Consider the following 57265-nt stretch of genomic DNA (forward strand, 5'->3'; position numbering starts at 1 on the left):
AAGGCGAACTGGGCTTTCGCGACCGCGAGCAGGCGATGATTGCCGAACTGTGCGGCTGCGATGGCGTGGTATTGGCCACCGGCGGTGGCGCAGTGATGCGCGATGAGAACCGCCGGGCGCTGCACGCCGGCGGTCGCGTGGTTTATCTGCACGCGTCTGTCGAGCAGCAGGTGGGCCGCACCGCTCGCGACCGCAATCGCCCATTGCTGCGCACCGCCGACCCGGCAAAAACCCTGCGGGACCTGCTGACGCTGCGCGACCCGCTTTATCGGGAAATCGCCGATCTGGTGGTGGAAACCGATGAGCGGCCGCCACGAATGGTGGTTCTCGACATTCTCGAGCGCCTGGCACAGTTGCCACCCCGTTAAAGCCAGGGCCGAAATGCGCTATCCTCGGCGGCGCGTCATGACCGTCCGAGTTGTGGCGTAGAGCCATCAGGCAGCGTCAGATCCCGACGTTGCCGACAACGTTAATGTAGGGCAGGACGCCTGCTTTCATCTTCAACGCGGGGACACATGCAGACACTTAAGGTCGATCTTGGCGAGCGCAGCTACCCGATCCATATTGGCGAAGGTTTGTTGGACCAGCCCGAGTTGCTCGCACCGCATATTGCCGGGCGGCAAGTGGCGATCATCTCCAATGAAACGGTCGCGCCGCTGTATCTTGAGCGTCTGAGCCGCAGCCTGGCGGCGTACTCGGTGATCTCGGTGGTGCTGCCGGACGGCGAGGCCTTCAAGACCTGGGAAACCCTGCAACTGATCTTTGATGGCCTGCTGACGGCCCGTCATGACCGGCGCACCACTGTGGTGGCTCTGGGTGGCGGTGTGATCGGCGACATGGCCGGCTTTGCAGCCGCCTGCTATCAGCGCGGCGTGGACTTTATCCAGGTACCGACCACCTTGCTGTCCCAGGTCGATTCGTCGGTGGGCGGCAAGACGGGCATCAACCACCCGCTGGGCAAGAACATGGTCGGCGCGTTCTATCAGCCGAATGTGGTGCTGATCGACACTGCCACCCTCAATACCCTGCCACCCCGCGAGCTGTCGGCGGGCCTGGCGGAAGTCATCAAGTACGGGCTGATCTGCGACGAGCCGTTCCTGACCTGGCTGGAAGAACACGTCGACGCCCTGCGCGCCCTCGACCAGGTGGCACTCACCGAAGCGATTTCCCGCTCCTGCGCCGCCAAGGCGCTGGTGGTGAATGCCGACGAACGTGAGTCCGGCGTGCGCGCCACCTTGAACCTCGGCCACACCTTCGGCCATGCGATCGAGACCCACATGGGCTATGGTGTGTGGTTGCATGGAGAGGCCGTAGCGGCTGGCACAGTGATGGCATTGGAGATGTCGCAACGCCTGGGCTGGATCAGCGCCCAGGAGCGTGATCGCGGGATCCGCCTGTTCCAGCGCGCCGGGTTGCCGGTCATTCCTCCCGAGGAGATGACCGAGGCAGATTTTCTCGAACATATGGCAATAGACAAGAAAGTGATCGACGGTCGACTGCGACTGGTGCTGTTGCGCCGAATGGGCGAAGCGGTAGTGACCGACGATTATCCGAAAGAGATTTTACAGGCCACGCTGGGAGCGGATTACCGCGCCCTGGCCCAGCTTAAAGGTTAATAAGATCCCGATGACTAGTTTGCATGCCGACGAGGCGTTCCTCGGCCATTACCAGTTAAGCCACGACCCTTTTGCTCCTCGGGTGCCTGGTTTCAAGTTTTTCCCTGCGCAACGCAAGCCGGTGCTGGGACAACTGCACCACCTGGCGCGCTACAGCCAGTTGCTGCTGGTGGTCACCGGCCCATTGGGCAGCGGCAAGACCTTGCTGCGCCAGGCACTGGTGGCCAGCACCAACAAGCAATCGGTACAGAGCGTGGTGGTTTCCGCCCGTGGTGCCGGTGATGCGGCAGGCGTGTTGCGTCAAGTGGCCCAGGCCCTCGACGTGTCCACTGCCGAGCCGAATGCGATCCTCAAGCAAGTGGTGCAACTGGGCCTGACCGGCCAGGAAGTCTACCTGCTGGTGGATGACGCCGAGCAGCTCGACGAATCTGCCCTGGAAGCGTTGCTGGCCCTGGCGGCCGGTACGCCTGAAGGGCGCCCGCATGTGTTCCTGTTTGGCGAGTCTTCGCTGATCGCCGAGCTTGAACAGATCAGCGGCGAGCAGGAGCTGTTCCACGTCATCGAACTGCAGCCTTACGAAGAAGAAGAAACCCGCGAATACCTGGCCCAGCGGCTGGAAGGCGCAGGGCAGGGCATCGAACTTTTCTCCGCTTCGCAGATCTCTGATATTCACGAAAGCTCCGACGGCTGGCCTGGCACCATCAACCAGGTTGCCCGGGATGCCATGATCGAAGCCATGATTGCCAGCCGCTCAGCGGTAAAGCGTCCAAAGATGGGGTTTACTATGCCGAAGAAGCACGTATTGGCAATTTCTGCCGTTGTCGTGGTTGCCGTCGCCGCCGCCTGGTTGATTCCAGGTCGCAACAAGGCACCGACCACCGCTGGCGCGCCAACCGAACAGGCGCAGTTGCCACTGGGCAAGCCAACACCGAACGTTGAGTTTGCCAACTCCGGCCAACCCACCAACTTGCCAATGGTCGGCCAACCGGTGATGCGCGGCCCGCTCGCCGAAGAAGCTGGCGGCATCTCCGAAGGCGACGATGGGGTGCCGGTGGAAGGCTCCAGCGCCACGCCGCCGACCGTGACCACCACCGCGCCACCTGCGGGCGTGCCAGCCGGTCAGCCAGCGGCCAAGCCGACGCCAGCGCCAGCCCAGGTCGCCACCGCCAAGCCTGCGCCTGTTGCCAAGCCGGTCGCCCCGGCGCCTGCGGCCAAACCGGCTCCAGCCGCCAAGCCTGCCGAAAAACCGGCCGTCGTGGCCAAGGCCGCGACTGGCGCTGCCGGCAGCAGCTGGTATGCCAGCCAGCCTACCGGTAACTTCGTGGTGCAGATCCTCGGCACCAGCTCCGAAGCCAACGCCCAGGCGTTCGTGAAAGAGCAGGGCGGCGAGTACCGTTATTTCAAGAAAGTGCTCAACGGCAAGCCTCTCTACGTGATCACTTACGGCAACTTCTCCAGCCGTACAGCAGCGGAATCCGCTATCAAGGCCTTGCCAGCGAAGGTTCAGGCTGGTAAACCTTGGCCTCGCACTGTCGCCAGCGTTCAACAAGAACTGGCAACAACTCGCTGAAGATCCGGCGGCCTTACCCAGGCCGCCCTCTCGGCACCTCAAAAAAAACAACACAGCGTGCAGCCCTGAAGGCCGCGCGCTTTGTGGTGTCTGCGTCACAGTGGCTTTTGAGTCGTAGCGGTCAAAATTAAAAAAGTTTTGACTAGCACAGCATATCGCTTTAAACCTTTCATAAATGCGACATAGATTTGCGACATTTCGTCGCTAAATTTGTGAGCGTCTGTGTCGGTGTGTACAATGACCTCCCTTTTGCCCCCGCTAAGCCGGCGTACGTTCGGCGTGGAAGGTAACCGGTTGAATTGAAAAGAAATTTGCCTCGGAATAAGAGGCAGCCTGGTGAGAAAGTGTCTATGAAAGCAGGTCTGTACCAACCCGATGAATTCAAGGATAACTGCGGTTTCGGCCTGATAGCCCACATGCAGGGCGAGCCCAGTCATACCCTTTTGCAAACGGCCATCGAGGCCCTGACCTGCATGACCCACCGCGGTGGGATCAACGCCGACGGCAAGACCGGTGACGGTTGCGGCTTGCTGATTCAAAAGCCCGACCAGTTCCTGCGCGCAGTCGCCAAGGAACATTTCGGCGCCGATTTGCCCAAGCAGTACGCTGTGGGCATGGTGTTCTTCAACCAGGACCCGGTAAAAGCCGAAGCTGCTCGCGAGAACATGAACCGCGAGATCCTGGCCGCTGGCCTGCAGCTCGTCGGCTGGCGCAAAGTGCCGATCGACACCAGCGTACTCGGCCGCCTGGCCCTGGAGCGCCTGCCGCAGATCGAACAAGTGTTCATCGCAGGCGACGGCCTGAGCGACCAGGACATGGCGATCAAGCTGTTCACCTCTCGTCGTCGCTCGTCCGTGGCCAATGCCGCCGACACCGACCACTACATCTGCAGCTTTTCCCACAAGACCATCATTTATAAAGGCCTGATGATGCCGGCGGACTTGACCGCCTTCTATCCAGACCTGAGCGATGAGCGCCTGCAAACCGCAATCTGCGTGTTCCACCAGCGCTTCTCCACCAACACCCTGCCGAAATGGCCGCTGGCCCAGCCATTTCGCTTCCTCGCCCACAACGGCGAGATCAACACCATCACCGGCAACCGCAACTGGGCCGTGGCCCGTCGCACCAAGTTCGCCAACGACCTGATGGACCTGGAAGAGCTCGGCCCGCTGGTCAACCGCGTGGGTTCCGACTCCTCCAGCATGGACAACATGCTCGAACTGATGGTCACCGGCGGCATCGACCTGTTCCGTGGCGTGCGCATGATCATTCCGCCAGCGTGGCAGAACGTCGAGACCATGGACCCCGACCTGCGGGCGTTCTATGAGTACAACTCGATGCACATGGAACCGTGGGACGGCCCGGCCGGCGTGGTAATGACCGACGGTCGCTACGCCGTGTGCCTGCTCGACCGTAACGGCCTGCGCCCGGCGCGCTGGGTGACCACCACCAACGGCTTCATCACCCTGGCGTCGGAAATCGGCGTGTGGAACTACAAGCCGGAAGACGTGATAGCCAAGGGCCGTGTTGGCCCGGGCCAGATCCTCGCCGTGGACACCGAGACCGGTCAGGTCCTCGACACCGATGCCATCGACAATCGCTTGAAGTCCCGTCATCCGTACAAGCAATGGCTGCGCAAGAATGCCCTGCGCATCCAGGCAACCATGGAAGACAACGACCACGGTTCTGCCTTCTACGACGTCGACCAGCTCAAGCAGTACATGAAGATGTACCAGGTCACTTTCGAAGAACGTGACCAGGTGCTGCGCCCACTGGGCGAGCAGGGCTATGAGGCCGTTGGCTCCATGGGCGATGACACGCCAATGGCCGTGCTGTCCCAGCGCGTGCGCACGCCGTACGACTATTTCCGCCAGCAGTTCGCCCAGGTGACCAACCCGCCGATCGACCCGCTGCGCGAAGCCATCGTGATGTCCCTGGAAGTGTGCCTCGGTGCCGAGCGCAACATCTTCCAGGAATCGCCTGAGCACGCTTCCCGCGTGATCCTCAGCTCGCCGGTCATTTCCCCGGCCAAGTGGCGCTCGTTGATGACCCTGGATCGCCCAGGCTTCGACCGGCAGATCATCGACCTGAACTACGACGAGAGCCTCGGCCTGGAAGCCGCGGTGCGCAATGTCGCCGATCAGGCTGAAGAAGCCGTGCGTGCCGGCCGTACCCAGATCGTGCTGACCGACCGCCATATCGCCCTGGGCAAGCTGCCGATCCACGCTTCCCTGGCCACCGGCGCGGTACACCACCGCCTGACCGAAAAGGGCCTGCGTTGCGATTCCAACATCCTGGTTGAAACCGCCACCGCCCGCGACCCGCATCACTTTGCGGTGTTGATCGGCTTCGGCGCCTCTGCGGTGTATCCGTTCCTGGCTTACGAAGTACTCGGCGACCTGATCCGTACCGGCGAAGTCCTGGGCGACCTCTACGAGGTGTTCAAGAACTACCGTAAAGGCATCACGAAGGGCCTGCTGAAGATCCTGTCGAAGATGGGCATCTCCACCGTCACGTCCTACCGCGGCGCGCAATTGTTCGAAGCCATCGGCCTGTCGGAAGAAGTTTGCGAGATGAGCTTCCGTGGCGTGCCGAGCCGCATCAAGGGTGCGCGTTTCGTCGACATCGAAGCCGAGCAGAAAGCCCTGGCCGCCGAAGCCTGGAGCGCGCGCAAGCCGATCCAGCAAGGCGGTCTGCTGAAGTTCGTGCACGGTGGCGAATACCACGCCTACAACCCGGACGTGGTCAACACCCTGCAAGCCGCCGTGCAGCAAGGCGACTACGCCAAGTTCAAGGAATACACCGCGCTGGTGGATAACCGCCCGGTGTCGATGATCCGCGATTTGTTCAAGGTGAAAACCCTGGACACGCCGCTGGCCATCAGCGAGATCGAGCCACTGGAATCGATCCTCAAGCGTTTCGACTCCGCCGGTATTTCCCTGGGCGCCTTGTCGCCTGAGGCTCACGAAGCCCTGGCCGAAGCCATGAACCGCCTGGGTGCGCGTTCCAACTCCGGCGAAGGCGGTGAAGACCCGGCGCGCTACGGCACCATCAAGAGCTCGAAAATCAAGCAGGTCGCCACTGGCCGCTTTGGTGTGACCCCGGAATACCTGGTCAACGCCGAAGTGCTGCAGATCAAGGTTGCCCAGGGCGCCAAGCCGGGCGAAGGCGGGCAACTTCCAGGCGGCAAGGTCAATGGCCTGATCGCCAAGCTGCGTTATGCAGTGCCGGGCGTGACATTGATTTCGCCGCCGCCGCACCACGACATCTACTCGATCGAGGATTTGTCGCAGCTGATTTTCGACCTCAAACAAGTCAACCCGCAGGCCCTGGTCTCGGTGAAACTGGTCGCAGAAGCCGGCGTGGGCACCATCGCCGCGGGTGTGGCCAAGGCCTATGCCGACCTGATCACCATCTCCGGCTACGACGGCGGCACCGGCGCTTCGCCGCTGACCTCCATCAAGTACGCCGGCGCACCGTGGGAACTGGGCCTGGCTGAAACCCACCAGACCCTGCGCGGCAACGACCTGCGCGGCAAAGTCCGGGTGCAGACCGACGGTGGCCTGAAAACCGGCCTCGACGTGATCAAGGCCGCAATCCTCGGCGCCGAAAGCTTCGGCTTCGGCACCGCGCCAATGATCGCCCTGGGCTGCAAATACCTGCGCATCTGCCACCTGAACAACTGCGCCACCGGCGTGGCCACTCAGAACGAGAAGCTGCGCAAGGACCACTACATCGGTACCGTCGACATGGTGGTGAATTTCTTCACCTACGTCGCCGAGGAAACCCGTGAGTGGCTGGCCAAGCTGGGCGTGCGTTCCCTGGAAGAGCTGATCGGCCGTACCGACCTGCTGGACATCCTTGAAGGCCAGACCGCCAAGCAACAGCACCTTGACCTGACGCCGTTGTTGGGCAGCGATCACATCCCGGCCGACAAGCCACAGTTCTGCCAGGTTGACCGTAACCCGCCGTTCGACAAGGGCCTGCTGGCCGAGAAGATGGTCGAGATGGCCACTTCGTCGATCAACGACGCAAGCGGCGGCGAATTCGCCCTGGATATCTGCAACTGCGACCGTTCCATCGGCGCACGCATCTCCGGCGAAATCGCGCGCAAGCACGGCAACCAGGGCATGGCCAAGGCGCCGATCACCTTCCGCTTCAAGGGCACCGCTGGCCAGAGCTTCGGCGTATGGAACGCCGGTGGCTTGAACATGTACCTCGAAGGCGACGCCAACGACTACGTGGGCAAGGGCATGACCGGCGGCAAGCTGGTGATCGTCCCGCCAGTGGGCAGCGTCTACAAGACTCAAGACAGTGCCATCATCGGCAACACCTGCCTGTACGGCGCAACCGGCGGCAAGCTGTTTGCTGCGGGCACGGCCGGTGAGCGTTTCGCAGTGCGTAACTCCGGTGCCCACACCGTGGTTGAAGGCACGGGCGATCACTGCTGCGAGTACATGACCGGTGGTTTTGTCGCGGTGCTGGGCAAGACCGGCTACAACTTCGGTTCGGGCATGACCGGCGGTTTCGCCTACGTGCTCGACCAGGACAACACCTTCGTCGACAAGGTGAACCACGAGTTGGTGGAGATCCAGCGGATCAGCGGCGAAGCGATGGAATCCTATCGCAACCACTTGCAGCATGTGCTGGACGAATATGTCGAGGAAACCAACAGCGAATGGGGTCGCAACCTCGCTGAAAACCTCGATGACTACCTGCGTCGTTTCTGGCTGGTCAAGCCCAAGGCTGCCAACCTGAAATCGTTGCTTTCCAGCATCCGTGCCAACCCGCAGTGATATGCGCCTGAAGAGTTTGATGAGGTTTTAACATGGCTGAACGTCTGAATAACGACTTCCAGTTCATCGATGTCGGGCGCAAAGATCCGAAGAAGAAACTGTTGCGTCAACGCAAGAAAGAGTTCGTGGAAATCTACGAGCCCTTCAAACCCCAGCACTCGGCCGACCAGGCCCACCGCTGCCTGGGTTGCGGTAACCCGTATTGCGAATGGAAGTGCCCGGTGCACAACTTCATTCCGAACTGGCTGAAGCTGGTGGCCGAGGGCAACATCCTCGCCGCCGCCGAGCTGTCTCACCAGACCAACACCCTGCCGGAAGTGTGCGGCCGGGTGTGCCCGCAGGACCGTCTGTGCGAGGGGGCGTGCACCCTCAACGACGGCTTCGGCGCGGTGACCATCGGTTCGGTGGAGAAGTACATCACCGACACCGCGTTCGCCATGGGCTGGCGCCCGGACATGTCCAAGGTCAAGCCGACCGGCAAGCGCGTCGCGATCATCGGCGCGGGCCCGGCGGGCCTGGGCTGTGCCGACGTGCTGGTGCGTGGCGGCGTGACCCCGGTGGTGTTCGACAAGAACCCGGAAATCGGTGGCCTGCTGACCTTCGGCATCCCCGAGTTCAAGCTGGAAAAAACCGTACTGAGCCATCGTCGCGAAGTCTTCACCGGCATGGGTATCGAGTTCCGCCTCAATACCGAAATCGGCAAGGACGTGACCATGGAGCAACTGCTCGAAGAATACGATGCCGTGTTCATGGGCATGGGCACCTACACCTACATGAAGGGTGGCTTCGCCGGTGAAGACCTGCCGGGCGTGTACGACGCTCTGGACTTCCTGATCGCCAACGTCAACCGCAACCTGGGCTTTGAAAAGTCGCCGGAAGATTTCGTCGACATGAAAGGCAAGAAGGTCGTGGTGCTGGGCGGTGGTGATACCGCGATGGACTGCAATCGCACTTCGATTCGCCAGGGCGCCAAGTCGGTGACCTGTGCCTACCGTCGCGACGAAGCCAACATGCCGGGTTCGCGCAAAGAGGTGAAGAACGCCAAGGAAGAAGGCGTGAAATTCCTCTACAACCGCCAGCCGATCGCTATCGTCGGTGAAGACCGTGTCGAAGGCGTGAAAGTGGTCGAGACCCGTCTCGGCGAACCGGATGCCCGTGGCCGTCGCAGCCCCGAGCCGATCCCGGGTTCCGAAGAGATCATCCCGGCAGACGCCGTGGTCATCGCCTTCGGTTTCCGCCCAAGCCCGGCGCCTTGGTTCGAGCAGTTCGAAATCCAGACCGACAGCCAGGGCCGCGTTGTAGCCCCGGAACAAGGCCAGTACAAACACCAGACCAGCAACCCGAAAATCTTCGCCGGTGGCGACATGGTGCGCGGGTCTGACCTGGTAGTGACGGCCATCTTCGAAGGCCGCAACGCCGCCGAAGGGATCCTGGATTACCTGCAGGTCTGACCCCGATCCCGGATTGAAATGGGATCAAAATGTGGGAGCGGGCTTGCTCGCGAATGCGGTATATCAGTCACCAGATGTGTTGGCTGACCCACCGCTTTCGCGAGCAAGCCCGCTCCCACATTTGTTTTGTAGCGCTTTCATATCCGCGACAAATTGACCCGATAGACAAAAGGCACGGCTCTTGCCGTGCCTTTTGCGTCGCGCTCTGAGAAAATGCCCGCACTTTTTTTGCGGATGCCGACATGACTGCCCTCAAGAACGACCGTTTCCTTCGTGCCCTGCTCAAGCAACCCGTGGACGTCACCCCTGTGTGGATGATGCGCCAGGCCGGTCGCTACCTGCCGGAATACCGCGCCAGTCGCGCCCACGCCGGCGACTTCATGAGCCTGTGCATGAACCCGGAGTTCGCCTGCGAAGTCACCATGCAACCGCTGGACCGCTATCCACAGCTGGATGCGGCCATCCTGTTCTCCGATATCCTGACCATCCCTGACGCCATGGGCCAGGGCCTGTACTTCGAAACCGGCGAAGGCCCGCGTTTCAAGAAAGTCGTCAGCACCCTGGCCGATATCGAAGCCCTGCCGATCCCCGATCCCCACAAGGACCTGGGCTACGTCATGGATGCGGTCAGCACCATCCGCCGCGAGCTGAACGGCCGCGTGCCGCTGATCGGCTTCTCCGGCAGCCCGTGGACCCTGGCCACCTACATGGTCGAAGGCGGCTCGTCGAAAGACTTCCGCAAGACCAAGGCCATGCTCTACGACAACCCGCAAGCCATGCACCTGCTGCTGGACAAGCTGGCGCAGTCGGTCACCTCCTACCTCAACGGCCAGATCATGGCCGGCGCCCAGGCGGTGCAGATCTTCGACACCTGGGGTGGCAACCTGTCGGCGGCGGCGTACCAGGAGTTCTCCCTGGCCTACATGCGCAAGATCGTCAGCGGCCTGATCCGCGAACACGAAGGCCGCAAAGTGCCGGTGATCATGTTCACCAAGGGCGGCGGCCTGTGGCTGGAAAGCATCGCCGACGCCGGCGCCGACGCGCTGGGCCTGGACTGGACCTGCGACCTCGGCGAAGCCCGTCGCCGCGTGGGCAACAAGGTTGCGCTGCAAGGCAACATGGACCCGACCGTGCTGTACGCCAAGCCGGAAGCCATCCGTACTGAAGTGGGCCGCATCCTCGCCAGCTACGGCAAAGGCAGCGGTCACGTATTCAACCTCGGCCATGGCATCACCCCGGAAGTTGATCCGGAGCACGCAGGCGCGTTCCTGCGGGCGGTGCACGAGTTGTCGGCGCAGTATCACGAGTGATCGCGCGGCAATGAAAAAGCCCGGCAGATGCCGGGCTTTTTTGTAAGCGCTGGTTAAGCCTTGGCTTCCTGCAACGGCGGCAACTTCGCCAGCTTCAACGCCACCAGCAACGCGACGATCAACAGCGCGACGATAAACCCGCCAATCCCGTTCCACCCGGCGTAGTGCCAGAAGAAACCACCCGCCGTCCCCGCAATACTCGACCCCACGTAGTAACTGAACAGGTACAGCGACGACGCCTGCCCCTTGGCTTTCAGTGCGCGGCGGCCGATCCAACTGCTGGCCACCGAGTGGGCGCCGAAGAAGCCGAAGGTGAAGATCAGCATGCCGGGCACTACCAGCCACAGCGGGGTAAACAGCGTCAGGGCGATGCCGCCGAGCATCAGCACGATGGTGCCCCAGAGCACTCGGCGACGGCCCAGGCGGTCGGCCAGGGAGCCGATTTTCGCCGAGCTGTAGATACCCGAGAGGTAGACCAGCGACAGCAGGCCTACCACGGCCTGGCTCAAATCGTACGGGTCCGCCAGCAAGCGGTAGCCGATGTAGTTGAACATCGTCACAAAGGCGCCCATCAGCACGAAGGCTTCGAGGAACAGCCACGGCAGGCCGGCGTCCTTGAAGTGCATGGTGAAGCCGTCCACCAGGCTGCGCGGGTGCAGGGTGCTGGCGCGGAAGTTGCGCGATTCGGGGAGGATCTTCCAGAACACCGTGGCCGCGATCAGCGCCAGGGCGCCGATGATCAGCATCGCGGTGTGCCAGCTGACGAAGTCGATCAGTACGCCGATGATCAAGCGCCCGCTCATCCCGCCAATGGCGTTACCACCGATGTACAAACCCATGGCCAGGCCGATGTGTTGCGGGTGGATCTCTTCACTCAGGTAGGTCATGGCCACCGCTGCCAGGCCGCTGAGGGACAGGCCCACCAGTGCGCGCATCAGCAGGATGCCTTCCCAGCTTGGCATCAGGCCGCTGGCGATGGTGCACAACGCGGCGCAGAACAGTGCGGCAACCATCACCGGCTTGCGCCCCAGGGTGTCGGAAATCGGCCCGGTGATCAGCAGGCCAATGGCGAGCATGCCGGTGGCCACCGAGAGAATCAGGCTGCTTTGCGCGGCATTGATGGAAAATTCGTGGGACAGCGCCGGCATCATCGGCTGTACGCAGTAGAGCAGGGCGAAAGTGGCGAAACCGCCGGAGAACAGCGCCAGCACCGTGCGCATGAACATCGGGGTGCCTTTTTCGATGTACTGCTCGTTGAGCTGTGCCACCACTTCATCGAGGGCGGTGGGCGGTACTTCTTGAGCAAGCGGAGCGACAGCAGATTTCACGCGGGACCTCGGGGAGGAAAGGCTGCCAGGGCTGGCAATGCAAAAAAGAATATAGCTCCCTATTGATTCTTTCCAATATATTGTTCGACCTGTTTAAGAGCTTTTACGACCTAATGAGGTTTTCATGGAACTGCGCCACCTGCGTTACTTCATCGCCGTGGCTGAAGAGCTGCATTTTGGCCGCGCCGCGCAGGTGCTGGGGATCTCCCAGCCGCCCCTGAGCCAGCAGATCCAGGCGCTGGAGCAGGAGATAGGTGCGCGGTTGTTTGAGCGTACCAATCGTCGGGTCGAGCTGAGCGAGGCCGGCAGGTTGTTCCTGCAAGAGGCGCGGTTGGTGCTGGCGCAGGTGGATAAAGCGGCGGACGTGGCGCGTCGGGCGCAGCTGGGGGAACTGGGGGAGTTGAAGATTGGCTTCACCTCTTCTGCGCCGTTCAACTCCAGCATCCCACAGGCGATCTTCGCGTTTCGCCAGGCATTCCCGGCGGTGCATTTGAATCTGCAGGAGATGAGCAGCACGGAGGTGGCCGAGTCGCTGGTGGATGAGTCGATTCAGGTGGGGTTGATGCGACCGTTGCCGTTGCCCGATTCCCTGAGCGTCGTGGAACTGATGCGCGAGCCCTTGGTGGCCGTGCTGAACGCCGGGCATCCGTTGGTGGAGGGCAGTGAGCGGGGTTTGCACCTGGCGCAATTGGCCGAAGAACCGTTTGTGTTTTTCCCGCGGACTTACGGCAGTGGCTTGTATGCCCAATTGATGAGCCTGGCGCGTGATGCCGGCTTCAGCCCGCACTTCGCGCAGGAGGCCGGGGAGGCGATGACCATCATCGGCCTGGTGGCGGCGGGGTTGGGTGTCTCGGTGTTGCCGGCGTCGTATCAGCGGATCCGCATTGATGGCGTGGTGTATCGCACGTTGCTGGATCAGGAGGCGGTGACGGCGGTGTGGCTGGTGCAGCGCAAGGGCCAGCAGACGCCGATGGCCAAGGCGTTTGTCGAGTTGCTGACCCGTAAGGCATTGGTATGACCGACGCATAACCTGTGGCGAGGGAGCTTGCTCCCGCTGGGCTGCGCAGCAGCCCCGAAACCCGACGACTGAGTTTTACCAGGCAACCTTCAATCGCAGGTTTCAGGGGCGCTTCGCGCCCCAACGGGAGCAAGCTCCCTAGCCACAGGGAAGCGGGTGTTTCAGTTCTGCTTCGACGTCCCGGTCTGCTGGAGCAACTGCGCCGTGTCACTCACACCATTGGTGCGCAACGCCGCCAGGATGTCACGGTCCAGCATGCTCACCCAGCGGTTGTAGTTGCGGTGAATCTTGCCGTCCTTGTAGCCCAGGTCGCGGCTGTCGCGGTAGGTGATGGCGTAGCTGGTGGCGGTGTAGCGAATGTCGATTTCAGCGTGGAACTGGTTGCGCACGTTGATCTCGGCCTGCACCAGTTGCGGGCTCAGGCGCTGCACCACCCATTGGCGTTTGTTCAAGGCCGCGATAATGGTCTGCTTCATTTTTTCTTCGTTGACCTGCGGGTTCGCCGGCAAGTCATGCTGGGTGTTGAGCACCGGTTTGTTGGTGCAGCCAGCGGTGGTGAGCAGGGCCAAAGCGACCAGTGTTGCGCGTAGCAGGGAAGACATTCCATTTCTCCAGTCAGTAAAAAAACTTACACCCAGCGGCGGAAAATCAGCGAAGTGTTGACGCCGCCAAAGGCAAAATTGTTGTTCATCACGTAGTCGCTGTGCAGCTCGCGGAACTCACCTTGCAGGTAGTCCAGCTCGCCGCAGCGCGGGTCGACTTCGTCGAGGTTGAAGGTGTGCACGTATTGGTTGCGGTTCATCATCTCGATGCTGAACCACGACTCCAGCGCGCCGCATGCGCCCAGGGTATGCCCAAGGAAACTCTTCTGAGAACTGATGGGCATGCGGCTGCCGAACAGGCTGCTGGTGGCCAGGGTTTCGGCGATGTCGCCCTGGTCGGTGGCGGTGCCATGGCCGTTCACATAGCCGATGGCGTCGGGCGCAAGCCCCGCATCTTCCAGGGCCAGCTCCATGGCGCGGCGCATGGTGGCCTGTTCCGGGCGGGTGGTGTGCTGGCCGTCGGCGTTGCTGCCGAAGCCGACGATTTCGGCGTGGATATGCGCGCCACGGGCCAGTGCATGTTCCAGCTCTTCGAGTACCAGGATGCCGCCGCCTTCGCCGATCACCAGGCCGTCGCGCCCACTGTCGTAGGGACGCGGGCTGGTTTGTGGTGCATCGTTTTTCAGGCTGGTGGCGTACAGCGCATCGAACACCATGGCTTCGGTAGGGCACAGCTCTTCGGCGCCACCTGCCAACATCAGCGGCAGGCGGCCGAACTTGATGGCTTCATAGGCGTAGCCGATGCCCTGGCTGCCGCTGGTGCACGCGCTGGACGTCGGGATCAGCCGGCCGGTGAGGCCGAAGAAAATGCTGATATTCGCCGCCGTGGTGTGGGGCATCATCCGCACGTAGGAGTTGGCGTTCAGCCCCTCGGCCACCGAGTTCAGCAGCATATTGCCGAAGGCCTTGATCTCGTCGGTGCTGCCGGTGGACGAGCCACAGGCCACGCCCATGCGCCCGTCCTTGATCGACTCGTCGCCCAGCAAGCCGGCGTCTTTGAGCGCCTGCTCCGCCGCCCATACCGCCAGCCGGGAAACCCGGCCCATGCTGCGCAGTTGCTTGCGGGTCCAGTGGGCGGGTACCACGAAATCATCGATCGGCCCGGCCAGCCGGGTGTTCAGTTCGGTGAAACGGTCCCACTCGTCCATGCGCCGGATGCCGCTGCGGTTGGCGCGGAAGTTGGCGGCGATGGTTGCCCAATCGCTGCCCAGGGACGTAACGCCGGCCATGCCGGTGACCACCACGCGTTTCATCAGCACAGGCCTCCATTCACGGCCAGCACTTGGCGGGTGATGTAGCCGGCTTCTGCCGACATCAGGAAATTCACCGCCCCGGCGACTTCTTCCGGAGTGCCCATGCGCTGGGCCGGGATCATTTTCATCAGCTCTTCCACCGGTACGTTTTCATCGAGCATCGCGGTGTCGATCAGCCCGGGGGCCACGCAGTTGACGGTGATCTTGCGCTTGCCCAGCTCGATGGCCAGGGCCTTGGCGGCGCCGATCAGGCCGGCCTTGGACGCGCTGTAGTTGACCTGGCCGCGGTTGCCGATCAGCCCGGATACCGAGGTGATGCACACGATCCGCCCGGCGGCGCGACGACGAATCATCGGCATCATCACCGGGTGCAGCACGTTGTAGAAACCGTCGAGGTTGGTGCGCATCACCACGTCCCAATCGTCTTCCGACAGCGCTGGAAACGCGCCATCGCGCGTCAGGCCCGCATTGAGCACCACGCCGTAATACGCGCCATGGGCTTCCACGTCGGCTTCAAGGATCTCCTTGCAGCTGGCGCGGTCCGCCACATCGAATTGCAACACCCGGGCCTTGCGCCCCAGCGCTTCGATTTCGACCTGCACCGCATCCGCCTCGGCACGCCCGCTGCGGCAATGCAGCACGATGTCGTGCCCGGCCTGGGCCAGGCGCACAGCGATAGCGCGGCCGATGCCACGGCTGGAGCCGGTCACCAATACGGATTCAGTCATGGCGTGGTGTCCTTCGATTCATCTAAATAGTTGGCCGCCCGGGGCGGTCGAAATACGTTCAAGCGCGCGCTGGCCTGGATGCCGTCGCCGGTGAGGTGGCATTCGAACACACCCATGCCGTTGTCGTCTTCCAGGGAGCGCAGGCCGTGGATGGTCAGCTCGGTGCCGGCGGGAAAGTGCTCGACGTTGCACTCGAACTTGCGCGTGCCCAGCAGGAAGCCCAACTCCACGGCTTCACCTTTCTGGCGCGCACGGCAACCGGCGTAGGCGGCGACGCTTTGCGCCATCAACTCAATGCCGACCCACGCAGGCAGGCTGCCGTCGGCGCGGTTGAAAAGACCGCCGGGCTTGACCGTCAGGCGGGTCTGGATCTGTTCTTCATCAAAGCTCAGGACCTGATCGATCAGGATCATGTCACCGGCGTGGGGCAGCAGTTCGGCGAGCGGCCAATCAGTCATGGGGCGTCTCCGATAATCAGGCTGACGTTGTTGCCGCCGAAGGCAAACGAGTTGCTCATCAGGCAGCGTTTTTCCAGGGCGTCGCCGGGCGACGCCCACTTCAGTACGGGCAGGTCGGGGTCCGCCTGGCCATCCCAGACATGCGGCGGCACTACGCCTTCTGCCAGGCTCAGCCAGCAGAACGCCGCTTCCAGCGCGCCGGCGGCGCCCAGGGTGTGGCCGGTCATGGGTTTGGTCGAGGAGCAGGCTACGCCGTCCGGGAACAGGGCCGCGACCGCCAGGCTTTCCATGGCATCGTTATGTTGGGTAGCGGTGCCGTGCAGGTTCAGGTAACCGATTTGTCCGGGCGCCAGTTGTGCGCTGGCCAGGGCCTTGCGCATCGCTTGCAACGCACCCTTGCCGGCAGGCTCGGGGGCGGAAATATGGTGGGCGTCGCAACTGGCACCACTGCCCAGCAGTGCGAACGGCGCCGGGGTTTTGCTCATCAGGAACAGCACGGCGGCTTCGCCGATATTGATGCCGTTGCGGTTTACCGAAAACGGATTGCAGCGCTCTGCCGAAACCGCTTCCAGCGACGAAAAACCATTGAGGGTCAGCTTGCACAGCGTGTCGACGCCACCGCAGATCACCGCATCGCACACACCCAGGTCCAACAGGCGTTGGGCACTCATCAGCGCCCGTGCGCTGGAGGTGCAGGCGGTGGAAATCACGTAGGCCGGGCCGCTCAGTTGCAGCCAGTCGGCGAGGAAATCGGCCGGGGCGCCAAGCGCCTGTTGCTGATAGTCGTAGTCGGCGGGGAACTGGTTTTCCCGCAGATAGTGGGCGATGCCACGGCTGGCTTCATCGATGCCCGAGGTGCTGGTGCCGAGCACGATGCCAATGCGCGACGCGCCGAACGTTTGGATCGCTTGCCGGATCTCGTCGTCAATCTGCAACGCGGCTTCCAGCAGCAACTGGTTATTGCGGCTGCGATGGGATTCCAGCCCGGGCGGTATCGCCGCCAGTTCACCGTGCACAGCGGCCACCGGCAACACACGCTCCGGCACCCAGCCGCTTTCGGCGCGCATGCCGGAGCAGTCGCCGGCAAACAGGCTGCGGCTGACTTCGCGCTTGTCGCGGCCCAGGGCGCAGATCACGCCGAGGGCATTGAGGTAGGCGCTCATCGGGCAGCCCCTAGCGGCGAGATGTGGTAGGTCAGGTGTTGCCCGATCACGTCCACGCGAAACACCAGGGAGGAGTGATAGGTGATCTTCCAGTGGGACGGCAGGGTGCGGATCAGGTCCATTTCCTGGGTGCCGGGGTACAGCCTGGAAACTTCATCCGCCGAGGTCAGGGCGAACAACAGCGCGGCAAACAGTTCACGCGCCTGGGGATTGGGCGGCAGCAGACCGTCGGCCTGCCAGGCGCCATTGATCAGCATCTGCCGAGCCTGGGGAATGCCCAGCGGGTCCATCATCGACCAGCGAATCCCGCCGCCTTCGCGCTGCATCACCAGCAACCAGTCCTGGCGCTGGCCATCCTGTTCGCGCTGCACATGCAGTTGCAACGGCAGGCTCAGCACCGGGGTTTTCGACGGCAACGGCGGCTGGCTGGCGCACGCGCCCAGCAGCAACAGGCAGCCGATCAACAGCATTCGGATCATGTTTCAGCGCTCGCCAGAGGTTTGCGGGCGACCACGTTGACCAGGGTTTCTTCGCGCTGGCCGGCCGGTTTTGGCTGGCGCAGGCCCCAGCGCTCAAGCAAGCCGAAGTCGGTGGCGCGGCTCCACCACAGGTACGGGTACGAGACGTTCTGCGGGCCGAACTCAAAGCCCTGCTCGCGAATCATCTCAAGGTACTCCTCGGCGCTTTTCTGCACATGCATCGGGTGACGAAACAGCCAGCGGATTACCCAAGTGTCGATATAGGCCTCGGTGGATTCGGCAAACAGCAGGTAGCCGCCCGGCTTGAGCACCCGATAGAACTCTTTCAGGGCGCGATGCTGTTCCACCAGATGATGGAAGGTCTGGTGACAGAACAGCACGTCGACACTGGCGTCGGCCACGTCGAGGGTCGCGCAGTCGCTGCCGATCAACTCGATGGCGATACCCTGGCGCGCGGCTTCGGCGCGGCTCAGGTCGAGGCTGTGGGGGTCGGCGTCGAGGCCGATCAGGCGTTCGGGGGCGAACACCTGCTGCAGGTACTGGAACGACTTGCCCTGGCCGCAGCCGGCATCCAGCAGCACCGGAGCAACCGGCAGCGGGTCGCTGAACAAGCTGCGCAGGTCGTTGATGGCCACGCGCAGCACATGGTGCTGCCAGGTGTGGCTGCGCAGGAACCAGAAGCCGAATTTGGTTTCTTCGACGTAGTTTTTACTCAGGTATTGGCTGCTCATCTCATCTTCCTTGTCCCGGACGGGCTGGCCCACGGCGCCAGCATGAAGCTGAACGCCAGCCCCAGGCTCACCGACAGCCCAAAATTACTCACCGCCGGTGTGCTGGAAATGGCCAGCAGGCCGAACGATAGCCAAGTAGTCACGGCCGCCAACAGTGTGCCCAACAGGCTCACGGCGGCGCCGCCAATTTGTTCACGCATCAGGATCGCGTAGTCGACGCTGATGGCGGTCACCAGCAGCAGGCCGAACAGGCTGAACAACGTCAGCGGCTGCCCCAGCCAACCCAGGCTGGCCAGGCTGCACAGCGCCGCCAGCAACGGCAGGGCGACGATGCGCAAGGCACCGCCGAAGCCGAACGGCAGGATCAGCAACAGTACGATCAACACGCAGGACATCAATTTCAATTCGGCAGCGCTGATTTGCGTCGCGGCAAACACCTGGTTCAAGTCGCCCAGGCGGTCCACCAACTGCACGCCGGGCAGATCCAGGGCCTGCACCCGCAGCAAGGCCGGGTTGTTCAAGCCTTGCAGGCTCACCATCGCCGCCACGCCACCGTCGACATTCCCCAGCCACAGCGTGCGCCACGGCTCGGCCAGCGGGCCGACCAGTGCTGCGTCGATGTCTTCGGTGGGCAAGGCCTGCAACTGGGCCAGCTCGGCTTGCAGGGCGGCGGCCGGTACGCCGAGGTCCAGCAATGGCTGCCAGTACTGCGGCAGTTGGTTCAGGGCCTCGCGCAGTTGCTGTTGCTCCGCCGGCGCGCTGACCAACTGGTTGAGCGCCAGGTAACCCTGGAGCTTGTCCATGTTCACCAGCTGATCCAGGCGCTGGCTCAGCGCGGCCTGGCGCTCCAGCAATTGCGGTTGATTGTCCGCCCGTACCAGAAAGAACTGGCTGGTGGGCTGGAACCCGGTAATCCGCGCAACGGCCTGGGCTTCCTGCAGCAACTGCGGCGGCGCACCGATCCACTGGCGGATATCGTTTTTGCTGTTCAGGTGCCACAGCCCACCGGCGCAAAACACCAACACCAGTACCAGCAACACCGGGCTTGGCAGGCGCTTGAGCAGCGACTCGCGCACGCTCAGCAGGAACTCGGCAATGCGCAGGGGCCATTGCGCCGGGCGCAGCTCGACGCCTTTGAGCAAGGCCGGCAACAGGCACACGGCCGACAGGTAAGCGCCCACCAGACCGGCAGCGGAGAACACCGCGATTTGCGTCAGCGCCGGGAACGGCGTCCACGCCAGGGCCAGGTAACCGATGCAACTGGTGGCCAGGCTCAGGCTCAGGCCCGGCAAGGTCAGGCGCAAGGCCGGCCAACTGCGCCAAGGGCTCATGCTCCAGCTCTTGGACAGGTAATGCAGCGGGTAATCCACCGCCACGCCGATCAGGCTCGAGCCCAGCACCAGCGTGATCACATGCATATGCCCGAACAGCGCCACACAGGCCACCGCACCAAACAGCATGCCCACCAGCACCGGCACGAACGCCAGCAACACCCGCCAGCGGCGGAACGCAAGCAGCAGCAATAACAGGATGCCTACCGTCGCGCCGCCGCCGACCCAGGTGATTTCCCGAGTGGCCTGCTGCTGACCATTGGCTGCATACAGCAGGCCGCTGGCGGCGAGCAATTGCGCGCCTTGCTGGTCGGCCTGCTCGCGGCTGGCCTTGAGCAGGTCAGCCACTTGCAGCGGCAGTTTCATGTCGAAGGCATTGCCGGTGGTGCGGGCCCGCAGCAGTACCCAGCTTTTGCCGTCGGCATCGGCGATCAGCGCGCCGCTGCCGATATCCAGCTGCACCGAACCGTGTTGCGGCTGGCTGTTCTGGATGCGCCCGGTGAGGCCCAGCCAATCGTCCTGGCTCGGCACTAGGCTGAAGCCGGTGAACGGGTCGAACAGCGCCTGAACCCGCTGCTGAATAAACGCCTGGGGCTCGTCGATCAGTTGCTCGCGATCCTTGGCCGAGAGCATCGCCAGCCGGCCTTGCAGCAACTGCTGACGCAGGGCCGGCAGGTCGGCTTGGAGGTTCCACTGAACTTTCTCAAACAGGCCGCTGGCTTGCCAGGCTTCGCCCAATTGCGTCGCCATGGCCACGGCTTTTTGCCGGTCGGCGTGCCCCACCAGCACCAGCATTTCGCGGTTCAGCGGTTCCTGCATGCGCTGTTCGGCGCGCAGCTCCAGCGCATCCGGCGCGGTGCCGGGCACCAGTTCCATCAGGTTCGCCGACAGCGGTGCGCCATGGCGCCATTGCCAACCCGCCAGGGCCAACACGGCCACCAGCAGGATCAGGAACAGGCGCGGCAACCAGCGTTCACTCGGCAAAGTCGTGTTGCTCCGCGTCGCTCAAGGGTTGGCTGCTGGTGCTGTCCTGCATGCGCAGTACGGTGCTGTCGCCCTGGGTTTCCAGCAGCTCGATCTTCTGCACCAGTTCGCCGCCGTCGATATTGATTTGGGTGAACACCTGCTTGAGCAGCAGCGAGCGCGGGATCAACGTGAGTTTCCACTGCTGGGCTTCGCCTTGCAGTTGCAGCTCGAAGTCACGCTGCAAGCCACTGCTGTCGCCCTGTAACACGGCGAGGAACAAACGGTTCTGCTCGGCGCCGGCGCTCTTGTTCGGCAGCAATTGCCAGCCGTTGGCGTCACGCCGGGCGATGCCGTTGGCGCTGATGCGGTAGTCCTGTTGCAGCGGGGTTTTCAGCAGCCACAGCAGGCCGTGGTCCTTGGCCAGGACGAAGGTGCCCTTGCTGGTCAGCGGCTGCGGCAGCGCGCGCAGGTGTTTTTCCTGGATGAAGTTGCCGTGGATCACCGTTGGCTTTGCAAGCTGATCACTGAGTTGTTGCAGGTCGAAAGCATGGGCCAGGCCTGGAATGCCCAACAACAGAATGAAGGCGATTCCTGTGGGAGCGGCGGTGCGACGATTCGACTTGCTCGCGAAGAACCTGAGGGCGCCACGGGGTGTCAGGCGGCCTGCGTTATCGTTGACGATTTTCGCGAGCAAGCCCGCTCCCACAGGGAATCTCATTTCAAGGCTCTCTCTATGGCGTCAGTGAATATTTTTGGCGACGCCAACTGCATTTCACGGCTGGCAATCTCCACCGCCACTTGCACGGTGCTGGCGCGGGTCAGGCGTTCACCGGTGGCCTTGTCGCTGATCAGGTAATTGACCTTCAAGCGGTTCTCCCACTCCACCAGGCTGGCGCGCACGTTGATGGTCTGGCCGAAGGTCGCTCCGCGCACATAGCGCAGCTGCATGTCGATCACCGGCCAGGCGTAGCCCGCTTCCAGCATCGCTGTGTAGTTGTGGCCGATCTTGTCCAGCAAGGCGCAGCGGGCGACTTCCAGGTACTTTACGTAGTGCCCGTGCCACACCACGTTCATGGTGTCGATGTCGAAAAACGGCACGAGGATTTCAGTGTCGCAGTGCAACACGCCGGGGCTACGCATGCAGCCTCCAGTGTTGCTCGGCGATGCGTTTCAGGCACAGGCGCAGTTCGCCTTCCAGGGCGCGGTCTTCGATGACCGGCGGGAAGTCCTTGGCCAGCTCGATTTGCATGGCGGCCAGCGCCGGCGGCAGCGGGCGTGCGTCTTCAGCCTGGGCCCGCAGCCATACGCCCTGATTAGCGGCGAGCAAGGTGGCGGCGGCGACTTGTTCGGTCAGTTCCAGCACACGAATCGCATCGCGGGCGGCGATGGTGCCCATGCTCACCTTGTCCTGGTTGTGGCACTCGGTGGAGCGCGAGAACACGCTGGCCGGCATGGTGTTTTTCAGCGCTTCGGCGGTCCAGGCGCTGGTGCCGATCTGCACAGCCTTGAAGCCGTGGTTGATCATCGCCCGTTCGGCTGGCGCACCCGACAAATTGCTCGGCAAGCCGTGGTTGTAACGCACGTCCACCAGCAGCGCGAGCTGGCGGTCCAGCAGGTCGGCGACGTTGGCCACCAGGGTCTTGAGGCTGTCCATGGCGAACGCGATGTGGCCGCCGTAGAAGTGGCCGCCGTGAAGCACGCGTTCTTCTTCGGCGTCGATGATCGGGTTGTCGTTGGCGCTGTTGAGTTCGATCTCGATGAACGAGCGCAACCAGTTCAGGCTGTCGGCCAGCACGCCCAGGACGTGGGGCGCGCAGCGCAGGGAGTAACGGTCTTGCAGGCGATGCAGCGGCGCGGTCGGCGCGTCAATCGCCAGATCCTTGCGCAGCCAGGCGGCGACTTGCATCTGCCCCGGGTGTGGCTTGGCGGCGAACAGGCGCTCGTCGAAATGCTCCGGATTGCCTTGCAGCGCCACTACGTTCAGCGCGGTGATGCGCGTGGCCAGTTGCAGCAGGTAGTCGGCGCGGGCGAAGGCCAGGCAGGCGAGGCCGGTCATCACGGCGGTGCCGTTCATCAGCGCCAGGGCCTCTTTCGGGCGCAGTACCAGCGGGTCCCAGCCCAGCTCGCGGTGCACCTCCGCCGCCTGGCGGCGTTCGCCACGGAACATCACTTCGCGCTCACCGGACAAGGTTGCGGCCACGTAGGACAGCGGCGTCAAGTCACCGCTGGCGCCTACCGAGCCTTCTTCCGGAATCAGCGGCAGCACGTCGAATTCCAGGAACGCGTGCAGGCGCTCCAGCAACTCCACGCGCACGCCCGACACGCCATGGCACAGCGACTGCAACCGCGCCGCCAGCACCGCGCGGGTGGCTTGCGCATCCAGCAACTTGCCCAGGCCGCAGCCGTGGAACGTGTAGAGGTGGCGGGGCAGCGCTTCGACGTGCTCCAGCGGCACCGCCACCACGCACGAGTCGCCGTAGCCGGTGGTCACGCCGTAGATCACGCCTTCCTTGTCCAGCAACGAATCCAGGAACTGCGCGCCCTTGGCGATGCGCTGGCGGTACTTGGCATCAGCCTGCAGTTGAGTCGGCGCCTGACGGTTGGCCAGGGCCAGCACGTCTTCGATGCGCAGGGGAATTTCGCCGAAGGTTACCGGCTCAAGATGCGTCGTCATCGGTCTTCCAGAAAGGGTAAAAGTTGAACCATTGTTGGGGCGCTTCCAGGCAGAACTGGCCCAGGCGCTCGGCGTAGCGGGCGGTCCATTGTGTGATCACCTGCTGGCGGTCGCTGCGTTTCCATTCGATCAACCGGGCAAACGGCTCGATGATCAGGCGATAACGGCCTTGATGCTTCAAGCACATCAGCAGGTTGACCGGGCATTTCAGCAAACCGGCCAACAGCCACGGGCCTTGGGGGAAGGCGGCGTCATGGCCGAGGAAATCCACGCGTACCGTGCGCCCGCCATGCAGCGGTACGCGGTCGCCGGCAATCGCCAGCCACTCGCCGTCGTCGAGGCGCTGGCTGAGCAGCATCATCACCGCCGGGTCAAGTTCGCTGACCTGGATCAGGCGCAGATTGGTCGCCCCGGCTTCGCCCAGAATCCGGTTGAAACGTTCAGCGTGCTTGGTGTGCACCAGCACGTTCATGGTGACCTTTTCGCCCAGTTCGGCGAGGGCGCGGCACACCTCAAGATTGCCCAGGTGCGCGCCCACCAGCATCTGCCCGCGTTCGCTGCGCAGCTGGCCGCGCAGTTGGGCCGGGTCGATGATTTCGATCTGCTCCAGGCGCAGCTTGCCGTTCCATACGTCGAGCTTGTCCAGCAGGGCGTCGGCGAACGCCATGAACTGGCCGAAGACGCTTCTGTGGGTAGGGCGCAGGTCGTCGCGCCGGCTCCAGTCGGCCAGGCGCTGCTGGTATTGCCAGGCGCTTTGGCGGGCCGTGCGGCCGAACAGAAAGAAGTAGAAAACGATGCCGTAGAGCAGCGGGCTCAGCAGCCGGCGCCCGAGGACCTTGGCGGCGAAGGCGGTGAATTTCATCAGCCAGAAGCTGCCGCGCTCCTCGCGGTCGGCCCAGTGCTTGGTGTCCTGGCTCATGCCTGCCACCGGCGCCAGAGGATCATCGGCGCGCGCACCAACATGCCGAAGAACAGCCGGGTGTGCATCGAGGAAATCAGCGCGTTGTCATGGAACAGGCGAAAGTGCGACAGGCCGTCGGCGGGGTAGTGCACCTTGGTCGGCAGCCAGCGCATCGGCTGGTTGCGCCAGGCCAGTCGCACCAGGATGTCGGAGTCGAAATCCATGCGTTTGCCGATGTTGGCCGAGTCCATCAAGGCCAGGGTCGGTGGCAGTGGGTACACGCGAAAGCCGCACATGGAATCGCGGATCTGCAGCGACAAGGTGTTGATCCACACCCACACGTGGGTCAGGTAGCGCGCGTAAAGGCGGCCCTTGGGCACGCTGTCGTCGTATTCCGGGTAGCCGCAGATCACCGCATTCGGGTGGGCGCGGGAGGCGTCGAGGAAGGTACCGACTTCCCGCAGGTCGTGCTGGCCGTCGGCGTCCACTTGCAGGGCGTGGGTGAAACCCAGGCGTGCGGCTTCGCGAAAGCCGGCCATGACGGCGGCGCCTTTGCCCTGGTTGGCGGGCAGGGTCAGCAGTGACACGTTGTCGAGGGTTGCCAGTTGCGCCAGCACGGCGGCGCAGGCGGCGCTGCTGCCGTCGTCTACCAGCAGGCATGGCAGGCCGCTGTCCAGCACGGTGCGCACCACGGCGGGCACGGCGGCTTCGTGGTTATAGACCGGGATCAAGGCGCAGGGCTTATGCATAACAGGTACCCCATTGGCACAAGCGCTGTGCGTGGCGAGGGAGCTTGCTCCCGCTGGGCTGCGAAGCGGCCCCAACACAGGCGACACCGATTTGCCTGATAAACCACAGTGCCTGGGTTGGGAGCGCTGCGCACTCCAGCGGGAGCAAGCTCCCTCGCCACAAAAGCTTAATCACTGACCCTCTCCAGCACGATCCGCCCACTGGAGCAGGCGGCCGCCTCATTGCGGTAGGCGAAGTACAACTTGCCGCGCTCCTGATCGAACCGCAGGTGCAGTTCGATCCGGTCATCCGGGCGTACCAGTTGCTGGAACTTGAGCACTTCCATCCCGGCGAACGGCCCCGGCAGCTTGAGCAGTTGCTGGCCCAGGCTCAGCGCCCAATCCACTTGCACCACACCCGGTAGCACCGGGGTTTGCGGGAAGTGGCCGCTGAAGTAGGCGAGGTCCGGCGGGATCGCCAGTTGCAGGGTCCATTCACCGTTGGCTTCGACTTGTTCCAGTACTTCCGGGGCTTTCGGGCGCGGTGCCAGCAGCAGGGCTTCGACGTCGGCCTGGGGCAGCTTGCCTTGGGTGTTCAGCGGCAATTGGCGCAACAGGCGCCAGCGGCGGGGCAGCGCCAGGGCTTCGCAGTGTTGGCTCAAGTGCTGGCGCAGGGTTTGGGTGACGGTGCGCCGGCCCTGGTTACGCAGGGCATGCAAGCCGTCTGCGCTGAGCACCACGAGGGCGCCGAGGGAGGCGCGGTTTTCCTGCACCACGCCCAGGCGCGTTTCAGCGACCCAGGCATGATCCATCAGCGCTTGTTCGAGCATCGGCAGGGAGATGCGTTTTTCCTCCAGCTTGACGATGCGGTCCAGGCGGCCGAGCAATTCGAAGCGGCCGTCGGCGTGGATGGTGGCGGCGTCGGCGGTCTGTTCGACATGGCCGGCGGGCAGGTATGGCGAGGCGATGCGCAAGGCGCCGTCGGCGTCCTGGCTCAGTTGCACGTCGGCAAACGGCTGCCACGGTTGTTCGCCCTGGCGCCAGGCGATGCCGCCGGTTTCCGAGCTGCCGAGGATTTCCGTCGGCCATTGCTGCAGGCGCTGATGCAGGCTGCCGGCGGCCTCAAGGGGCAAGGCGCCGCCGGAGGAAAACACCCGTTTGACCGGTGTAAGCGCTGGCCAGTCGAGGTTGTCACCCATGCGCTTGAGGAGCGCCGGGCTGGCGACCCAGGCAAATTGCGCATGCTCGCGGCTGGCGCGCTGCAAGTCCTCGGGAAATGCCAACTGTTGGCGCACAAAGGTGCGCCCGGCACACAACGGCCACAGCACCCGAAACAGCAAGCCATAGATATGCTGGGTGGCGACGCTGCCGATGATGCACGCCTCGCCCAGGTCGGCGCCCCACAAGGTTTCCAGCGCCTGGACTTCATTGGCCATCTGCCGCAGGGTTTTGTCGATGCGCTTGGGTTCGCCGCTGGAGCCGGAGGTGCACAGGCTCAGGCAGCAGGCGTCCAGGTCCAGGGCCGCGGCGCTTAATGGCGCTTGATACAGCGCATCCAGGTCGCCAGCTTTGGTCAGCCAGGCATCGACGACATCATCCCAGCGTTGGCGCGTTTGTGGTTGCAGGTCAGCGGGCAACAACACGCTGACGCCTGCTCGCCATGCACCCAGCAGCGCGATCGCCAGCAAGCCGGCATCTTCCAGGTACACCGCCAGGCGCTGGATGCCCCGGGCTTGCAACCCGGCGGCCAGGCTCAGGGACTTCTCCCACAGGTGTGGGTGATCCAGGGCAGGTTCGGTGGTGACCAAACGCTGCTCCACAGGCTCAAGCAGCAAGTGCTCAAGATTCAACCAATTCATACGCGGCCTCGAACCCTTTGTCGTACCAGCCATTCCACGGCAAACAACAGCCCCATCAGCCCGTAGGCGATCATGCCGTTGTACAACGTCCACCAGCTCAGCGGCGCCCACAGGGTGAGCGCGGCGGCGAGCAGGCCGTTACACAGGAAAAATACACTCCACACCACGGTGACCTGGCGGGTATACACAATCGCTTCTTCGGGCAGTTGCGGCTCGCTCATGCGCGCCAGGCGCTCGACCATCGGCGGCCCGTATTTCAGGCTCAGGCCGAACAGTGCCAGCATGAAGGCGCTGACCAGGCTCGGGTACCAGCGCAGCATCTGCGGGTTGTCGAACCAGGCGAGCAGCAGGCAAAAGACAATGATCGCCGCCGCCATCCAGCGGCTTCCCGGGCGCCTGGCGCCGTTCAGGGCGCGCAACAGCCACAGACTGCCCAGCAGCAGGCCAAATTGCCACGGGGCAAAATGCTCAGTGCCGTAATACACCGCAAAAGGGTACAGCAGCCCCGCCAGCAACAGGCCAAGGCCGATCAGCCGGCTCATGCGGCCGGTTGAACCAGACGGTAGACCGCCTCGACCACGTCATTCACGGTACGCACGGCCTTGAACTCTTCGGCGGCGATTTTCTTGCCGGTCTGGCGCTTGATGTGGTCGATCAGGTCCACTGCATCAATGCTGTCGATTTCCAGGTCCTGGTACAGGTTGGCGTCGAGCGTGACGCGTTCCGGTTCCAGTTCAAACAGTTCCACCAGGGCGTCGCGCAAGGTGTTGAAAATATCGTCACGAGTTTGCATGGTACGGTCTCAAGCTGCCTGTCGGGCCGTGACGAACGCCGCGAGGCTGGCCACGTTGGTGAAGTGATTGCGGGTGTCCTTGGCGTCGGCATCGATCTTGATGCCGTACTTTTTCTGGATCGCCAGGCCCAATTCCAGGGCGTCGACTGAATCCAGGCCAAGGCCTTCGCCGAACAGGGTTTGCTCGTTGCCGATGTCGCTCTCGCTGATGTCTTCCAGGCCCAGGGCCTCGATGATCAGCGTTTTTATGTCGTGCTCAAGGCGGTGTTGGTCGCTCATCTTCGGCGAGCTCCTTAATAAAATACTGGTGCAGGTAATCGTTGAGCTTGCGTGATGCCTGGGGCGCGGGCCCTTGTGCGGCAAACGCCTGTGGTTCTATATCGGCACCCACGCGCAAACTGAAGTGAAAGCGGCGATTCGGGATGCGATACCAGGGTTCGGCCTTGGTCAGGGTGGTGGGGCTGACCTTGATCACTACCGGAGTGATGATGCTCGCACCGCGCAGGGCAATGGCGGCGGCGCCGCGATGAAAGGTCGGCGCCTGGCCCGGTGAGGTGCGGGTGCCTTCCGGGAAAATGATCAGGGTCTGGCCGTCCCGCAGGGCATCGGCGGCGGCGTCGAGCATGTCGGCGCTGCCGTCGTTGCTGATGTAGCCGGCGTCGCGCACCGGGCCTCGGGTGAAGGGGTTCTGCCACAGGCTCTGCTTGACCACGCAGTTGGTCTGGCGCATCTGGGCGATCAGGAACACCACGTCCACCAGCGATGGGTGGTTGGCAATGATCATCTGGCCCGGGCGGCCGAGCTTTTCCGCGCCTTCGACGCTGTAGGTCAGGATGCCCAGGCGCATCATCATGCGGATAAACAACCAGAACAGGCAGCTGATGGTGTGGCGGGCGCGTCGCTGATGCTGTTTGGCATCACCCGGCAGGCAACTGAGCAGCGGAAACACCAGGACACGCAGGCACAGGCCGCCGAGGCCAAACAGGGCGAAGGCGGTGGCAGTGGCGAACAGGCGCCAGTAGTAGGCCTTCCGGGGCTTTTCGGTCAGGACTTGCGTTGCCAGTTCCATACTCGGTTCTTCCAGGCATGTTGGCAGGCGCCCTCTTCGTTCAGCAGGGTGCGCAGCAGGTTCAGGGCGTGGGGCCACTGGGCTTTGGTGGTGGGTTGGACAGCGGCTGTATTCAGTTCCAGCTGCCACTCGTCGCCCGGTGTCAGCAGCAGGCCGAGGGCGTAGGGGAAGGGCACGTCCTCGATCCAGCGCGCATAGGCTTCGGGGGGCTGTTCCTCGGTAATGATCAGCAATACAGCCGGTGCGCCTTCATTGAGCAGGGCAGCGGCTTCGAGCATGCCGTGCTCCAGGCCATCGCCGGCGGCGGCGAGGGCGGTCATTTCACTGGTTTCATTGCGCAGGATCGACCACAGGCCAATCACCGCGTTATGCACCGACAGGCTGAACTGGGTCGGCGACAGGGGCTCGTCGTTGGCCAGGTCGCTGAGAATATCGAGGGTGCGTGGGGTTTCGCCGTGACGGGAAACAAACACCAATGGCAACTGTTGCAAGCCTTCGGCCAGGGGCCAGCCCACACTGAAGGCCATGCGCGCCAGGCGGCTCAGGCGCCGGCGCTGCATGGCCGGCAGGAAGGACACATCGGGTGCCGCGTCGGTGCGGGCGAGCAATGTCGGCTGCCGGCACCAGGTGCGCCAGTCGTCCGCGCTTTCGAGCCCGGGAGCCCAGGCGCGCCATTGGGCGATGTTGAAATTGATCACTGAGAAGTTATCCCGCCCCTGCGGGCTTCCTTGTGCGGCCATTGGCCCCGAATACCGGGACAGGGTGCAATCGCCGAATGGCGCGCATTATCCCGGTGCTGCGGGGTTCTAGCAAACTTTGGTAAAGAATTGTTCACGGATGATTACAAATTCGCTGGAAAGAATTACCGATTGTCCATCATGCAGGTAGGGCAGCAGGTGTCAGGCAATTCCTGCTTTGTCGGACAGACGGGAAATTGTTATGCGAGATAGAGCCTCTGATGCTGTAGTACAGGAACAAACGAGGTAGCTAACGGGCGCTTTTGCCCTCTACACTCGGGTCATTCATTGATACACGGAGGTTTTTCCATGCGGCGCGTGGTGTTCAACCAAAAAGGCGGTGTTGGCAAGTCCAGCATTGCCTGCAACCTGGCGGCGGTCAGCGCCAGCGAAGGCTATCGAACCCTGTTGGTGGACCTCGATGCCCAGGCTAACTCTACCCAGTACCTCACCGGGCTGACCGGCGACGATATCCCCATGGGAATCGCCGACTTCTTCAAGCAAACCCTGTCTTCCGGGCCGTTTTCGAAGAAGAACCAGGTGGATATCTACGAAACCCCGTTCGACAACCTGCACGTCATCACCGCCACCGCGGAACTGGCCGACTTGCAGCCCAAGCTCGAGGCCAAGCACAAGATCAACAAGCTGCGAAAGCTGCTGGATGAATTGAGCGAGGACTACGACCGGATCTACCTGGATACGCCGCCGGCGCTGAACTTTTATGCCGTTTCAGCGCTGATTGCCGCTGATCGCGTGCTGATCCCCTTCGATTGCGACAGCTTCTCCCGCCAGGCGCTGTATGGCCTGCTGGCCGAGATCGAAGAATTGAAGGAAGACCACAACGAAGGGCTGGAAGTGGAAGGCATCGTGGTCAACCAGTTCCAGGCCCGGGCGAGCCTGCCGCAGCAGATGCTGGATGAATTGATTGCCGAAGGGTTGCCGGTACTGCCGGTGTACCTCACCAGCTCGGTGCGCATGCGTGAATCGCACCAGGCGAACATGCCGCTGATCCACCTGGACCCACGGCACAAGCTGACACAGCAGTTTGTGGAATTGCATAACTTGCTGGAAAACGCGTGATTTAGCAGGCAACACATCACCCATGTGGGAGCGGGCTTGCTCGCGAATGCGGTGGATCAGTCGAATTCTCTATTGACTGACTCACCGCATTCGCGAGCAAGCCCGCTCCCACATTTGGTCTTTGTTCCTACAGGGAAATCGTCGTCTTGCGCCGTTGCCTACAGTTACGCCAGAATCCGCCGGCTTGTGCGTCTGGATGGGCGTCTCTAAGGTTGCTCGGTCGCTGAATTCTCAGTGATCGGGTTTAGTAGCCCGAGTGTTTGTCGTTAAGTGCATAAGCTTCATCTTTCAGGCGCTGAGTCTGTGCTTGATGGTAGCTGTGCGTAGGGCGTCTTCGGGCGCGCCGGCTTCGACATTTCCCGGTCTACTAACCTGCGTACAGCTGCCACCCTAATTCGTTTAGTAGCGATCAGATGGCGGCTCCAATCAGGAATGTCGACCATGTTTAAAGCTACTCCAAATCCCCCGTCGTACCTTTTTACAGTCAGCCCCGGCCAAGCCACCGAAACCTTGATCCTCAATACCTACGAAACCTTCTCCTCAGTCACCACCCTCTTGCTCGACCTTTCCGACGACCTCACCGGCAAGCAGCGCGATGTCGCGTTGGCCATTCATCAATTGAGCGAATTGGGCGTATTGCTGATGGGGCAGGTGATGGACCGGGGCGTCCCGCTACCTCAAACGCCCTGACTGCGCAGCCAGCTCATCAACTGCGGTAACGGAAACGCACCGCTCTGACGCGCCACTTCCCGGCCATTCTTGAACAGGATCAGGCTGGGAATCGAGCGAATCCCCAACTGAGCGGATAACTGCTGATTGGCCTCGCTATCGAGCTTGGCCAATCGACACTTCCCGGCCAACTGCCCGGCGGCCTGCTCAAACACCGGCGCAAACGACTTGCACGGCCCGCACCATTCGGCCCACACATCCACCAGCAACGGCAGGTCGCCCTTGATCTGGCTGGCGTAATCGCCCTGTTTCAGCTCAAAGGGTTTGCTTAACAGCACCGGTTGCTTGCAACGCCCGCATTTAGGCGCATCGCCCAGGCGTTCATTGGGGATGCGGTTAAGACCGTTGCAGTGGGGGCAGGGGATTACTAGAGAGTCGGACATGCTGGGCTCCGTGAAAGTGGCCAATGGGTTCTATTTGGAGCCGGGAAGGGTGTTTATCAAGGTTCGACGCTAGTGACGTACGCGTTCACATTTTTGGTGGTGACTTCTATCGCGGCGTATCTAGGCTGTTGAAGGGTGCTTGGAATTGCGCCACTGGTCCGCCAAGGAATATCGCAGATTGCGATATTTTTTCGGCAAGACTAACCTTCATAGCAAGATGCGATAAGGATGTTGCATGCGAGTGATCAGCGAAAAAAGGATATGGGAAGCGAAAGAAAGATGGCCGCATTCAGCCACGGCACTGGATGAGTGGTATCGCAGAATGAAACGCAACAGTCCCGCCGACTTTGCGTCGATGAAAGGAATGTTCCCTGCAACAGACAAAGTCGGGCAGTTCCATGTGTTTGACATCGGGGGCAATAAGCTGAGGTTGATTGCCTTCGTGCATTACCAAGTACAACGAATTTATATCAAGTACCTGTTCGATCACCGTGAATATGAGCAAGGTAAATGGAAGGAGAAAATCAGATGAGCGCACTCATCAGGCAGGCTGCCGAACACTGGCAATTTGTTTCGCCATTGCTGCGCAAGCCAAGAAACGAGGCGGACTACGATACCTTGGTCAGCGCCCTCGACGAATTGCTGGACCTGATAGGCGAAGATGAATCCAGCCCGCTCATGAGCCTGGTGGATATCCTCAGTGACTGGATCGAGGCCTACGATGTCGAGCACCGGCCGATGCCCGTTGCCAGTGGCGTTGAAGTGCTACGTTCAATGATGCGAGAGCATGGCTTGACCCAAAGTGATCTCCCGGGCGTTGGTGCGCAGTCGGTTGTCTCTGAAGTACTTAGTGGCAAACGCCAGCTCAACCTGCGGCAGATTCGTTGGCTGGCGGAGCGCTTTGGGGTTTCAGTGGAGACCTTTATCTAGGTCGCGCTATGAAGAACAACTAATCTCCAAATGCTTCCCCCAATCCGGCGGCCGCTGGGCGTATCGTTCCATCCCCGGCTGCTCTTCAAACGGTTTGGTCAGCACTTCATGCAGCCGGCGCACTTCGCTGTAATCCCCAAGCTCCGCCGCCTGGATGGCGTTCTGCGCCAGGTAGTTGCGCAGGATATAAAGCGGATTCACCCCATGCATCCGCTCACGTCGCTGTTCTTCTGTGCCGCCGGCGTCGCGTTCCACACGGGCTTTGTACAGGTCCGCCCACTCATCAAATCCCTTGAGGTCGACAAAATCGTCGCGCAACCGCGCCACGGCCAATGCGGCGGATTCATCCCCCAGCCGGCGGAAGAACAGGGTGTAGTCGACGCCGCTGTTCTGCATCAGTTGCAGCAGGCGCTCCACCAGTTTCTGGTCGTCATCTTCGGCGGTGGTGAGGCCCAGTCGGCGGCGCATCAGGTCCAGGTAGTGGGCCTGGAACAACGGCAGATACAGCCCCAGCGTTTCCCGCAGCGCCTCGACGCTGATAAACGGCGTCAACGCCTGGGCCAGTGCGCTCAGGTTCCACTGCCCGATCGGCACCTGGTTGCTGAAGGAATAACGCCCTTCATGGTCGGAGTGGTTGCAGACGAACTGCGCGTCGAAATCGTCCAAAAATGCAAACGGCCCGAAGTCGAAGGTGATGCCGAGGATCGACATGTTGTCGGTGTTCATCACTCCATGGCAGAACCCATAGGCCTGCCACTTGGCGATCAACTCGGCATTACGCTCGACGATTTCGCGGAACATCGCCAGGTACGGCTCGGGCTGTTCCATGCATTCCGGGAAGTGCAGGGACAGCACGTGCTCCGCCAATTGCTTCTGCAATTCAGGCTTCTTGGTGTAGTAGAAATATTCGAAATGCCCAAAGCGCACGTGGCTGTGGGCCAGGCGCAGCACCATGGCGGCGCGCTCCTGTTTCTCGCGCCACACCGGCGTGGTGGAACCGATCACACACAGCGCACGACTGCTGGGAATGCCCAGCGCATGCAGTGCTTCCGACGCCAGAAACTCCCGGATCGACGAGCGCAACACCGCACGACCATCGCCCATGCGCGAGTACGGGGTTTGCCCGGCACCCTTGAGGTGCAGGTCCCAATGCTCGCCGGCCTGGTTGTACACCTCGCCCAGCAACAATCCGCGGCCATCCCCCAGTTGCGGGTTGTACGAGCCAAACTGATGCCCGGAATAGATCATCGCCCGCGGCTCGGCCTCGGCCCACAGCTTGTGCCCGCCGAACAGCTCGGCAAATACCGGCGTTTCGGCCACGCCAGGGTCGAGATCCAGCAGCGCCATGGCTGCCTCGCTCGCCACCACTAAACGCGGTTCGTCGATGGGCTCGGGCAGCACATGGGTTGAGAAGCCGTCGCCCAGGCGGGCGAAGCGGTTGTCGAAGGTCAGTTCGTCGAGGGCTTTCAACGGCCATCTCCTGAGCAGAATGTCCGACCATTCTGCTGGGGATAGCGCGTTTAGTCGAGTTTGGCGGGCGGCGGCTCGGGCAGGTCCTGGTCCTGGGCGGGCGGCAGGATGGTCCGGTTTTCTTCTTCCACCGGCACCAGCTTGTATTCCTGGCCATGCAGGTTCTTCAGGTAAACCTCCATCTGCCGGAACGAGATGTTGATGTGGTGGTTCTTGAACTCGCGGTTGATGAAGCGGTTGACCTCATCGATCACCGGGTTGCGGTCGCCCAGGTCCCGTACATGCATGCGCAGTTCGTGATCGAGGGTGCTTTCACCGAAGTTGAGGAAGTACACGTGGGGCGCCGGGTCCTTCAGCACGCGTGGGTTTTCGGCGGCGGCCTTGAGCAGCAATTCCTTCACCAGGTCCAGGTCCGAGCCGTAGTCCACGCCCAGTTTCAGGGTGACCCGGGTGATGGTGTCGGTCAGCGACCAGTTGATCAGTTGCCCGGTGATGAACGTTTTGTTCGGGACAATGATGTCCTTGCGGTCGAAGTCAGTGATGGTGGTGGCGCGGATGCGGATCTTGCTCACCGTGCCCGACAGGTTGCCGATGGTGATGGTGTCGCCGATCCGTACCGGGCGCTCGAACAGGATCATGATGCCGGAGATGAAGTTGGCGAAGATTTCCTGCATCCCGAAACCCAACCCCACCGACAGCGCGGCCACCAGCCATTGCAACTTGTCCCAGCTCACGCCGAGGGTCGACAGGGTGGAGACAAACCCGACGCCGGCAATCACATAGGACAGCAAGGTGGTGGTGGCGTAGGCGCTGCCCTGGGCCAGGTCGAGCTTGGACAGCACCAACACTTCCAGGAGGCCGGGCAGGTTGCGCGCCAGGGCGAAGGTGATGCCGATGATGATCAGGGCGCCGAGCAAGTCGCCGATGCTGATGGGCACCATGCTGATATTGGCGCCGGTGCCGCTGGTGTATTCGTAGAGGGTGACGTTGTCCAGGTAGGAAAACACCGAGATCAAGTCGGACCATACCCAGTACAACGCAGCGATAAAGCCGCCCAGCAGCGCCAGGCGAATCAGGCGCATCGACTGTTCGTTGACCTGTTCGATGTCCAGGGTCGGCTCTTCGATCACTGCTTCACCCTCACCGGCTTCCTTGGCGGCCTGGCGTTTGGCCAGGGCCCGCGCATAGGCCAGGCGCCGTGCCGCAACGCCCAGGCCACGTACGAAGGTGGCTTCGATCACCAGCCAGAACATCAGCAGGTACAAGGTGTTGATCAGCCGGTCGCTGAGCTTGAGGGCGGTGTAGTAGTAGCCAAAACATACGGCGATAAACAGCGCCACCGGCAGTGCCGTAAACACCAGGCCCACGGCCTTGCGAAACAGCGAGGCTTTTTCATGAGTCGGGCTGTTGAGCAGCAGGCGCCCGAGCAGCCACGCCATCAGTGCGTAGCAGGTCAGTACCACGCCGATGCCCAGCACATCGTCGGCCAGCGCTGCCGGCTGATGCTCGGCGATGGCCACCACGGCCACCAACGCCAGTACCACGAGCCCGAGCTTGCGTACCCAGCCCTGGAGGAATTCGACCTGGGGTTTTTCCCAGCGGAAGTGCAACTCGGCGACGCCGCCGGGCGCGAGGATCCGATACGCGGTGTAGAACACCAGCCACGCCTGGGCGATCTGCAGCAGGGCGGCGCCGAGGTTGGCGTTTTGCCCGCGGGCGTCGATCTGCAGCGCATAGCCGCAGAGTGCCAGGCCCAGGGCCACCGGCATCGCCAGCGCGATATTCACCAGGATCGCCACCGGCGTGTGCCACTGGCTGTCGCGTTTGAAGTGGCCGATGTCCATATGGATTTTTTTCAGCCGGGCATACAGGTAGCTGCGACGCCACAGCAGCGCGCCGATCAACAACAGCAGGGGCAGGAACAGCAGCGGGCGCTGGGTCAGGCCGTCATACAGCTCGCTGACGCTGGAGGCCCACGGCAGGGTATTGACCTGTTTGCTCAGGTGCGCCGGTACGGTTTCCAGCCATTCGGTATCCAGCGGCTTGTTGCTGGGAATCCAGAACATCTGTTCGTCGAGGGTCGCCCGCAAGGTGGTGGCGGTGCTCAGCAGTTGTTTCTGGTTCAGTTGCAGGGTGATGGATTCGTTGAGCAGTGCGCTCAGTTCCCGGCTCAAGCGTTCCAGCAGGTCGCTGCGGGTGATCGCCAGTTCCAGCAGGGTGCGCCGCAGTTGTGGCGTCACCTGGTCGGCCGGCTGGTTGGCCAGCAAGCTGTCGACGTAGGTGCTCGGGGTGCTGATCAGTTCGCGCTGCTGGTTGACCTCGAACTGGTACAGGCGAATGTTGGCGATGTCATCTGCCAGGTCGCGGTCCACGGTCAGGCGCGGGAGGGCCTGCTTCTGTTTGTAGAGGATCTTGGACAGCAACAGGCTGCCCTTGAGCACGTTGATCTGCTCGTCCAGCGCCGAGTCGCTTTGGGTCACGCTGTCCAGTTGCTGCTTGGTTTGCAGGTTTTTCTGGGTCAGCTCGTTGAGCCGGTCAGTGCTTTTGAGCAGGTAGTCGGACAGTTTCAGGTTGGCCGCGCTTTCCGTGGCGAGCAGGCTGCTGCCACCGGCCTTCTGGGCTTCGATGGACTGCTGGGTCACGGTTTCCTGGGACTGGGCCAGGCGTTTCTGGTTGATCAGGGTTTGCAGGTCCTGGATTTCCTGCTCCAGGCGCGCGGTCTTTTCCAGCACCAGGTCGTGCTGGCTGTTGCCCAGGTCTTGCAGTTGGCTGTTACCGGCCAGTTCCTGGCGGCGCAGGGGAATCAGGGCGTTGAGGGCGGCCAACTCGGCATTCAGCTGGTTGCGCTGGTCGCCGCTGAGGGTCTTGCCGTTGTCCTTGCCTGCCTTGAGAGTCGCGTTGATCTGCTGGATACGTGTCTGGCTGCTGCTGATTTCGGTCTGGGCGCGCTCGGGACGGGTTTGGGCCGCGATGGTCAGGCTGTTGGCGTCGGCCAGTTCCTTTTGCAGGTCGCCTTGCTGGGTGGTGCGCTGCACCAGCAGTTGTTCAAGTTGCGGCACGGGCAAGGTGGCGTAGCGCTGGGCGACGGGAATCACCTTGGTGGCCTTGAGGCGGGTCAGTTCGCGCTGGTTGTCGACGGTCTGGCGCGGCGCGTCTTCGAGCTGGCGCTTGAGGTCCACCAGGCGCTGCTGGTAGTCCTGCTGGTTGCCGAGGAAGGTGAGCGTTTGCTGCAGGATGCTTTGCAGCGCCTTCATATCGGCGTCGGGCAGCTTGCGGTCCGGCAGCTTGTCCAGGGTTTGCTGGACGGAATCGATGCTGGGCGGGTCGGCCGCGTGTACGGTGCCGACGCAGAGAGTCAGGCCCAGCAGGGCAGTGGCGAGGAAAGTGCGCAGGGTTGTCATAGAGACCGGTCGAGCAAGGTGAAAAATAGGGGGCGTCCCGACATCGACTGGCGCGCCGTCGCCCCGCAGTTTAGAGGAAGAGTCCGGGGCCCGGGCGACTTCCTTCGGGGAATCTGACGCCGACTTTGCCGATCTTGTTCCCGTCCATGACCGCGACGGTCCAAATGGTGTTGTTCCATTCCACCTGGTCGCCGACGACCGGCGCACCGCCGACTTTCTGGGTGATGAAGCGGCTCAGTGGCATGTCCGGGTCGATGCCCTCGAGCTTGAGCCCGTACAGGGCCGAAACCGCGCCCAGCTGAGCGTCGCCTTCCAGGACGAAGTCACCGAAGAAGCGCAGGTCGAGGCCCCGTTGTGGTGCCTGGCTGAACAGTTTGCCGAGGGCCGGCAAGTTGTGTTCATGGCCGATTACGCACAGCAGATCGTCGACTTCGAGCACCGTACTACCCGACGGATGGAGCAGTTGCTGGCCACGAAACAGCGCGGCGATCCGCGTGCCTTCGGGCATTTTCAGCTCCCGCAGGGCGGCGCCGATGCACCATTTCTCGGCGCCCAGGCGGTAGACGAACAGCTCCCACTCGCTGGTGACGTGCACTTCCAGGGCCGCCCGGGAAATTGGCGCAGGCTCCGGCGGTACCGTCACTTTCAACAGTTTGGCGACCCACGGCAGGCTCGTGCCCTGCACCAGCAACGACACCAGCACGATAAAGAACGCCAGGTTGAAGTACAGCTGCGCGTGGGGCAGGCCGGCCATCAGCGGGAACACCGCCAGAATGATCGGTACCGCACCGCGCAGGCCGACCCAGGCGATAAAGGCTTTCTCTCGGCCATGGAAGGCCTTGAACGGCAACAGGCCGACGATCACAGACAGTGGCCGTGCGAAGAGAATCATCCACAGCGCCAGGCCCAGGGCCGGCAGCGCGATGGGCAGCAAATCATGGGGCGTGACCAGCAGGCCCAGCACCAGGAACATGCCGATCTGTGCCAGCCAGGCCATGCCGTCGAGCATATGCAAAATGCCGTGCCGGCTGCGCACCGGGCGGTTGCCGATCACCAGGCCGCACAGGTAAACGGCGAGGAAGCCGCTGCCGTGCAGGGCGTTGGTCAGGGCGAACACGAAAAGGCCGCCGGAAATCACCAGGATCGGGTACAGGCCGTTGGCCAGGTTGATCCGGTTGACCATCTGCAGCATCAACCAGCCGCCGCCCAGGCCGATGATGCCGCCGATGCCGAACTCGCGGATCAGGTGGCCCAGCAGGCTCCAGTGCAGGCTGGTCTGGCCGCTGGCAAGCATGTCGATCAGGGTGACGGTGAGGAACACCGCCATCGGGTCGTTGCTGCCGGATTCGATTTCCAGGCTGGCGGTGACCCGTTCGTTCAGGCCTTTGCCGCCCAGCAGCGAGAACACCGCTGCGGCGTCCGTGGAGCCGACGATGGCGCCGATCAGCAGGCCTTGAATGATGTTGAGGTTGAACAGCCAGGCGGCTGCCATGCCGGTGAGGCCGGTGGTGATCAGCACCCCGACCGTCGCCAGGGACAACGCAGGCCAGAGGGCTACACGGAAACTGGCTACCCGCGTTCGCAGTCCGCCGTCGAGCAGGATCACGGCCAGGGCGAGGTTGCCCACGAGGTAGGCAGTCGGGTAGTTATCGAAGATGATGCCGCCGCCGTCGACGCCGGCGATCATGCCCACGGCCAGGATGATCACCAGGATCGGAATCCCCAGGCGGGACGAAAGAGAACTCACCAGAATGCTCGCACCTACCAGCAACGCGCCGATCAAGAACAGGCTGTTGATGGTCGTCGCATTCAAAGGCAGTACTCCATGAGCAGGAAAGACGAGGCGCAAACTGACCATGCAGTCTGCGTGCCAGCGATTCTAACCTGTTGAATTGCTGTGCTGTCAAAAAGGTTTTGAATGGCTGGCGCATATTCAATGTGGGAGCGGGCTTGCTCGCGAAAGCGGTGTGTCAGTCGCCTTATGCGTATCTGATCCACCGCATTCGCGAGCAAGCCCGCTCCCACATTTTTAGCCCTGCGGTATCCGTTAAAGCCTGAACCGCCCCACCATCCCGTTCAAATCCACCGCCAACCGCGACAGCTCACTGCTCGCCGCACTGGTCTGGCTGGCGCCGGTTGCCGACTGCACCGACAAGTCACGAATATTCACCAGGTTGCGATCCACTTCCCGCGCCACCTGCGCCTGCTCTTCGGCGGCACTGGCGATCACCAGGTTGCGCTCGTTGATTTCAACGATGGCAGTGTTGATGGTGTCCAGCGACATCCCCGCACCCTTGGCGATGTTCAACGTCGATTCCGCCCGCTCGGTGCTGTTGCGCATCGAATCCACTGCATGCTCGGTACCGGCCTGAATGCTGCCGATCATCCGCTCGATTTCGCTGGTGGACTGTTGGGTGCGGTGGGCCAGGGCCCGCACCTCATCCGCCACCACCGCAAAACCACGCCCGGCTTCACCGGCACGCGCCGCTTCAATCGCGGCGTTCAGGGCCAGCAGGTTGGTCTGGTCAGCCAAGCCACGAATCACGTCCAGCACCTTGCCGATGTCCCGGGACTCTTCCGCCAGGTTGCCGATCAAGGTGGCAGTGGCTTGCACGTCGCTGCTCATGCGTTCAATGGCGCTGACGGTTTCCTGCACCAAATCACGTCCATCGCCCGCAGACGACGTGGCGTTCTTCGAGGCTTCGGAAGTGCTGACCGCGTTGCGGGCCACTTCTTCAACCGCGCTGGTCATCTCGTTCACCGCCGTGGCGGCCTGTTCGATTTCGTTGTTTTGCTGGGTCAGGCCACGGGCGCTTTCGTCGGTCACGGCATTCAGCTCTTCCGCGGCGGAGGCCAATTGGGTGGCCGAGCCGGAAATGCGCTGCAAGGTGTCCTTCAATTTGTCCTGCATCTTGGCCATTGCCAACAGTAGTCGGCCGGCTTCGTCGTTGCCTTCCACCTTGATCGGGCGCGTCAGGTTGCCTTCGGCGATTTCCTCGGCGGCATCCAGGGCCTGGGCGATCGGCAGGGTGATGCTGCGGGTCAGCAACCAGGCGAACAGCATGGTCAGCGCCGTGGCGAGGATCAGCAGGATCACCACCAGCTCAAACGCCATGTCGTACTGGTCGGCGGCTTGCTGGTTGGTGGCCAGCGCCATCTTGTTGTTGATGTCCAGCAGGCGGTTCAATACGGCGTTGACCTGATCCGAGTTGTTCAGCAGCTCGGTATTCAGCAGCGTGCGCAGCTCTTCAACCTGATTGGCCCGTGACAGGCTCTTCATGCGCTCTTCAATCTGATGGTACTGGGCCAGCAGACGCACGTATTCATCGTAGGCAGCACGTTCTTCGCTGCTGTCGATCAACTTCTCGTAGACCGCCTGGGCCGTACGAATCTGCTGATTGCGCACGTCAAAAGACTCAAGGGTCTTTTGCTGGACGTCAGGCTCGCGGTTGGTCAGCAGGCGATACGACAGCACCCGCAGGCGCAGGGTCAGTTGAGTGAACTCGTCCAGGGCGCGAATGCTCGGCACGCTGCTAAGGGTGATGTCTTCCGTCGCCGCACGGATCTTGCTCATCTGGTTCAGGGCGAACACACCGAGAAACAACATCAGCGCGCCAATCAACGCGAAGCCGAGAAAGGCCCGCGGCGCGATATTCATATTACGAAGAGACATGTTGTGATCCTGGGGAGAAGCGCGATCCATGCGGGGTTTGAGCGGGGTGTCCATGACCTATCGGTCATACGACTAAAGTCTTGAGGGGGTGCGCGCTTTTGTCGCAGATCGGGGCGGGCCGACGGGATTCAGGAACCAGATGCCATAAATGCAGTCACTAAGGCTCGAAAGCGTGGCCTGCCCTGTAAAATCAAGGCCCCGCGCCAGGGATAACCCTGGCATCCGAGGTGAATTTTCTTTATCGTCACCGCCCTTTGAAAAAGCCCGAGAAATCAAAATGTTAGAAGCATCCCTCAGCCAATTGGAACAACTGGTCAGCGACCTGGTACAGCAGAACCAGGATCTACTGGGCACCAACGAATCCCTCAAGGCCGAACTGGCTCGCGCCAAGGATGAAAACGACAGCTTGCAGCTGAACCTGATGGAACAGGAAGAAAAGCAGGGCGCCACCGCTGCCCGTATCCAGGCGTTGGTTGAGCGTGTGAGCGCAGGTCCTGTCGGCGCATGAATGAAGGGATAAAGGTCGTTTCGATTCTCGGTGAGGATTACTCGATCAAGGCACCGGAGGGGGAAGACAACACCCTGATGAGCGCCGTGACGATGCTCAAGGCATCCCTGGCCACCACCAAGAAAAAGTACCCGACGTTGATCGGTGACAAGCTATTGGTGCTGGCGGCGCTGAACCTGTGCGCCGAGCAGATCGAAATGCAAAAGCACCATCAGCAGGAACTCGACCGTTACCAAGAGCAAGTCAGCGCCACGGTCGAGGTGATTTCCAAGGCAATCGGAACGCCTTAGAACCACTCATCCTGCATCCCCAGGCACGTGTCATCGCGTGCCTCGAGAATCGCCAGTTCATGATGGCAGCCCGGTATTTCCCACGTCAGGAAGTACCGGGCTGCCTGGAGCTTGCCCTTATAGAAGGCGACATCGGCAGCATTGCCCCTGGCCAGCCCTTCCTCGGCGCGAATCGCCTGTTCCAGCCAGCGCCAGCCAATCACCGTATGCCCGAACACCTTCAGGTACAGCGCCGAATTCGCCAGGCTGCTGTTGACCTTGCCCTGGGCGAGATCCGTCAACAGGCCGAGGGTGACTTCTTGCAGGCGCGCCACCAGTTGTTCCAGCGGTTCCCGCAAGGCATTCAGCGACGGATACTCCTGTGCCCGTGCGCCGGTCTCGGCGATCAGGCGGATCAGTTGCTTCAAGCCCGCACCGCCGTTCTGCGCCAGCTTGCGCCCGAGCAAGTCCAGCGACTGAATGCCGTGGGTGCCTTCATGGATCGGGTTCAGGCGGTTGTCGCGGTAGTACTGTTCCACCGGGTATTCGCGGGTGTAGCCGTGGCCGCCGAGTATCTGGATCGCCAGTTCGTTGGCCTTCAGGCAAAACTCCGATGGCCAGGATTTGACGATCGGCGTCAGCAGGTCCAGCAGTTCGTGGGCCTGTTTGCGCGCAGCTTCGGTTTCCAGGGTGGTGGTGTCGTCGAACAGGCGCGCGGCGTACAAGCCAATGTCGAAGGCGCCTTCCACGTAGGCTTTTTGGGTCAACAGCATGCGTTTGATATCGGCGTGCTGGATGATCGACACCGGCGCGGTGTTGGGATCCTTGCTGTCGGGCAAGCGGCCTTGGGGACGTTCACGGGCATATTCCAGGGAATACAGGTAGCCGGCGTAACCCAGCATCACCGCGCCCATGCCCACGCCGATCCGCGCTTCGTTCATCATCTGGAACATGCAACTCAGGCCCTGATGCGGCTGGCCCAACAGGTAGCCGACGCACTCGCCGTTATCGCCGAAATTCAACGCGGTCGAGGTGGTGCCACGCCAGCCCATCTTGTGAAACAGCCCGGCCAGCAGCACATCGTTGCGCTTGCCCAGGCTGCCGTCGTCGTTGACCAGGAACTTGGGCACGATAAACAGCGAAATGCCCTTCACCCCGGCAGGTGCGTCCGGCAGCTTGGCCAGCACCATGTGCACGATGTTCTCCGACAGCGGGTGATCGCCGCCGGAGATGAAGATCTTGTTGCCCTTGAGGCGATAGCTGCCGTCAGCCGCCGGCTCTGCGCGGGTACGAATATCCGACAGCGATGAGCCCGCATGGGGCTCGGTCAGCGCCATGGTGCCAAAGAAGCGGCCTTCGATCATCGGTTGCAGGAAGCGTTGTTTCTGCTCCTCGGTGCCGAAGCTCTCGATCAGGTTGGCGGCGCCCATGGTCAGGAACGGGTAGGACGTGGATGCGGCGTTGGCCGACTGGAAGTGGGCGAAACACGCCTGGGAGAGCAGGGTGGGCAGTTGCATGCCACCGGCTTCGAAGCTGCGGGCGGCGTTGAGAAAACCGGCTTCGAGGAAGGCATCTACTGCCGGTTTCACCTCGGGAATCAGAATCGCCTGACCGTTTTCGTAGCGTGGCTCGTTCTCGTCGCCCTTGCGGTTATGCGGGGCGAAGAACTTCTCGGCAATGCTGCGGGCGGTGCCGATGGCGGCGTCGAAGGTTTCACGGTTGTGTTCGGCAAACCGCTCGCGCTGGGTCAGGCCCTCGGCATCGAGGACTTCGTACAGCTCGAAAGCCAGATTGCGGGAACTGAGCAGCGTCTCGGACATGGCGGCTTACCTGTGTGGGAATGGGCCTGAGTCTAAGTGCGCAAATAGAGGCTGGATAGCAAGATTGATCTGGGTGATGGAGGGGCCAAACAACAGCGGTGAGTTGCAAACACGGTCAGTGTGGGAGCGGGCTTGCTCGCGAATGCGGTGGATCAGTCAGTACATCTGGCGACTGACACTGCGCATTCGCGAGCAAGCCCGCTCCCACATTTTGACCGCGTTTCGTCAGTTAGCCGATAGTCATCAGGCTGGCGTTACCACCCGCAGCAGCAGTGTTGACGCTCAACGCCCGTTCGATCACCAGGCGCTCCAGGGCAATCCCGGTTTCGCCCGAAGACAAACCGTGAACCCCGACAATCGCCCCGCCACGCTTGGCCACTTGCTGGCAAACCCCGCGCAGTTGGTCGGAATCACCGTGATGCAGCACGGCATCAAACACGGTTTCATCCTTGGTCCAGTCAGCCACCCGCGTGATCTTCGCCTGAATATCCTTTGGCAAGCGTGCGAACACGGCCTTGGTCAATTCAGTTTCCGGCCATACCGCCGAGCCGCCGACTGCCAGCACGGCCGCCAGTTGCGTCAGCAGGTCGCCTTCCACTTCCGCCAGGCACAACACGTGCTCGCGGGGCAGGATGGCGTAGCTGTTGCGCTCGCCGGTCGGGCCGGCCAGTTGGCGGGTGATACCGCTTTGGGATTGCGCGGCGAACTGCACGCACAGGGTGCTCAAGTCGCTGAGCTTGCTGCTGTCGGCCCAGGCTTTCAGGGCGGTCAGCGGCTTGCTCATGGCATCCCGCAGGCGAACATCCGGTGCGGCCAGTGCATCACCACGGACGAAGGATTGCTCGATGGCGTCCGTAGGACGGGTCGACAGCAGACGGTACAGATACAGCGGGCCGCCAGCTTTCGGGCCAGTGCCCGACAAGCCTTCGCCACCGAACGGCTGCACACCGACCACGGCACCCACGATGTTGCGGTTAACGTAGACGTTACCGGCATGGACGTTGTCGATCACCTTGGCGATGGTCTCGTCGATGCGGGTGTGCACGCCCAGGGTCAGGCCATAGCCGGAGGCATTGATCTGGCCGATAAGCTGGTCGATCTCTTTGCGCTTGTAGCGCACCACGTGCAGCACCGGGCCGAAGATCTCCCGTTGCAGTTCGTCGAAGCTTTCCAGTTCGATCAGGGTTGGCATCACGAAGGTGCCGCGCTTGATCTCTTCGCTATCGGCAATGGCGACCTGGTAAACGTTGCGGCCTTTGTCGCGCATGGCCTGGATATGTTTCTCGATGCCAGCCTTGGCTTCGGCGTCGATCACCGGGCCAATATCCACCGACAGGCGCTCCGGGTTGCCGAGGCGGCATTCAGCCATGGCACCTTTAAGCATTTCGATGACGCGGTCAGCGGAATCTTCCTGCAAGCACAGTACGCGCAGGGCCGAGCAACGTTGACCGGCACTGTCGAAGGCCGACGACACTACGTCGATCACCACTTGTTCGGTGAGTGCCGAGGAGTCGACGATCATTGCGTTCTGGCCACCGGTTTCGGCGATCAGCGGAATCGGACGACCCTGTGCATCCAGACGGCCGGCGACACTGCGTTGCAGCAAGCGCGCAACCTCAGTGGAACCGGTGAACATCACGCCCTTGACGCGATCATCACCCACCAGGCGCGCACCGACGGTTTCGCCCTGGCCCGGCAGCAGTTGCAGCACGCCTTCCGGAATCCCGGCTTCCAGCAGCAGGCGCACGGCTTGTGCGGCCACCAGCGGTGTTTGCTCGGCAGGCTTGGCCAGTACCGGGTTGCCGGCGGCCAGTGCAGCGGCGACCTGCCCACTGAAGATCGCCAGCGGGAAGTTCCACGGGCTGATGCACACCACCGGACCCAGCGGGCGGTGAGCGTCGTTGGTGAAATCGTTGCGAGCCTGCACCGCGTAGTAACGCAGGAAGTCCACGGCTTCACGCACTTCGGCGATGGCGTTGGCGAAGGTCTTGCCGGCTTCGCGGGCCAGCAGGCCCATCAGCGGCTGGATCTCGCCTTCCATCAGGTCGGCGGCACGTTCCAGGATCGCGGCGCGTTCGGCGGGCGGGGTGGCCTGCCAGATTGGCGCAGCGTTCAGGGCACACTGGATCGCGTTGTCGACGTCTTCGACAGTTGCTTCCTGTACGTGGCCAACCACGTCACGCAGATCCGACGGGTTCAACACTGGTGCAGCCGCTTCATTGCTGGAAGCGCAACCGAGCATCGGCGCGGCTTTCCAGTTGTTATGCGCGGTAGCCAGCAAGGCGCAGGACAGCGACGCCAGGCGGTGTTCGTTGGCCAGGTCGATACCGGCGGAGTTGGCGCGCTCGGCACCATACAGGTCACGCGGCAGCGGGATACGCGGGTGCGGCAGGCCGAAGCCGCCTTCCAGCGTCGCCATCTGCTCGATGCTGGCCACTGGATCGGCCACCAGCTCCTGGATCGAGATGGATTGGTCGGCAATACGGTTGACGAATGAGGTGTTGGCGCCGTTTTCCAGCAAGCGACGCACCAGGTAAGCCAGCAGTGTTTCGTGGGTGCCGACGGGTGCGTACACGCGGCACGGACGGTTCAGCTTGCCTTCGGAGACCTTGCCTACAACCTGCTCGTACAGCGGTTCGCCCATGCCGTGCAGGCATTGGAACTCGTACTGGCCGGGGTAATAGTTCTGACCAGCGATGTGGTAGATCGCCGACAGGGTGTGGGCGTTGTGGGTAGCGAACTGCGGGTAGATAACTTCCGGTACCGAAAGCAGTTTGCGTGCGCAGGCAATGTAGGAAACGTCGGTGTACACCTTGCGGGTGTACACCGGATAGCCTTCCAGGCCTTCGACCTGGGCGCGCTTGATTTCGCTGTCCCAGTACGCGCCTTTTACCAGGCGGATCATCAGACGGTGGCGGCTGCGGCGTGCCAGGTCGATCACGTAGTCGATCACATACGGGCAACGCTTCTGGTAAGCCTGGATCACGAAACCGATGCCGTTCCAGCCGGTCAGTTGCGGCTCGAAGCACAAGCGTTCCAGCAGGTCGAGGGACAGCTCCAGGCGATCGGCTTCTTCGGCGTCGATGTTCAAACCGATGTCGTATTGCTTGGCCAGCAGGGTCAGCGACAGCAGGCGCGGGTACAACTCGTCCATCACGCGCTCGTACTGCGCACGGCTGTAACGCGGGTGCAGGGCCGAGAGCTTGATGGAAATGCCCGGGCCTTCATAAATCCCGCGACCGTGGGACGCCTTGCCGATCGAGTGGATGGCTTGTTCGTACGAGGCCAGGTACTTCTGGGCGTCGTGTTCGGTGAGTGCGGCTTCACCGAGCATGTCGTAGGAATAGCGGAAGCCCTTGGCTTCGAACTTGCTCGCATTGGCCAGGGCTTCGGCGATGGTTTCACCGGTGACGAACTGCTCGCCCATCAGGCGCATGGCCATGTCGACGCCCTTGCGGATCATCGGCTCGCCGCTCTTGCCGATGATGCGGCTCAGGGACGAGGTCAGGCCGGCTTCGTTGTGGGTGGCGACCAGTTTGCCGGTCAGCAACAGGCCCCAGGTGGCGGCGTTGACGAACAGCGACGGGCTGTTGCCCAGGTGCGGGTGCCAGTTGCCGGTGCTGATCTTGTCGCGGATCAGTGCGTCGCGGGTGCCCTTGTCCGGGATGCGCAGCAGCGCTTCGGCGAGGCACATCAGCGCTACGCCTTCCTGGGACGACAGGGAGAATTCCTGCAGCAGGCCCTGGACGATGCCTGCACGGCCGCCGGCGCTTTTCTGATTGCGCAGTTTCTCGGCGATCGAAGAGGCGAGCTTGTTGGTGGCCTCGGCCATTGCCGCGGGCAGGCGAGCCTGCTCGATCAGCATCGGCACCACTTCCGGCTCCGGGCGACGGTAGGCGGCGGTGATCGAGGCGCGCAGTACCGATTGCGGCAGGATGCTTTCGGCAAATTCCAGGAAGCACTGGTGGGCGTGGTCGGTCTGGACCTCGCCGGCTTCTTCCGCGTCCTTGCTGCCCAGGCCGTTGAGCTCGGCCAGGGTTGCACCACCCTCGAGTTTCTCCAGGTAATTAAAAATCGCCTGCTTGATCAGCCAGTGCGGCGTGCGATCAATGGAGGTCGCGGCCGCCTTCAGGCGCTCGCGGGTCGGGTCGTCAAGTTTGACCCCAAGGGTGGTCGTAGCCATCTTTTTATCCTCATGGGTGCCACTACTGCGTGGCATCAGCTGGCGGCAAGATTAGCTTTGCGCCGAGAGAGGTGCAACCGGGTGCAACCCTTTTTATCCATGAAATTTTTGATGCTGATCGGGAAAAATTATCGTCGCAGCCGAATCGGCTGCGCCTTGGTGCATTTGCTTATGACTTTGGCTGCTCTTGCTCCGAAAAGGAGCAAAAACACGGTGTTTTCCACAAAAAACATCGAGGTGCAACTTATTCTCAAGAAACTGGTTGCACCTTATTTGCTTTGTTGAATAGCATTCGCGCCCAAGGTGCAACCTCTTACTGACGGTTCATCGGCTGATGGCTTTCCTGGGGAAACGTCAGTCATAAATGCGCGGCGCCAGGCTTCGTCTATCCACTAGCAAAGTGGATGGCCGTCCGGACAGACCGCCGCTACATAAAAACAAAGCCAGGGCGTAACTCAATGAGCGTAAGTAATCCTACCCTGATCACATTTGTGATCTATATCGCTGCCATGGTGCTGATCGGCTTTATGGCCTATCGCTCCACCAACAACCTTTCCGACTACATCCTCGGCGGTCGCAGCCTCGGCAGCGTGGTTACCGCGCTTTCGGCCGGTGCCTCGGACATGAGCGGCTGGTTGCTGATGGGCTTGCCCGGCGCGATCTACATGTCTGGCCTGTCGGAAAGCTGGATCGCCATCGGCCTGATCGTCGGTGCCTACCTGAACTGGCTGTTTGTAGCCGGCCGCCTGCGGGTGCAGACCGAGCACAACGGCGACGCCCTGACCCTGCCGGATTACTTCTCCAGCCGTTTCGAAGATAAAAGCGGCCTGCTGCGAATCATCTCTGCGGTGGTGATCCTAGTGTTCTTCACCATCTACTGCGCTTCCGGCATCGTGGCTGGCGCCCGTCTGTTTGAAAGCACCTTCGGCATGTCCTACGAGACCGCGCTGTGGGCCGGTGCTGCCGCGACCATTGCCTACACCTTCGTCGGTGGTTTCCTGGCCGTGAGCTGGACCGACACCGTGCAAGCCACGCTGATGATCTTCGCCTTGTTGTTGACCCCGATCATCGTGCTGCTGGCCACCGGTGGCGTCGACACCACCTTCCTGGCGATCGAAGCGCAGAACCCTGACAACTTCAACATGCTGAAAAACACCACCTTCATCGGCATCATTTCGCTGATGGGCTGGGGCCTGGGTTACTTCGGCCAGCCGCACATCCTCGCGCGTTTCATGGCGGCGGATTCGGTGAAATCTATTGCCAACGCACGTCGCATCTCCATGACCTGGATGATCCTGTGCCTGGGCGGCACCGTGGCGGTGGGCTTCTTCGGTATCGCCTACTTCTCGGCGCACCCGGAAGTCGCCGGTCCCGTGACCGAGAACCACGAGCGTGTGTTCATCGAGCTGGCCAAGCTGCTCTTCAACCCATGGATTGCCGGTGTGCTGCTGTCGGCCATCCTGGCGGCGGTAATGAGCACCCTGAGCTGCCAGTTGCTGGTGTGCTCCAGTGCCCTCACCGAAGACTTCTACAAAACCTTCCTGCGTAAAAACGCCTCCCAGGTCGAGCTGGTATGGGTCGGTCGCGCCATGGTGCTGTTGGTGGCGCTGATCGCCATCGCCATGGCCGCCAACCCGGAAAACCGCGTACTGGGCCTGGTGAGCTACGCCTGGGCCGGTTTCGGTGCTGCGTTCGGTCCTGTGGTACTGATCTCCGTACTGTGGAAAGGCATGACGCGTAATGGCGCATTGGCCGGCATCCTGGTGGGTGCGATCACCGTGATCGTGTGGAAGCACTTCAGCCTGTTTGGCCTGTACGAAATCATCCCGGGCTTCATCTTCGCCAGCCTGGCGATCTACTTCGTGAGCAAGCTGGGCGCTCCGACGGCTGGCATGCTTCAGCGGTTTGACGCAGCCGAGGCGGATTACAACCTCAACAAGTAATCGGCGGGGGCTTGAATGCCCGCTGAAGTGAAAACGGCCCGCATCTTTTGGATGACGGGCCGTTTTTTTTGCCTTCCAGATCTCGCAGTGTTGTTTTCACAGGTTCAGATGATCACTGAAGTAAACGGCCAATGTAAGCGCTCGCCTGGTGGCTGTGAGCGTTGAATGTGAGGCGGTTTTTATACTTTGGGAAAAGGGCTACAAACTACCGTCAGCTATCTGACAGTAGTTTGTGAAAGGGCATCCACCGATTTTGAATTCGTGGTTTTTCAGTCGTGGTCAGTGTCCGGCTGGTTGAGAAAAATCAGCACACCCAGGATCGCCATATAGAACTTGAACGCCGCTTCCTGGCCGTTCCACTGATGGGATTGCCACATCAGGAACCACTCGCCGCCGATCACCATAAAGCCGAAGAACCACACCACGAAACCCAGGGTCAGCCCGACGATTGCGCTTTTCTTGGCGCGATTGAAGTCGATACCTGTGGCACGACGAGCCCGCCACAAGGCCAGTGCTCCACGCGCCAGCAGCACGGCCGTCAGTGCTTCACCGGCGATGATCAGCCAATATGCACCGTGCCACAGCCATGGGGTGGTGATGGCGCGATACATCGCGGCGTTGCCGGGGAAGGTGGTGTCCATGCTCAGCACATGTTTGACGAAGGCAAAGTTGGAGCCGTAGTCGGTGATGTTGCTGAAGGCCACGAGTGTGGCGAAGGCTGCCAGGGCAAGGGTCAGGACGATTTTTGCGTAGCGGGTGGCCATGTTTTTTCCATTGTCATGGGGCGACGGGGGACGAATAAGCTAGCACGCTGGTGGTAGGGCTTCGATGCCTGATACATGAAGATTAAAGCGCCTGCGATGTAGGGATTTACTGATTTGCCTGAAGCGCACTCAGCTCGGCAAACAGCTGGTGCAGAATCGGCCACCCACTACTCGCAGAGAAACACCGGATGTTCGCTCCTGCCAATCAAAGTGCCTTTAGCCTGACCCTCGACGGTGTGCCAAGTGTTCTCAAGGTACGTGAGTTCACTGGCGATGAATTCATCAGCCTGCCCTATCGTTTTGACCTTGAACTGGTCAGCGAGCAGCCCGACCTTGACCTGGAAAGCTTGATGCATCGCCAGGCGTTCCTGGGGTTTGATGCGCATGGCCATGGTATTCATGGCCAAGTTTATCGGGTGGCACAAGGCGACTCGGGCAAGCGCCTGACGCGTTATCAGATCACGCTGGTTCCGCGGTTGGCTTATCTTGAGCACAGCGCTCACCAGCGGATTTTCCAGAACCGGACGGTGCCGCAGATCATTGCACTGGTGCTGGAAGGGCAGGGTATCCAGGCGGATGCCTTCTCGTTTCAACTGAGCGGGGTGTACCCCGAGCGTGAGTACTGCGTTCAGTTTGGCGAAACCGATCTGGCGTTCATCCAGCGCTTGTGCGCCGAGTCGGGCATTCACTACCACTTCCAGCATCACCCCGAGCGCCACCTTTTGGTGTTCGGCGATGACCAGAGCGTGTTCGCCCAGCCTGAGCAAGCCACTCAATACGCGGCGGGTTCGGGGATGGTTGCCGACACGCCGGTGATCAAGCGTTTTACCCTGCGGTTGAAGACCCGTACCACCGATGTGAATCTGCGGGACTACGACTTCAGAAAGCCACGCCTGAGCTTGGAAAGCACGGCGTCCGGCGGCCAGCGTCCCATGCTGGAGGAACAGTGTTATCCCGGGAATTTTACGGATCGCGCTCATGGTAAATACCTGGCGCAACGTAGGTTGGAGCGCCATCGCGGTGACTTTCGCCAGGCCAGTGGCCATAGCGACCAGCCGTCCCTGGTCAGCGGGCAGTTCCTGAGGATGGGAGGGCATCCTCGCCAGGAATGGAATGATTTGTGGCTGGTCACCCAGGTGACGCATGCAGGGCGCCAGCCTCAGGTGCTGGAGGAGTCGGCCATCGACGCCTCAGGTGATGAATCGGCTCAGGGCTACAGCAATCACTTTGTCGTAACGCCATGGGAGGTGCCGTTTCGAACACCGCTGCTGGTATCGCGACCGCCGGTGTCTGGCTATCAAAACGCCGTGGTGACAGGGCCGGCAGGCAGCGAGATCCATTGTGACGAGTATGGCCGGGTCAAGGTGCAGATGGCCTGGGATCGCGCCGGGGAGCACGACGAACATTCCAGTTGCTGGCTGCGGGTGGCCAGTGGCTGGGCCCATGAGCACTACGGCTCGGTGTTGATCCCGCGGGTGGGCATGGAGGTGCTGGTGGGTTTCGTCGACGGCGACGCCGACACGCCGCTGGTGGTCGGTTGCCTGGCCAATGCCGCCACGCCGGTGCCGCTGGACCTGCCAGCCGACAAGACCCGCAGCATCTTCCGTAGCCAGACCAGCCCCGGCGGCGGTGGCTACAACGAGCTGCGCATCGAGGACCGCAAGGGTGCCGAGGAAATCTACCTGCGCGCCCAGCGCAACTGGACCCAGCATGTATTGCACGACCAGCACGTGCAGGTCGACAACCAGCGCGATGTGATCGTCAAAGGCCTTGATCGTCACGAGCTTCAGGGCGAAGAACAGCGCACCACCCACGGCAACCGCCTGACCGAACTCAAGCAGGACGATCACCTGATGGTCGCGGGCTCCCAGCAGGTACGTGCCGGGTTGACCATTCACATCGGTGCCGGGCAAAACGTCGTTATTGATGCGGGTGCCAGCGTGACCCTCCAGGCCGGTGGGCAGTGGATCAACGTTTCGGCGGGCGGGATTTTCAGCAGCACGCAAATCCAGCTTGGCGGCTCCCCGGCACCGGCGGGAGCGCCGCTGACGCCGGGGCTGCAGGAAAAGTTGCTGGCGGTAATACCTGCACCGTTGAGTGCCGTCCAGGTGTTAAGCCTGAAGCGCAGCGCACCCTTTTGCGAAGAGTGCGAGCGCTGCAGGAATGGCGTGTGCAATACGCCCCTGCATCGCAATACATCACTGCCCGCGGGTGCGCCATGATTTCTCCCGGGCAGTGGCTTGAGGCTGCGCCGTTGCAGGTGGGCGAGCAGTTGTTTGCGGTGATGGGCAATGCCAGCGACTGCAAGCCGTTCGATGCGTGGCGGCGTACCGACGGACGTGCACTTAGCTCCATCTGGGCGGGCAGCGAGTATGCAGCGTGGGAGGAGGTCATGCCCTACGTCGCGGTGGTCGCCGTGGACAGCGCTTTTCTGAAATGGGCCGCCGAATGCGAAGGTATCGACTGGGGTTGGCTGGCGGTATCGTCCTGTTCCTTGCACACCGTCGTCGAGCATCTGCGCAGCCTGACCAAGGTACTGTTGCCGGAAGGGCCGGCGGTGTTCTTTCGCTTCTGGGACGGTGCTTATGTCCTGCCTGTGTTGCAGGCGCTGGGGCCACAGGCAAAGGAGTTGCTCCCGGTGTTCAGTCGCTACTGGATCAATGGTCGCCAGCATGAGGTAGCGGTTACGGCGGCGGGAGCGGCAAAGCCCGGCCCATGGTGGCAAGTGCCGCCGCATGTTCTCCAGCGCCTGGGTGAGCAATCGAGCGTTACGCAGGTGGACAACCTGTTGCAATGGCTGGAAGAACAGCGCCCGGACCTGTACAGCGCCTTTGTGCCGGCGACCTTGAAGCACAAGGTCGCCTACTTCGTGCGCCGGCCGGATGTCAGCCATCAGGCGCTGGCCGCCTGGCTGGCCTCAGAGCTGGGTTGAGGCCAGCGACTGCTGCAAGTCTTCGATCAGGTCCTCAATCGCCTCAATGCCGACAGACAGGCGAATCATCTCCGGCTTCACCCCGGCCTTCGCCTGCTCCTGTTCATTCATCTGGCGATGGGTGGTGGACGCCGGGTGGCAGGCCAGGGACTTGGCATCGCCAATGTTCACCAGGCGCTTGAAGATCTGCAGCGAATCGTAGAAACGCACGCCCGCCTCATAACCACCCTTCAGGCCGAAGGACAGAATCGCCGACGGTTTGCCCTGCATGTATTTCTGCGCCAGGTGATGGTGGGGGTGATCCGGCAGGCCGGCGTAGCTGACCCACTCCACCAGTGCGTGGTCTTGCAGGAAGTGGGCAATCTTCAAGGCGTTTTCGGTGTGGCGCTCCATGCGCAGGGCCAGGGTTTCCAGGCCTTGCAGCAGCAGGAATGCATTCATCGGCGCCAGGGCCGCGCCGGTGTTGCGCAGCGGCACGGTACGGGCGCGGGCAATGAACGCCGCCGGGCCGAATTTTTCGGTGTAGACCACACCGTGATAGGCCGGCTCCGGCTGGTTGAGTCCGGGGAATTTCTTCGGGTACTGGGTCCAGGGAAAGGTGCCGCTGTCGACGATCACGCCACCCAGCGAGTTGCCGTGGCCGCCCACGTATTTGGTCACCGAATGCACGACGATGTCTGCGCCGAACTGGATCGGCTTGCACAGGATTGGCGTGGCCACGGTGTTGTCCACCATCAGCGGCACGCCACGGGCGTGGGCGACGTTGGCCAGGGCTTCGATATCGATGATATTGCCTGCCGGGTTGCCGATGCTCTCGCAGTACACCAGTTTGGTGTTGTCATCGATCAGCTCGGCGATGGCTTCGGCGGAGTCGTCACGGGCGAAGCGCACGTCAACGCCGAAGCTCGGCAGCAAGTGGGCGAACAGGGTGTAGGTGCCACCGTACAGCTGCGGGGTGGTGACGATGTTGTCACCGGCACGGGTCAGGGTCTGGATCGCGTAGTGGATCGCCGCGCTGCCGGCCGACACCGCCAGGGCCGCGATGCCGCCTTCGAGTGCTGCGATGCGTTGCTCCAGCACGTCGTTGGTGGGGTTCATGATGCGCGTGTAGATATTGCCGGGCACGTCGAGGTTGAACAGGTCGGCGCCGTGCTGGGCGTTATCGAATTCGAAAGCGACGTTCTGGTAGATCGGCACGGCGACGGCCTTGGTAGTCGGGTCCGACTTGAAGCCATGGTGCAAAGCGATGGTGGCGTCTTTCATGAGTTGTTATGACCTCCATGGATAATTGCTCGCCACAATAAATCCGCTTTCGCACCGCCAATTAGACTATTTTCGGCAGCGCCCCTGTGTTTGCGGCATAAGCGCCACCTGACGCGCAGCCCTGCACCTTTGCCTGCGTAAAAGGTAAACTTCGCCCCCTGCGCAGGAGCAACCATGAATTATCGTCACGCCTATCACGCCGGCAACCACGCCGATGTCTTCAAACACCTGACCTTGACCCGCCTCATCGCCCTGATGTCGCGCAAGGAGCAGCCGTTTGCCTATCTCGACACCCACGCCGGCATTGGTCTGTACGACCTGCAGGGCGACCAGGCGAACCGTACCGGTGAATACCTGGAAGGCATCGCCCGCCTGTGGGGCCAGGCCGACCTGCCGCCGCTGACCGCCGATTACATGCGTGTGCTGCACGAGATGAACCCGGATGGCGAGTTGCGCTACTACCCGGGTTCGCCGGAGCTGGCGCGACGCCTGACTCGTCCTCAGGACCGCGTGCTGCTCAACGAAAAGCACCCGGAAGACGGCCTGCTGCTCAAGGACAACATGAAGGGTGATCGTCGGGTGAAAGTCCACCTTGGCGAAGGTTGGCACGTGCCACGGGCATTGCTGCCGGTGCCGGAAAAGCGTGCGTTGATGTTGATAGACCCGCCGTTCGAGAAGCTCGACGAGATGCAGCGCTGCGCCGCGTCCCTCAAGGAAGCCGTGAGCCGGATGCGCCAGACGGTGGCTGCGATCTGGTACCCGGTGAAGGACCAGCGCATGCTGCGCCGCTTCTACCAGGACCTGGCCGGTACCGGTGCGCCGAAGTTGCTGCGGGTGGAATTGCTGGTGCATCCGCTGGACACGCCCAACACCCTGACCGGTTCGGGTCTGGCGATTGCCAATCCGCCGTGGGGGCTGGAGGAGGAGTTGCGTGAGCTGCTGCCGTGGTTGTCCAAGCAGCTTGGGCAAACCCAGGGTGGCTGGCAGATGGATTGGCTTATCGCCGAGTAAGCCAATCGCAAGGTATTGAAGACCCAATGTGGGAGCGGGCTTGCTCGCGAAAGCGGTGTATCAGAAACACATTCAGTGACTGACACTCCGCTTTCGCGAGCAAGCCCGCTCCCACATTTTTATCGGTGTCGCTCTTAGATCGGGCAGGTCACGCCGGTGCCGCCGATTCCGCAGTAACCCTGCGGATTCTTCGCCAGGTACTGCTGGTGGTACGCCTCGGCGAAATACACCGTCGGCGCTTCTTCGATTTCGGTGGTGATGGTGCCCAGGCCGGCCTTGGTCAATTCCGCCTGATAAGCCTCTGCGCTGGCCTTCGCCGCCTCCAGGTGCTCCGGCTTGACCGCGTAGATCACCGAACGATACTGGCTGCCGATGTCATTGCCCTGGCGCATGCCCTGGGTCGGGTTGTGCAGTTCCCAGAACATTTTCAGCAGCTCTTCGTAGCTGATCTTGTCCTGGTCAAACACCACCAACACCACTTCGCTGTGGCCGGTCAGGCCCGAGCAGACTTCTTCATACGTCGGGTTCGGCGTGTAGCCGCCGGCATAGCCCACCACCGTGCTGACCACACCGTCGCGCTGCCAGAAACGACGCTCTGCACCCCAGAAGCAACCCAGGCCGAAGATCGCAAACTCTACGTTGTCGACAAAGGGGCCCAGCAGGGGGTTGCCGTTGACGAAGTGCGTCTCGGGCAGCGACATCGGGGTTTCACGGCCAGGCAAAGCTTGTTCTTGAGTGGGAAGCACGTTTTTATTCACCAGGATTTCCGAGCGCAAGACCATGATCAGTCCTCTCAGTCAGATTGAGTTACAAGTAAGAGTTCAGACTGCCAGTGTGCCCGAGTGTTACCGCGCTGTCAGGCGATTGGCCCGCGAGGATAGCGTTTAAGCATCGTCAGCAGCTCGGCCCCCGGGATTGGCCGGTCGAACAGGTAGCCCTGGCCGACGTCGCAACGGTGGCGGCGCAGGAACGCCAGCTGCTCGGCGGTCTCGATGCCTTCGGCCACCACCTTGAGCTTGAGGTTGTGGGCCATGGCGATCACCGCCGAGGTGATTTCCATGTCGTCCTGGTTGTCCGGGATTTCATGGATGAAGCTGCGATCAATCTTGATGATGTCGATCGGGAATTTTTTCAGGTAGCTCAGCGACGAGTAACCGGTACCGAAGTCATCCATCGCCAGGGTCAAGCCGAAGCTCTTCAGTTGGTCCAGTTGCAGGCGCGTGTCTTCGGTGGCTTCCAGCAGCAGGCCTTCGGTCAACTCCAGTTCCAGCAGGTTGGCCGGCAACTGTTCTTCCTTGAGGATCGTGGCAATCGAGGCCACCAGGTCCGGGTCGGAAAACTGCTT

General features: G+C 62.0%; 49 protein-coding genes (2 of these 49 only partly in view). 18 read left to right on the forward strand and 31 right to left on the reverse strand.

The window, feature by feature from the left end; all coding sequences use genetic code 11:
* The 6 genes from aroK to hemE all read left to right on the forward strand — a co-directional run.
* Positions 1-368, forward strand: partial view of a shikimate kinase AroK gene (gene aroK, locus HX817_RS01490; RefSeq protein WP_003209345.1) — the 3' portion only. It extends 151 nt beyond the left edge of the window; 368 of the gene's 519 nt are visible here — the last part of the coding sequence; its start codon lies off the left edge, out of view; the stop codon is at positions 366-368.
* Positions 369-515: 147 nt separating this feature from the next.
* Positions 516-1616 (forward strand): 3-dehydroquinate synthase, encoded by a 1101-nt coding sequence (aroB, locus tag HX817_RS01495; RefSeq protein ID WP_003209346.1) that lies wholly within the window; start codon positions 516-518, stop codon positions 1614-1616.
* Between the two features lie 10 nt (positions 1617-1626).
* Positions 1627-3186 (forward strand): SPOR domain-containing protein, encoded by a 1560-nt coding sequence (locus HX817_RS01500; RefSeq protein WP_003209350.1) that lies wholly within the window; start codon positions 1627-1629, stop codon positions 3184-3186.
* A gap of 350 nt (positions 3187-3536) precedes the next feature.
* Complete coding sequence (gene gltB / locus HX817_RS01505; protein ID WP_177039679.1) at positions 3537-7982, forward strand: glutamate synthase large subunit; 4446 nt, start codon at positions 3537-3539, stop codon at positions 7980-7982.
* 32 nt (positions 7983-8014) lie between these two features.
* On the forward strand, positions 8015-9433 hold the full coding sequence (locus tag HX817_RS01510; protein WP_003209353.1) for an FAD-dependent oxidoreductase: 1419 nt from the start codon (positions 8015-8017) through the stop codon (positions 9431-9433).
* 242 nt (positions 9434-9675) lie between these two features.
* Positions 9676-10743 (forward strand): uroporphyrinogen decarboxylase, encoded by a 1068-nt coding sequence (hemE, locus tag HX817_RS01515; RefSeq protein WP_087692524.1) that lies wholly within the window; start codon positions 9676-9678, stop codon positions 10741-10743.
* Positions 10744-10796: 53 nt separating this feature from the next.
* Here hemE and HX817_RS01520 read toward each other — a convergent pair whose 3' ends face one another.
* The gene (locus HX817_RS01520; protein ID WP_371132458.1) at positions 10797-12014 is read right to left on the reverse strand and encodes an MFS transporter; all 1218 of its coding nucleotides are present in this window, start codon (positions 12012-12014) and stop codon (positions 10797-10799) included.
* Positions 12015-12195: 181 nt separating this feature from the next.
* On the opposite strand from HX817_RS01520, the gene HX817_RS01525 reads away from it, so the two are divergent.
* The gene (locus tag HX817_RS01525; protein ID WP_003209358.1) at positions 12196-13089 is read left to right on the forward strand and encodes a LysR family transcriptional regulator; all 894 of its coding nucleotides are present in this window, start codon (positions 12196-12198) and stop codon (positions 13087-13089) included.
* A gap of 161 nt (positions 13090-13250) precedes the next feature.
* Here HX817_RS01525 and HX817_RS01530 read toward each other — a convergent pair whose 3' ends face one another.
* From HX817_RS01530 to HX817_RS01620, 19 genes are all read right to left on the reverse strand, one after another.
* Positions 13251-13691 (reverse strand): hypothetical protein, encoded by a 441-nt coding sequence (locus HX817_RS01530; protein ID WP_003209360.1) that lies wholly within the window; start codon positions 13689-13691, stop codon positions 13251-13253.
* A gap of 26 nt (positions 13692-13717) precedes the next feature.
* Positions 13718-14944, reverse strand: coding sequence for a beta-ketoacyl-ACP synthase (locus HX817_RS01535; RefSeq protein WP_008439241.1), 1227 nt, complete (start codon positions 14942-14944; stop codon positions 13718-13720).
* Positions 14944-15672, reverse strand: coding sequence for a 3-oxoacyl-ACP reductase FabG (gene fabG / locus HX817_RS01540; protein WP_087692521.1), 729 nt, complete (start codon positions 15670-15672; stop codon positions 14944-14946). Before fabG ends, HX817_RS01535 begins: the two co-directional genes overlap by 1 nt.
* The gene (locus HX817_RS01545) at positions 15669-16130 is read right to left on the reverse strand and encodes a hotdog family protein (RefSeq protein ID WP_177039680.1); all 462 of its coding nucleotides are present in this window, start codon (positions 16128-16130) and stop codon (positions 15669-15671) included. The genes fabG and HX817_RS01545 overlap by 4 nt, the downstream gene beginning before the upstream one ends.
* The gene (locus HX817_RS01550; protein ID WP_177039681.1) at positions 16127-17293 is read right to left on the reverse strand and encodes a beta-ketoacyl-[acyl-carrier-protein] synthase family protein; all 1167 of its coding nucleotides are present in this window, start codon (positions 17291-17293) and stop codon (positions 16127-16129) included. The genes HX817_RS01545 and HX817_RS01550 overlap by 4 nt, the downstream gene beginning before the upstream one ends.
* Entirely contained in the window at positions 17290-17772 is a 483-nt protein-coding gene (locus tag HX817_RS01555) for a hypothetical protein (protein ID WP_032899865.1), read from the reverse strand. Before HX817_RS01555 ends, HX817_RS01550 begins: the two co-directional genes overlap by 4 nt.
* Positions 17769-18503, reverse strand: a complete 735-nt coding sequence (locus HX817_RS01560) for a class I SAM-dependent methyltransferase (protein WP_003209370.1) — start codon at positions 18501-18503, stop codon at positions 17769-17771. The genes HX817_RS01555 and HX817_RS01560 overlap by 4 nt, the downstream gene beginning before the upstream one ends.
* Positions 18500-20818: an MMPL family transporter gene (locus tag HX817_RS01565; protein WP_177039682.1), complete on the reverse strand. Its 2319-nt coding sequence runs from the start codon at positions 20816-20818 to the stop codon at positions 18500-18502. The genes HX817_RS01560 and HX817_RS01565 overlap by 4 nt, the downstream gene beginning before the upstream one ends.
* Positions 20808-21518 carry an outer membrane lipoprotein carrier protein LolA gene (locus HX817_RS01570; protein ID WP_177039683.1) on the reverse strand — a complete coding sequence of 237 codons (711 nt, stop codon included), beginning with the start codon at positions 21516-21518 and terminating at the stop codon, positions 20808-20810. The genes HX817_RS01565 and HX817_RS01570 overlap by 11 nt, the downstream gene beginning before the upstream one ends.
* A complete protein-coding gene (locus tag HX817_RS01575; protein ID WP_177039684.1) occupies positions 21515-21940 on the reverse strand; it encodes a thioesterase family protein in 426 nt (141 codons plus the stop codon). Before HX817_RS01575 ends, HX817_RS01570 begins: the two co-directional genes overlap by 4 nt.
* The gene (gene hutH / locus HX817_RS01580; protein WP_087692513.1) at positions 21933-23474 is read right to left on the reverse strand and encodes a histidine ammonia-lyase; all 1542 of its coding nucleotides are present in this window, start codon (positions 23472-23474) and stop codon (positions 21933-21935) included. The genes HX817_RS01575 and hutH overlap by 8 nt, the downstream gene beginning before the upstream one ends.
* Positions 23458-24393 (reverse strand): glycosyl transferase, encoded by a 936-nt coding sequence (locus tag HX817_RS01585; protein ID WP_177039685.1) that lies wholly within the window; start codon positions 24391-24393, stop codon positions 23458-23460. The genes hutH and HX817_RS01585 overlap by 17 nt, the downstream gene beginning before the upstream one ends.
* Entirely contained in the window at positions 24390-25124 is a 735-nt protein-coding gene (locus HX817_RS01590; RefSeq protein WP_177008295.1) for a glycosyltransferase family 2 protein, read from the reverse strand. The genes HX817_RS01585 and HX817_RS01590 overlap by 4 nt, the downstream gene beginning before the upstream one ends.
* 167 nt (positions 25125-25291) lie before the next feature.
* The gene (locus HX817_RS01595; RefSeq protein ID WP_177022518.1) at positions 25292-26962 is read right to left on the reverse strand and encodes an acyl-CoA synthetase family protein; all 1671 of its coding nucleotides are present in this window, start codon (positions 26960-26962) and stop codon (positions 25292-25294) included.
* Positions 26959-27504, reverse strand: coding sequence for a hypothetical protein (locus HX817_RS01600; RefSeq protein WP_177039686.1), 546 nt, complete (start codon positions 27502-27504; stop codon positions 26959-26961). Before HX817_RS01600 ends, HX817_RS01595 begins: the two co-directional genes overlap by 4 nt.
* Positions 27501-27755, reverse strand: a complete 255-nt coding sequence (locus HX817_RS01605; RefSeq protein WP_003209389.1) for an acyl carrier protein — start codon at positions 27753-27755, stop codon at positions 27501-27503. The genes HX817_RS01600 and HX817_RS01605 overlap by 4 nt, the downstream gene beginning before the upstream one ends.
* Before the next feature lie 9 nt (positions 27756-27764).
* Complete coding sequence (locus HX817_RS01610; RefSeq protein WP_008439197.1) at positions 27765-28034, reverse strand: phosphopantetheine-binding protein; 270 nt, start codon at positions 28032-28034, stop codon at positions 27765-27767.
* Positions 28012-28824 (reverse strand): 1-acyl-sn-glycerol-3-phosphate acyltransferase, encoded by an 813-nt coding sequence (locus tag HX817_RS01615; RefSeq protein WP_008439194.1) that lies wholly within the window; start codon positions 28822-28824, stop codon positions 28012-28014. Before HX817_RS01615 ends, HX817_RS01610 begins: the two co-directional genes overlap by 23 nt.
* Positions 28800-29522 (reverse strand): beta-ketoacyl synthase chain length factor, encoded by a 723-nt coding sequence (locus HX817_RS01620; RefSeq protein ID WP_177022516.1) that lies wholly within the window; start codon positions 29520-29522, stop codon positions 28800-28802. Before HX817_RS01620 ends, HX817_RS01615 begins: the two co-directional genes overlap by 25 nt.
* 348 nt (positions 29523-29870) lie before the next feature.
* Here HX817_RS01620 and HX817_RS01625 point away from each other — a divergent pair, with 348 nt between their 5' ends.
* On the forward strand, positions 29871-30641 hold the full coding sequence (locus HX817_RS01625) for a ParA family protein (protein WP_003209397.1): 771 nt from the start codon (positions 29871-29873) through the stop codon (positions 30639-30641).
* 441 nt (positions 30642-31082) lie between these two features.
* A complete protein-coding gene (locus HX817_RS01630) occupies positions 31083-31331 on the forward strand; it encodes a DUF6124 family protein (protein ID WP_003209399.1) in 249 nt (82 codons plus the stop codon).
* On the opposite strand, the gene trxC is transcribed toward HX817_RS01630, so the two are convergent.
* A complete protein-coding gene (gene trxC / locus HX817_RS01635) occupies positions 31319-31753 on the reverse strand; it encodes a thioredoxin TrxC (protein ID WP_003209402.1) in 435 nt (144 codons plus the stop codon). The genes HX817_RS01630 and trxC overlap by 13 nt on opposite strands.
* A 235-nt stretch (positions 31754-31988) precedes the next feature.
* Between trxC and HX817_RS01640 the strand changes: the two genes are divergently transcribed.
* Positions 31989-32285, forward strand: a complete 297-nt coding sequence (locus tag HX817_RS01640) for a type II toxin-antitoxin system HigB family toxin (RefSeq protein ID WP_093202502.1) — start codon at positions 31989-31991, stop codon at positions 32283-32285.
* The gene (locus HX817_RS01645; protein ID WP_177039687.1) at positions 32282-32683 is read left to right on the forward strand and encodes a type II toxin-antitoxin system HigA family antitoxin; all 402 of its coding nucleotides are present in this window, start codon (positions 32282-32284) and stop codon (positions 32681-32683) included. The genes HX817_RS01640 and HX817_RS01645 overlap by 4 nt, the downstream gene beginning before the upstream one ends.
* 6 nt (positions 32684-32689) lie before the next feature.
* Here the strand turns inward: HX817_RS01645 and selO are convergent, their stop codons facing one another.
* The 4 genes from selO to HX817_RS01665 form a co-directional block, all read right to left on the reverse strand.
* Complete coding sequence (gene selO, locus HX817_RS01650; RefSeq protein ID WP_177039688.1) at positions 32690-34153, reverse strand: protein adenylyltransferase SelO; 1464 nt, start codon at positions 34151-34153, stop codon at positions 32690-32692.
* A gap of 50 nt (positions 34154-34203) precedes the next feature.
* Positions 34204-37554, reverse strand: coding sequence for a mechanosensitive channel MscK (mscK, locus tag HX817_RS01655; protein WP_008439184.1), 3351 nt, complete (start codon positions 37552-37554; stop codon positions 34204-34206).
* A 70-nt stretch (positions 37555-37624) separates the two neighbouring features.
* Positions 37625-39367 (reverse strand): potassium/proton antiporter, encoded by a 1743-nt coding sequence (locus HX817_RS01660; RefSeq protein ID WP_177039689.1) that lies wholly within the window; start codon positions 39365-39367, stop codon positions 37625-37627.
* A gap of 234 nt (positions 39368-39601) precedes the next feature.
* On the reverse strand, positions 39602-41227 hold the full coding sequence (locus HX817_RS01665; protein WP_023659353.1) for a methyl-accepting chemotaxis protein: 1626 nt from the start codon (positions 41225-41227) through the stop codon (positions 39602-39604).
* Between the two features lie 277 nt (positions 41228-41504).
* On the opposite strand from HX817_RS01665, the gene HX817_RS01670 reads away from it, so the two are divergent.
* Positions 41505-41735: a hypothetical protein gene (locus HX817_RS01670; RefSeq protein ID WP_010169256.1), complete on the forward strand. Its 231-nt coding sequence runs from the start codon at positions 41505-41507 to the stop codon at positions 41733-41735.
* Entirely contained in the window at positions 41732-42025 is a 294-nt protein-coding gene (locus HX817_RS01675; protein ID WP_003209415.1) for a cell division protein ZapA, read from the forward strand. The genes HX817_RS01670 and HX817_RS01675 overlap by 4 nt, the downstream gene beginning before the upstream one ends.
* Here HX817_RS01675 and HX817_RS01680 read toward each other — a convergent pair.
* Entirely contained in the window at positions 42022-43824 is a 1803-nt protein-coding gene (locus tag HX817_RS01680; RefSeq protein ID WP_177039690.1) for an acyl-CoA dehydrogenase, read from the reverse strand. The genes HX817_RS01675 and HX817_RS01680 overlap by 4 nt on opposite strands.
* Before the next feature lie 229 nt (positions 43825-44053).
* Complete coding sequence (putA, locus tag HX817_RS01685) at positions 44054-48007, reverse strand: trifunctional transcriptional regulator/proline dehydrogenase/L-glutamate gamma-semialdehyde dehydrogenase (RefSeq protein WP_177039691.1); 3954 nt, start codon at positions 48005-48007, stop codon at positions 44054-44056.
* Positions 48008-48036: 29 nt separating this feature from the next.
* Between putA and HX817_RS01690 the strand changes: the two genes are divergently transcribed.
* A complete protein-coding gene (locus HX817_RS01690) occupies positions 48037-48327 on the forward strand; it encodes a hypothetical protein (protein WP_177039692.1) in 291 nt (96 codons plus the stop codon).
* A gap of 138 nt (positions 48328-48465) precedes the next feature.
* Positions 48466-49950, forward strand: a complete 1485-nt coding sequence (gene putP, locus HX817_RS01695) for a sodium/proline symporter PutP (protein WP_003209422.1) — start codon at positions 48466-48468, stop codon at positions 49948-49950.
* Positions 49951-50219: 269 nt separating this feature from the next.
* Here the strand turns inward: putP and HX817_RS01700 are convergent, their stop codons facing one another.
* Positions 50220-50714 carry a DUF2165 family protein gene (locus tag HX817_RS01700; protein ID WP_008439179.1) on the reverse strand — a complete coding sequence of 165 codons (495 nt, stop codon included), beginning with the start codon at positions 50712-50714 and terminating at the stop codon, positions 50220-50222.
* A 188-nt stretch (positions 50715-50902) separates the two neighbouring features.
* Here HX817_RS01700 and HX817_RS01705 point away from each other — a divergent pair, with 188 nt between their 5' ends.
* Positions 50903-52936, forward strand: a complete 2034-nt coding sequence (locus tag HX817_RS01705; RefSeq protein ID WP_177039693.1) for a type VI secretion system tip protein VgrG — start codon at positions 50903-50905, stop codon at positions 52934-52936.
* A complete protein-coding gene (locus HX817_RS01710) occupies positions 52933-53646 on the forward strand; it encodes a DUF4123 domain-containing protein (RefSeq protein ID WP_177039694.1) in 714 nt (237 codons plus the stop codon). The genes HX817_RS01705 and HX817_RS01710 overlap by 4 nt, the downstream gene beginning before the upstream one ends.
* On the opposite strand, the gene HX817_RS01715 is transcribed toward HX817_RS01710, so the two are convergent.
* Complete coding sequence (locus HX817_RS01715) at positions 53632-54909, reverse strand: O-acetylhomoserine aminocarboxypropyltransferase/cysteine synthase family protein (RefSeq protein WP_177039695.1); 1278 nt, start codon at positions 54907-54909, stop codon at positions 53632-53634. The genes HX817_RS01710 and HX817_RS01715 overlap by 15 nt on opposite strands.
* Before the next feature lie 174 nt (positions 54910-55083).
* Here HX817_RS01715 and HX817_RS01720 point away from each other — a divergent pair, with 174 nt between their 5' ends.
* Entirely contained in the window at positions 55084-55920 is an 837-nt protein-coding gene (locus HX817_RS01720) for a 23S rRNA (adenine(2030)-N(6))-methyltransferase RlmJ (protein WP_003209435.1), read from the forward strand.
* 134 nt (positions 55921-56054) lie between these two features.
* On the opposite strand, the gene msrA is transcribed toward HX817_RS01720, so the two are convergent.
* Together msrA and HX817_RS01730 are read right to left on the reverse strand one after the other, a co-directional pair.
* Positions 56055-56702: a peptide-methionine (S)-S-oxide reductase MsrA gene (msrA, locus tag HX817_RS01725; protein WP_003209436.1), complete on the reverse strand. Its 648-nt coding sequence runs from the start codon at positions 56700-56702 to the stop codon at positions 56055-56057.
* 74 nt (positions 56703-56776) lie between these two features.
* Positions 56777-57265, reverse strand: the 3' end of a protein-coding gene (locus HX817_RS01730) for a bifunctional diguanylate cyclase/phosphodiesterase (RefSeq protein ID WP_177036449.1). Its footprint extends 2202 nt past the window's final position; only the last 489 of its 2691 coding nucleotides appear in the window; its start codon lies off the right edge, out of view; the stop codon is at positions 56777-56779.

Origin of the sequence: Pseudomonas sp. C6002, from assembly GCF_013385805.1 — a bacterium.
GTDB lineage: Bacteria > Pseudomonadota > Gammaproteobacteria > Pseudomonadales > Pseudomonadaceae > Aquipseudomonas.

What these genes read in the sequence shown, in the direction of transcription:
- aroB (WP_003209346.1), top strand. Translation starts at nt 516, where the DNA reads ATGCAGACACTTAAGGTCGATCTTGGCGAGCGCAGCTACCCGATCCAT.
- HX817_RS01500 (WP_003209350.1), top strand. Translation starts at nt 1,627, where the DNA reads ATGACTAGTTTGCATGCCGACGAGGCGTTCCTCGGCCATTACCAGTTA.
- gltB (WP_177039679.1), top strand. Translation starts at nt 3,537, where the DNA reads ATGAAAGCAGGTCTGTACCAACCCGATGAATTCAAGGATAACTGCGGT.
- HX817_RS01510 (WP_003209353.1), top strand. Translation starts at nt 8,015, where the DNA reads ATGGCTGAACGTCTGAATAACGACTTCCAGTTCATCGATGTCGGGCGC.
- hemE (WP_087692524.1), top strand. Translation starts at nt 9,676, where the DNA reads ATGACTGCCCTCAAGAACGACCGTTTCCTTCGTGCCCTGCTCAAGCAA.
- HX817_RS01525 (WP_003209358.1), top strand. Translation starts at nt 12,196, where the DNA reads ATGGAACTGCGCCACCTGCGTTACTTCATCGCCGTGGCTGAAGAGCTG.
- HX817_RS01530 (WP_003209360.1), bottom strand. Translation starts at nt 13,691, where the DNA reads ATGTCTTCCCTGCTACGCGCAACACTGGTCGCTTTGGCCCTGCTCACC.
- HX817_RS01535 (WP_008439241.1), bottom strand. Translation starts at nt 14,944, where the DNA reads ATGAAACGCGTGGTGGTCACCGGCATGGCCGGCGTTACGTCCCTGGGC.
- fabG (WP_087692521.1), bottom strand. Translation starts at nt 15,672, where the DNA reads ATGACTGAATCCGTATTGGTGACCGGCTCCAGCCGTGGCATCGGCCGC.
- HX817_RS01545 (WP_177039680.1), bottom strand. Translation starts at nt 16,130, where the DNA reads ATGACTGATTGGCCGCTCGCCGAACTGCTGCCCCACGCCGGTGACATG.
- HX817_RS01550 (WP_177039681.1), bottom strand. Translation starts at nt 17,293, where the DNA reads ATGAGCGCCTACCTCAATGCCCTCGGCGTGATCTGCGCCCTGGGCCGC.
- HX817_RS01555 (WP_032899865.1), bottom strand. Translation starts at nt 17,772, where the DNA reads ATGATCCGAATGCTGTTGATCGGCTGCCTGTTGCTGCTGGGCGCGTGC.
- HX817_RS01560 (WP_003209370.1), bottom strand. Translation starts at nt 18,503, where the DNA reads ATGAGCAGCCAATACCTGAGTAAAAACTACGTCGAAGAAACCAAATTC.
- HX817_RS01570 (WP_177039683.1), bottom strand. Translation starts at nt 21,518, where the DNA reads ATGAGATTCCCTGTGGGAGCGGGCTTGCTCGCGAAAATCGTCAACGAT.
- HX817_RS01575 (WP_177039684.1), bottom strand. Translation starts at nt 21,940, where the DNA reads ATGCGTAGCCCCGGCGTGTTGCACTGCGACACTGAAATCCTCGTGCCG.
- hutH (WP_087692513.1), bottom strand. Translation starts at nt 23,474, where the DNA reads ATGACGACGCATCTTGAGCCGGTAACCTTCGGCGAAATTCCCCTGCGC.
- HX817_RS01585 (WP_177039685.1), bottom strand. Translation starts at nt 24,393, where the DNA reads ATGAGCCAGGACACCAAGCACTGGGCCGACCGCGAGGAGCGCGGCAGC.
- HX817_RS01590 (WP_177008295.1), bottom strand. Translation starts at nt 25,124, where the DNA reads ATGCATAAGCCCTGCGCCTTGATCCCGGTCTATAACCACGAAGCCGCC.
- HX817_RS01595 (WP_177022518.1), bottom strand. Translation starts at nt 26,962, where the DNA reads ATGAATTGGTTGAATCTTGAGCACTTGCTGCTTGAGCCTGTGGAGCAG.
- HX817_RS01600 (WP_177039686.1), bottom strand. Translation starts at nt 27,504, where the DNA reads ATGAGCCGGCTGATCGGCCTTGGCCTGTTGCTGGCGGGGCTGCTGTAC.
- HX817_RS01605 (WP_003209389.1), bottom strand. Translation starts at nt 27,755, where the DNA reads ATGCAAACTCGTGACGATATTTTCAACACCTTGCGCGACGCCCTGGTG.
- HX817_RS01610 (WP_008439197.1), bottom strand. Translation starts at nt 28,034, where the DNA reads ATGAGCGACCAACACCGCCTTGAGCACGACATAAAAACGCTGATCATC.
- HX817_RS01615 (WP_008439194.1), bottom strand. Translation starts at nt 28,824, where the DNA reads ATGGAACTGGCAACGCAAGTCCTGACCGAAAAGCCCCGGAAGGCCTAC.
- HX817_RS01625 (WP_003209397.1), top strand. Translation starts at nt 29,871, where the DNA reads ATGCGGCGCGTGGTGTTCAACCAAAAAGGCGGTGTTGGCAAGTCCAGC.
- HX817_RS01630 (WP_003209399.1), top strand. Translation starts at nt 31,083, where the DNA reads ATGTTTAAAGCTACTCCAAATCCCCCGTCGTACCTTTTTACAGTCAGC.
- trxC (WP_003209402.1), bottom strand. Translation starts at nt 31,753, where the DNA reads ATGTCCGACTCTCTAGTAATCCCCTGCCCCCACTGCAACGGTCTTAAC.
- HX817_RS01640 (WP_093202502.1), top strand. Translation starts at nt 31,989, where the DNA reads ATGCGAGTGATCAGCGAAAAAAGGATATGGGAAGCGAAAGAAAGATGG.
- HX817_RS01645 (WP_177039687.1), top strand. Translation starts at nt 32,282, where the DNA reads ATGAGCGCACTCATCAGGCAGGCTGCCGAACACTGGCAATTTGTTTCG.
- mscK (WP_008439184.1), bottom strand. Translation starts at nt 37,554, where the DNA reads ATGACAACCCTGCGCACTTTCCTCGCCACTGCCCTGCTGGGCCTGACT.
- HX817_RS01665 (WP_023659353.1), bottom strand. Translation starts at nt 41,227, where the DNA reads ATGTCTCTTCGTAATATGAATATCGCGCCGCGGGCCTTTCTCGGCTTC.
- HX817_RS01670 (WP_010169256.1), top strand. Translation starts at nt 41,505, where the DNA reads ATGTTAGAAGCATCCCTCAGCCAATTGGAACAACTGGTCAGCGACCTG.
- HX817_RS01675 (WP_003209415.1), top strand. Translation starts at nt 41,732, where the DNA reads ATGAATGAAGGGATAAAGGTCGTTTCGATTCTCGGTGAGGATTACTCG.
- HX817_RS01680 (WP_177039690.1), bottom strand. Translation starts at nt 43,824, where the DNA reads ATGTCCGAGACGCTGCTCAGTTCCCGCAATCTGGCTTTCGAGCTGTAC.
- putA (WP_177039691.1), bottom strand. Translation starts at nt 48,007, where the DNA reads ATGGCTACGACCACCCTTGGGGTCAAACTTGACGACCCGACCCGCGAG.
- putP (WP_003209422.1), top strand. Translation starts at nt 48,466, where the DNA reads ATGAGCGTAAGTAATCCTACCCTGATCACATTTGTGATCTATATCGCT.
- HX817_RS01700 (WP_008439179.1), bottom strand. Translation starts at nt 50,714, where the DNA reads ATGGCCACCCGCTACGCAAAAATCGTCCTGACCCTTGCCCTGGCAGCC.
- HX817_RS01705 (WP_177039693.1), top strand. Translation starts at nt 50,903, where the DNA reads ATGTTCGCTCCTGCCAATCAAAGTGCCTTTAGCCTGACCCTCGACGGT.
- HX817_RS01710 (WP_177039694.1), top strand. Translation starts at nt 52,933, where the DNA reads ATGATTTCTCCCGGGCAGTGGCTTGAGGCTGCGCCGTTGCAGGTGGGC.
- HX817_RS01715 (WP_177039695.1), bottom strand. Translation starts at nt 54,909, where the DNA reads ATGAAAGACGCCACCATCGCTTTGCACCATGGCTTCAAGTCGGACCCG.
- HX817_RS01720 (WP_003209435.1), top strand. Translation starts at nt 55,084, where the DNA reads ATGAATTATCGTCACGCCTATCACGCCGGCAACCACGCCGATGTCTTC.
- msrA (WP_003209436.1), bottom strand. Translation starts at nt 56,702, where the DNA reads ATGGTCTTGCGCTCGGAAATCCTGGTGAATAAAAACGTGCTTCCCACT.